Annotated in this window: 59 protein-coding genes, 1 tRNA gene and 1 pseudogene (2 of these 61 only partly in view); 27 read left to right on the plus strand and 34 right to left on the minus strand. The window is 32.7% G+C overall.

The genetic code is table 11. The annotated features are described in order from the left end of the window. On the minus strand, positions 1-282 hold the 5' end (the start) of the coding sequence (locus NLG42_RS02760) for a thioredoxin family protein (protein WP_089058418.1). It extends 336 nt beyond the left edge of the window; 282 of the gene's 618 nt are visible here — the first part of the coding sequence; it begins with the start codon at positions 280-282; its stop codon lies beyond the left edge, outside the window. A 186-nt stretch (positions 283-468) separates the two neighbouring features. Between NLG42_RS02760 and pyrH the strand changes: the two genes are divergently transcribed. The 3 genes from pyrH to NLG42_RS02775 all read left to right on the plus strand — a co-directional run bounded on the left by pyrH (position 469) and on the right by NLG42_RS02775 (position 4,488). Next, the gene (gene pyrH / locus NLG42_RS02765) at positions 469-1,176 is read left to right on the plus strand and encodes a UMP kinase (RefSeq protein WP_089054323.1); all 708 of its coding nucleotides are present in this window, start codon (positions 469-471) and stop codon (positions 1,174-1,176) included. Between the two features lie 134 nt (positions 1,177-1,310). Continuing rightward, on the plus strand, positions 1,311-1,874 hold the full coding sequence (gene frr, locus NLG42_RS02770) for a ribosome recycling factor (protein WP_089054324.1): 564 nt from the start codon (positions 1,311-1,313) through the stop codon (positions 1,872-1,874). A 118-nt stretch (positions 1,875-1,992) separates the two neighbouring features. Next, positions 1,993-4,488: a DUF5686 and carboxypeptidase regulatory-like domain-containing protein gene (locus NLG42_RS02775; protein WP_257682930.1), complete on the plus strand. Its 2,496-nt coding sequence runs from the start codon at positions 1,993-1,995 to the stop codon at positions 4,486-4,488. A gap of 198 nt (positions 4,489-4,686) precedes the next feature. Here NLG42_RS02775 and NLG42_RS02780 read toward each other — a convergent pair whose 3' ends face one another. The 4 genes from NLG42_RS02780 to NLG42_RS02795 form a co-directional block, all read right to left on the minus strand. Then, the gene (locus NLG42_RS02780; RefSeq protein WP_257682931.1) at positions 4,687-6,957 is read right to left on the minus strand and encodes a cation:proton antiporter; all 2,271 of its coding nucleotides are present in this window, start codon (positions 6,955-6,957) and stop codon (positions 4,687-4,689) included. Positions 6,958-7,171: 214 nt separating this feature from the next. Continuing rightward, a complete protein-coding gene (locus NLG42_RS02785; protein WP_089058415.1) occupies positions 7,172-7,891 on the minus strand; it encodes a LytR/AlgR family response regulator transcription factor in 720 nt (239 codons plus the stop codon). Then, positions 7,854-8,615 (minus strand): sensor histidine kinase, encoded by a 762-nt coding sequence (locus NLG42_RS02790; RefSeq protein WP_089058414.1) that lies wholly within the window; start codon positions 8,613-8,615, stop codon positions 7,854-7,856. Before NLG42_RS02790 ends, NLG42_RS02785 begins: the two co-directional genes overlap by 38 nt. A gap of 89 nt (positions 8,616-8,704) precedes the next feature. Next, complete coding sequence (locus NLG42_RS02795) at positions 8,705-9,034, minus strand: DMT family transporter (protein ID WP_257682932.1); 330 nt, start codon at positions 9,032-9,034, stop codon at positions 8,705-8,707. A 179-nt stretch (positions 9,035-9,213) separates the two neighbouring features. On the opposite strand from NLG42_RS02795, the gene NLG42_RS02800 reads away from it, so the two are divergent. The 3 genes from NLG42_RS02800 to rpoN all read left to right on the plus strand — a co-directional run bounded on the left by NLG42_RS02800 (position 9,214) and on the right by rpoN (position 15,043). Beyond that, on the plus strand, positions 9,214-11,580 hold the full coding sequence (locus NLG42_RS02800; protein WP_257682933.1) for an efflux RND transporter permease subunit: 2,367 nt from the start codon (positions 9,214-9,216) through the stop codon (positions 11,578-11,580). Between the two features lie 407 nt (positions 11,581-11,987). Next, entirely contained in the window at positions 11,988-13,433 is a 1,446-nt protein-coding gene (gene asnS, locus NLG42_RS02805) for an asparagine--tRNA ligase (RefSeq protein ID WP_089058411.1), read from the plus strand. A 149-nt stretch (positions 13,434-13,582) separates the two neighbouring features. After that, entirely contained in the window at positions 13,583-15,043 is a 1,461-nt protein-coding gene (gene rpoN / locus NLG42_RS02810) for an RNA polymerase factor sigma-54 (protein WP_089054333.1), read from the plus strand. Positions 15,044-15,420: 377 nt separating this feature from the next. Here the strand turns inward: rpoN and NLG42_RS02815 are convergent, their stop codons facing one another. Both NLG42_RS02815 and NLG42_RS02820 read right to left on the minus strand, forming a co-directional pair. Then, on the minus strand, positions 15,421-15,858 hold the full coding sequence (locus NLG42_RS02815) for a hypothetical protein (RefSeq protein ID WP_257682934.1): 438 nt from the start codon (positions 15,856-15,858) through the stop codon (positions 15,421-15,423). A 29-nt stretch (positions 15,859-15,887) separates the two neighbouring features. Next, complete coding sequence (locus NLG42_RS02820; RefSeq protein ID WP_089054374.1) at positions 15,888-16,478, minus strand: thymidine kinase; 591 nt, start codon at positions 16,476-16,478, stop codon at positions 15,888-15,890. Positions 16,479-16,714: 236 nt separating this feature from the next. Between NLG42_RS02820 and NLG42_RS02825 the strand changes: the two genes are divergently transcribed. From NLG42_RS02825 to NLG42_RS02855, 7 genes are all read left to right on the plus strand, one after another. Continuing rightward, the gene (locus tag NLG42_RS02825; RefSeq protein ID WP_257682935.1) at positions 16,715-17,749 is read left to right on the plus strand and encodes a hypothetical protein; all 1,035 of its coding nucleotides are present in this window, start codon (positions 16,715-16,717) and stop codon (positions 17,747-17,749) included. 37 nt (positions 17,750-17,786) lie between these two features. Next, a complete protein-coding gene (gene rsmI, locus NLG42_RS02830) occupies positions 17,787-18,506 on the plus strand; it encodes a 16S rRNA (cytidine(1402)-2'-O)-methyltransferase (RefSeq protein ID WP_257682936.1) in 720 nt (239 codons plus the stop codon). A 92-nt stretch (positions 18,507-18,598) separates the two neighbouring features. Next, positions 18,599-18,943, plus strand: coding sequence for a HopJ type III effector protein (locus NLG42_RS02835; protein ID WP_213259964.1), 345 nt, complete (start codon positions 18,599-18,601; stop codon positions 18,941-18,943). Between the two features lie 178 nt (positions 18,944-19,121). Beyond that, positions 19,122-20,822: a single-stranded-DNA-specific exonuclease RecJ gene (recJ, locus tag NLG42_RS02840; RefSeq protein ID WP_257682937.1), complete on the plus strand. Its 1,701-nt coding sequence runs from the start codon at positions 19,122-19,124 to the stop codon at positions 20,820-20,822. Continuing rightward, on the plus strand, positions 20,812-22,092 hold the full coding sequence (locus NLG42_RS02845) for an MFS transporter (RefSeq protein WP_099718045.1): 1,281 nt from the start codon (positions 20,812-20,814) through the stop codon (positions 22,090-22,092). The genes recJ and NLG42_RS02845 overlap by 11 nt, the downstream gene beginning before the upstream one ends. Positions 22,093-22,314: 222 nt before the next feature. Beyond that, entirely contained in the window at positions 22,315-22,671 is a 357-nt protein-coding gene (locus NLG42_RS02850) for a hypothetical protein (protein ID WP_089054340.1), read from the plus strand. A gap of 83 nt (positions 22,672-22,754) precedes the next feature. Beyond that, positions 22,755-23,966 carry a cytochrome c3 family protein gene (locus NLG42_RS02855; protein ID WP_257682938.1) on the plus strand — a complete coding sequence of 404 codons (1,212 nt, stop codon included), beginning with the start codon at positions 22,755-22,757 and terminating at the stop codon, positions 23,964-23,966. A gap of 73 nt (positions 23,967-24,039) precedes the next feature. On the opposite strand, the gene NLG42_RS02860 is transcribed toward NLG42_RS02855, so the two are convergent. The 4 genes from NLG42_RS02860 to NLG42_RS02875 all read right to left on the minus strand — a co-directional run bounded on the left by NLG42_RS02860 (position 24,040) and on the right by NLG42_RS02875 (position 26,368). Next, positions 24,040-24,783 (minus strand): UDP-2,3-diacylglucosamine diphosphatase, encoded by a 744-nt coding sequence (locus tag NLG42_RS02860; protein ID WP_089057029.1) that lies wholly within the window; start codon positions 24,781-24,783, stop codon positions 24,040-24,042. A gap of 68 nt (positions 24,784-24,851) precedes the next feature. After that, entirely contained in the window at positions 24,852-25,304 is a 453-nt protein-coding gene (locus NLG42_RS02865; RefSeq protein ID WP_089057030.1) for a 6-pyruvoyl trahydropterin synthase family protein, read from the minus strand. A 32-nt stretch (positions 25,305-25,336) separates the two neighbouring features. Continuing rightward, positions 25,337-25,513, minus strand: a complete 177-nt coding sequence (locus NLG42_RS02870) for a hypothetical protein (protein ID WP_257682939.1) — start codon at positions 25,511-25,513, stop codon at positions 25,337-25,339. Positions 25,514-25,603: 90 nt separating this feature from the next. Further along, positions 25,604-26,368: an enoyl-CoA hydratase/isomerase family protein gene (locus NLG42_RS02875; RefSeq protein ID WP_257682940.1), complete on the minus strand. Its 765-nt coding sequence runs from the start codon at positions 26,366-26,368 to the stop codon at positions 25,604-25,606. A gap of 106 nt (positions 26,369-26,474) precedes the next feature. Between NLG42_RS02875 and NLG42_RS02880 the strand changes: the two genes are divergently transcribed. Continuing rightward, positions 26,475-26,548: transfer RNA gene (locus tag NLG42_RS02880), tRNA-Ala, on the plus strand. Between the two features lie 84 nt (positions 26,549-26,632). Continuing rightward, on the plus strand, positions 26,633-27,427 hold the full coding sequence (locus NLG42_RS02885; RefSeq protein ID WP_089057032.1) for a hypothetical protein: 795 nt from the start codon (positions 26,633-26,635) through the stop codon (positions 27,425-27,427). Positions 27,428-27,498: 71 nt separating this feature from the next. Here the strand turns inward: NLG42_RS02885 and NLG42_RS02890 are convergent, their stop codons facing one another. Next, entirely contained in the window at positions 27,499-27,675 is a 177-nt protein-coding gene (locus tag NLG42_RS02890; RefSeq protein WP_165768038.1) for a hypothetical protein, read from the minus strand. Between the two features lie 274 nt (positions 27,676-27,949). Next, a complete protein-coding gene (locus tag NLG42_RS02895) occupies positions 27,950-28,225 on the minus strand; it encodes a type I toxin-antitoxin system SymE family toxin (protein WP_257682941.1) in 276 nt (91 codons plus the stop codon). A gap of 340 nt (positions 28,226-28,565) precedes the next feature. On the opposite strand from NLG42_RS02895, the gene NLG42_RS02900 reads away from it, so the two are divergent. Further along, the gene (locus NLG42_RS02900) at positions 28,566-29,594 is read left to right on the plus strand and encodes an oxidoreductase (protein WP_257682942.1); all 1,029 of its coding nucleotides are present in this window, start codon (positions 28,566-28,568) and stop codon (positions 29,592-29,594) included. A 24-nt stretch (positions 29,595-29,618) separates the two neighbouring features. Here NLG42_RS02900 and NLG42_RS02905 read toward each other — a convergent pair whose 3' ends face one another. The 3 genes from NLG42_RS02905 to NLG42_RS02915 are packed head-to-tail and all read right to left on the minus strand — an operon-like array spanning position 29,619 to position 32,444. Further along, the gene (locus NLG42_RS02905) at positions 29,619-30,575 is read right to left on the minus strand and encodes a lipid A deacylase LpxR family protein (RefSeq protein WP_089057217.1); all 957 of its coding nucleotides are present in this window, start codon (positions 30,573-30,575) and stop codon (positions 29,619-29,621) included. Next, on the minus strand, positions 30,565-31,332 hold the full coding sequence (mtgA, locus tag NLG42_RS02910; protein WP_165768039.1) for a monofunctional biosynthetic peptidoglycan transglycosylase: 768 nt from the start codon (positions 31,330-31,332) through the stop codon (positions 30,565-30,567). The genes NLG42_RS02905 and mtgA overlap by 11 nt, the downstream gene beginning before the upstream one ends. After that, positions 31,332-32,444, minus strand: coding sequence for an NAD(P)/FAD-dependent oxidoreductase (locus NLG42_RS02915; RefSeq protein ID WP_099718037.1), 1,113 nt, complete (start codon positions 32,442-32,444; stop codon positions 31,332-31,334). Before NLG42_RS02915 ends, mtgA begins: the two co-directional genes overlap by 1 nt. Before the next feature lie 295 nt (positions 32,445-32,739). Here NLG42_RS02915 and NLG42_RS02920 point away from each other — a divergent pair, with 295 nt between their 5' ends. Together NLG42_RS02920 and NLG42_RS02925 are read left to right on the plus strand one after the other, a co-directional pair. Then, entirely contained in the window at positions 32,740-34,641 is a 1,902-nt protein-coding gene (locus tag NLG42_RS02920; RefSeq protein ID WP_257682943.1) for a S9 family peptidase, read from the plus strand. 182 nt (positions 34,642-34,823) lie between these two features. After that, on the plus strand, positions 34,824-37,268 hold the full coding sequence (locus tag NLG42_RS02925) for an ATP-binding response regulator (protein ID WP_257682944.1): 2,445 nt from the start codon (positions 34,824-34,826) through the stop codon (positions 37,266-37,268). Here the strand turns inward: NLG42_RS02925 and NLG42_RS02930 are convergent. The 12 genes from NLG42_RS02930 to pdxA all read right to left on the minus strand — a co-directional run bounded on the left by NLG42_RS02930 (position 37,265) and on the right by pdxA (position 45,702). Continuing rightward, positions 37,265-38,617, minus strand: a complete 1,353-nt coding sequence (locus NLG42_RS02930) for a sigma-54-dependent transcriptional regulator (RefSeq protein ID WP_257682945.1) — start codon at positions 38,615-38,617, stop codon at positions 37,265-37,267. The two genes, NLG42_RS02925 and NLG42_RS02930, sit on opposite strands and share 4 nt — an antisense overlap. 127 nt (positions 38,618-38,744) lie before the next feature. Continuing rightward, complete coding sequence (locus tag NLG42_RS02935) at positions 38,745-39,041, minus strand: PepSY-like domain-containing protein (RefSeq protein WP_089057040.1); 297 nt, start codon at positions 39,039-39,041, stop codon at positions 38,745-38,747. A 16-nt stretch (positions 39,042-39,057) separates the two neighbouring features. Further along, complete coding sequence (locus NLG42_RS02940) at positions 39,058-39,354, minus strand: PepSY-like domain-containing protein (protein ID WP_089057041.1); 297 nt, start codon at positions 39,352-39,354, stop codon at positions 39,058-39,060. Between the two features lie 18 nt (positions 39,355-39,372). Beyond that, positions 39,373-39,663: a hypothetical protein gene (locus tag NLG42_RS02945; protein WP_257682946.1), complete on the minus strand. Its 291-nt coding sequence runs from the start codon at positions 39,661-39,663 to the stop codon at positions 39,373-39,375. Between the two features lie 29 nt (positions 39,664-39,692). Then, positions 39,693-39,989, minus strand: a complete 297-nt coding sequence (locus NLG42_RS02950) for a hypothetical protein (protein WP_089057042.1) — start codon at positions 39,987-39,989, stop codon at positions 39,693-39,695. Positions 39,990-40,065: 76 nt separating this feature from the next. Continuing rightward, a complete protein-coding gene (locus tag NLG42_RS02955) occupies positions 40,066-40,362 on the minus strand; it encodes a hypothetical protein (protein WP_089054360.1) in 297 nt (98 codons plus the stop codon). Positions 40,363-40,657: 295 nt separating this feature from the next. Beyond that, complete coding sequence (gene accC, locus NLG42_RS02960) at positions 40,658-42,007, minus strand: acetyl-CoA carboxylase biotin carboxylase subunit (protein ID WP_099718034.1); 1,350 nt, start codon at positions 42,005-42,007, stop codon at positions 40,658-40,660. Positions 42,008-42,117: 110 nt separating this feature from the next. Further along, positions 42,118-42,606 (minus strand): acetyl-CoA carboxylase biotin carboxyl carrier protein, encoded by a 489-nt coding sequence (gene accB / locus NLG42_RS02965; protein WP_089054362.1) that lies wholly within the window; start codon positions 42,604-42,606, stop codon positions 42,118-42,120. A 23-nt stretch (positions 42,607-42,629) separates the two neighbouring features. Continuing rightward, positions 42,630-43,628 (minus strand): beta-ketoacyl-ACP synthase III, encoded by a 999-nt coding sequence (locus tag NLG42_RS02970; RefSeq protein WP_089057045.1) that lies wholly within the window; start codon positions 43,626-43,628, stop codon positions 42,630-42,632. A 172-nt stretch (positions 43,629-43,800) separates the two neighbouring features. After that, complete coding sequence (rpmF, locus tag NLG42_RS02975) at positions 43,801-43,995, minus strand: 50S ribosomal protein L32 (RefSeq protein WP_008465217.1); 195 nt, start codon at positions 43,993-43,995, stop codon at positions 43,801-43,803. Between the two features lie 9 nt (positions 43,996-44,004). Continuing rightward, complete coding sequence (locus tag NLG42_RS02980) at positions 44,005-44,547, minus strand: YceD family protein (RefSeq protein ID WP_089057046.1); 543 nt, start codon at positions 44,545-44,547, stop codon at positions 44,005-44,007. Between the two features lie 105 nt (positions 44,548-44,652). Beyond that, positions 44,653-45,702 carry a 4-hydroxythreonine-4-phosphate dehydrogenase PdxA gene (pdxA, locus tag NLG42_RS02985; RefSeq protein ID WP_257682947.1) on the minus strand — a complete coding sequence of 350 codons (1,050 nt, stop codon included), beginning with the start codon at positions 45,700-45,702 and terminating at the stop codon, positions 44,653-44,655. A gap of 57 nt (positions 45,703-45,759) precedes the next feature. Here pdxA and NLG42_RS02990 point away from each other — a divergent pair, with 57 nt between their 5' ends. Beyond that, on the plus strand, positions 45,760-46,350 hold the full coding sequence (locus tag NLG42_RS02990) for a riboflavin synthase (protein WP_089057047.1): 591 nt from the start codon (positions 45,760-45,762) through the stop codon (positions 46,348-46,350). A gap of 36 nt (positions 46,351-46,386) precedes the next feature. Here the strand turns inward: NLG42_RS02990 and NLG42_RS02995 are convergent, their stop codons facing one another. Beyond that, complete coding sequence (locus NLG42_RS02995; RefSeq protein ID WP_099718033.1) at positions 46,387-46,623, minus strand: hypothetical protein; 237 nt, start codon at positions 46,621-46,623, stop codon at positions 46,387-46,389. A gap of 547 nt (positions 46,624-47,170) precedes the next feature. Between NLG42_RS02995 and dcm the strand changes: the two genes are divergently transcribed. Continuing rightward, positions 47,171-48,148, plus strand: a complete 978-nt coding sequence (gene dcm / locus NLG42_RS03000) for a DNA (cytosine-5-)-methyltransferase (protein ID WP_089057049.1) — start codon at positions 47,171-47,173, stop codon at positions 48,146-48,148. A 3-nt stretch (positions 48,149-48,151) separates the two neighbouring features. Here dcm and NLG42_RS03005 read toward each other — a convergent pair whose 3' ends face one another. Next, on the minus strand, positions 48,152-48,640 hold the full coding sequence (locus tag NLG42_RS03005; protein WP_257682948.1) for a very short patch repair endonuclease: 489 nt from the start codon (positions 48,638-48,640) through the stop codon (positions 48,152-48,154). A 288-nt stretch (positions 48,641-48,928) separates the two neighbouring features. Here NLG42_RS03005 and NLG42_RS03010 point away from each other — a divergent pair, with 288 nt between their 5' ends. The 5 genes from NLG42_RS03010 (at position 48,929) to NLG42_RS03030 (ending at position 52,136) form a co-directional block, all read left to right on the plus strand. Beyond that, entirely contained in the window at positions 48,929-50,161 is a 1,233-nt protein-coding gene (locus NLG42_RS03010; RefSeq protein ID WP_257682949.1) for a site-specific integrase, read from the plus strand. 204 nt (positions 50,162-50,365) lie between these two features. Further along, complete coding sequence (locus NLG42_RS03015; RefSeq protein WP_257682950.1) at positions 50,366-50,662, plus strand: helix-turn-helix domain-containing protein; 297 nt, start codon at positions 50,366-50,368, stop codon at positions 50,660-50,662. Then, positions 50,652-50,864, plus strand: a complete 213-nt coding sequence (locus tag NLG42_RS03020; protein WP_089054700.1) for a hypothetical protein — start codon at positions 50,652-50,654, stop codon at positions 50,862-50,864. Before NLG42_RS03015 ends, NLG42_RS03020 begins: the two co-directional genes overlap by 11 nt. 100 nt (positions 50,865-50,964) lie before the next feature. Beyond that, positions 50,965-51,819, plus strand: coding sequence for a rolling circle replication-associated protein (locus tag NLG42_RS03025; RefSeq protein WP_257682951.1), 855 nt, complete (start codon positions 50,965-50,967; stop codon positions 51,817-51,819). 8 nt (positions 51,820-51,827) lie between these two features. Continuing rightward, on the plus strand, positions 51,828-52,136 hold the full coding sequence (locus NLG42_RS03030; protein WP_257682952.1) for a hypothetical protein: 309 nt from the start codon (positions 51,828-51,830) through the stop codon (positions 52,134-52,136). Positions 52,137-52,156: 20 nt separating this feature from the next. Here NLG42_RS03030 and gapS4b read toward each other — a convergent pair whose 3' ends face one another. Together gapS4b and gapS4a are read right to left on the minus strand one after the other, a co-directional pair. Beyond that, positions 52,157-53,266: a GapS4b family protein gene (gene gapS4b / locus NLG42_RS03035; protein ID WP_257682953.1), complete on the minus strand. Its 1,110-nt coding sequence runs from the start codon at positions 53,264-53,266 to the stop codon at positions 52,157-52,159. Positions 53,267-53,268: 2 nt separating this feature from the next. Next, a complete protein-coding gene (gapS4a, locus tag NLG42_RS03040) occupies positions 53,269-54,207 on the minus strand; it encodes a GapS4a family protein (RefSeq protein WP_257682954.1) in 939 nt (312 codons plus the stop codon). A gap of 359 nt (positions 54,208-54,566) precedes the next feature. Between gapS4a and NLG42_RS03045 the strand changes: the two genes are divergently transcribed. After that, a complete protein-coding gene (locus NLG42_RS03045) occupies positions 54,567-55,778 on the plus strand; it encodes a tyrosine-type recombinase/integrase (RefSeq protein ID WP_257682955.1) in 1,212 nt (403 codons plus the stop codon). Between the two features lie 124 nt (positions 55,779-55,902). Further along, positions 55,903-56,094: pseudogene (locus NLG42_RS03050) on the plus strand (tyrosine-type recombinase/integrase); the annotation flags it as partial. A 109-nt stretch (positions 56,095-56,203) separates the two neighbouring features. On the opposite strand, the gene NLG42_RS03055 reads toward NLG42_RS03050, so the two are convergent. Next, the gene (locus NLG42_RS03055) at positions 56,204-57,487 is read right to left on the minus strand and encodes an HlyD family secretion protein (protein ID WP_257682956.1); all 1,284 of its coding nucleotides are present in this window, start codon (positions 57,485-57,487) and stop codon (positions 56,204-56,206) included. After that, on the minus strand, positions 57,480-57,671 hold the final stretch of the coding sequence (locus NLG42_RS03060) for a peptidase domain-containing ABC transporter (protein ID WP_257682957.1). It continues 1,980 nt past the right edge of the window; the window shows 192 of its 2,172 coding nt (coding positions 1,981-2,172); its start codon lies beyond the right edge, outside the window; its stop codon occupies positions 57,480-57,482. Before NLG42_RS03060 ends, NLG42_RS03055 begins: the two co-directional genes overlap by 8 nt.

A 57,671-nucleotide genomic window follows, 5' to 3' on the forward strand; every position in this document is an offset into this window, starting at 1 on the left:
AATTGGAAGAATTTGCGCAGCATCACCGCACCAGCCTTCAGAAATAACCAGCCAGAAATAATGATTATTTAAATTTTGAAGCTTCGAAATTATTTCTTCAGAAATCTTGATTGTTTTATCTAATCGATTCATTCTTGCTTCATTCAGCTTCGAATAATTGGTCAAACTTTCAGACTGTTCGTCTCCTGTCGATTTTCCTTCTATAAGCAGATCAGTGACTATTTTTCTATATTCTGCATAGGAATGACTGTTGAATAATGCCTTTGCTATAAATTTTTTCATAAATAATTATTTGATTACTATAAAAATACGGAATTTAAGAAGATGCAGAAATGACTTTTATCACATTCGTTAGAAAAAAAGCAAAAGTCGTGTAGTATTAAAAGAAAAGAGCAATTAATTTTTTGTAAACATTATTTTTAAAAATCAGAATATGTCTATATTTGCACAAATTAACGCAACACAAACATGAAATATAAAAGAATTCTTCTAAAACTTAGCGGCGAGGCCTTAATGGGTGATTTACAATACGGAATTGACCCTAAAAGATTAGGCGAATATGCAGACGAAATTAAGCAGATTCACGCAAAAGGAGTAGAAATTGCTATCGTTATTGGAGGAGGAAATATTTTTAGAGGCGTTGCTGGTGCAAGTGCAGGAATGGACAGAGTACAGGGCGATTATATGGGAATGCTTGCTACTGTAATTAACGGAATGGCTTTGCAAGGCGCACTTGAAGACAAAGGAATGAAGACGCGTTTACAAACGGCTTTGAAAATGGAATCTATTGCAGAACCTTATATTAAAAGAAGAGCTGACCGTCACCTTGAAAAAGGAAGAATTGTAATTTTTGGTGCCGGAACTGGAAATCCATACTTTACAACTGATACTGCAGCAGTTTTAAGAGGAATCGAAATTAATGCAGATGTTATCCTAAAAGGAACTCGTGTTGATGGTGTATACGATTCTGATCCTGAAAAAAATGCATCAGCTGTAAAATTTGATATGATTTCATTTGATGACGTTCTTAAAAAAGGACTAAACGTAATGGACACAACCGCTTTTACATTAAGCCAGGAAAATAAATTACCAATTGTTGTTTTTGACATGAATAAAATAGGAAATCTATTGAAAATCTGTGAAGGCGAAAACATTGGAACTGTAGTAAACGTTTAAGCCGCTTTAGATTGTTAGATTGAAATTCTAATAATCTTCAAAAACAAAAAAATAAAATTATATTAGTTAGTAAATTAAATGATCTGTTTTTAATCTCAAATCCAATCGTTTAAAAATCTAAAAAAATAAAAAAAATGACTGAAGAAATCGATTTTATATTAGAAAGTACTGAAGAATCAATGAACGGTTCTATTGCACACTTAGAAAAAGAATTTCTAAACATTCGTGCAGGAAAAGCTTCTCCAGCAATGTTGGGAAGTGTTTTTGTAGATTATTATGGTTCAGCAACTCCGCTTTCGCAAGTTTCAAAAATCAGCGTTCCTGATGCAAGAACAATTACTTTACAGCCGTTTGAAAAAAACATGCTGCAGGTTATAGAAAAAGCAATTATGGTTGCTAATATTGGTTTTAACCCAATGAATAACGGAGATGTTATTATCATAAGCGTACCGCCTTTGACTGAAGAGCGTCGTCGTGATTTAGCAAAACAAGCAAAATCTGAAGCTGAAGATGCTAAAATTGGTGTTCGTAACGTACGTAAAGACGCTAACAACGAAATTAAAAAATTAGAGAAAGACGGAACATCAGAAGACATTTGTAAATCTGCTGAAGAAGAAGTTCAAAATCTAACAAATACATACATTAAAAAAATTGATGAATTATTGGCTGAAAAAGAAGCTGAAATCATGAAAGTGTAATTGTATTTCATAACAAAATAAAATCCGTTTGGTTAAATTTTACCAAACGGATTTTTTTATTCTTATTTTTGCATACTTAAATGACATATTTTTCGTTTTTGAATCTATATAATTCTCTATGAGGCTATTTTGCTTATTGACTTTACTTTTTACGCTTAGCATACAGGCGCAAGTTCAAATAAGCGGTATTGTAACTGACTCAAACAACAAAGCACTTCCGTTTGCTACGATAACTACTTCAAACAGCACTAATACAATTACGGATGTAGATGGAAAATTTATTTTTAACATTGACTCAAAAACGGGAAGTTTTGCGGTTTCATACATTGGTTTTCAAACTAAAATCATAAGTATTACAGAAAATAAAAAATTCTATCCAATTTCGTTATCTCAAAAAACAGACGCTTTACAAGAAGTTATTGTTTCAAATGAAAATCCTGCTTTAACGATTATTAGAAAAGTAATCGCCAATAAAGACAAAAACGATCCACAAAAAAAACTCAGCAGCTTTGAATACAAAACCTATAACAAACTGCTCGTTACTGCAAATCCAGATTCTATTGACGGAAGAATAGATTCTTCTGCCGTTTATAAAGACTTTAATAAAAAGAAGATCAACATAGATTCATCTGATTATAAGTTTAAAGAAATTATAAGCAAACAGCATTTGTTTCAAACTGAAAAGGTATCACAATATCAATTTGGAGAAAATAAGCTGAAAGAAACTGTTTTGGCGACTAAAATTGCAGGTTTTAAAAACCCGATTTACGAAGTTCTTGCTTTCAACCTGCAGTCTATATCTATTTACGACAATAAATATGAGCTGTTTGAAACCAAATATGAAAATCCAATTTCGAGATCAGCACCTTCAAATTACAATTATAAACTGCTGGACACTGTGAACATAAAAGGTCGAGAAACTTTTATGATTTATTTTAAAAACAAGCAAAAACGAAGGGCTTCTGGATTAGAAGGCGTATTATATATTGACGCAGAAAACTTTGGTATTGCAAAAGCTGTTATGCGTATAAAAGGCGTTTTGGACATTAGCGGAATTCACGAATTTGAATATGTTCCAAAAGAAAAAATATGGTTCCAGAGTAACACCACTTTTAAAATTGTAAAAGGGAAAAATGATGATGACATCAAGATTCTGGGCGGAACGATTCAGTTTGACGGAGATGTTGCAGATAATTACGAACCGCGAAAAAAAACAGCTTCAGATTTTACGTATTTGCTTTCTGAGAGCAATAATTTTGATGTTCATTACAACACGAGTTCCTCTATAAAAAATCCTTCTCTTTATATCGAAATTAAAGACGATGCCAATAAAAAACCGGAAAGTTTCTGGAACGAATACCGAAAAGACAGCTTAGATTTAAAAGGTCAAAAAACGTATCAATTACTCGATAGTCTATCTGTCAGCAAGAGAATTGAAAAACGTTTAGGACTTGGACGAAAAATCATCAATGGCTATCTGCCAATTGGACCAATTGATCTTGATTTAAAAAAAATAATCAGTTACAATAACTACGAAGGTTTCCGATTGGGACTTGGCGGCATAACAAACGATCGTTTTTCTAAAAACTTCAGAATTGAAGGATATACGGCTTACGGCACGAAAGACGGCGCTCTTAAATACAATTTAGGAGTTGGCGTTTTGCTTGATAAAAGCACCAATACTTGGCTAAACGGATCTTATACTGATGATGTCAGGGAAATTGCGAGTACCTTTTTTGCTGTTGACAAACGGGTGTTTAAAATCTATGATCCAAGACCTATCAACATTAGTACATTCTATAAATACGACAGCTGGAAAGCAAACGTTCAAACTAAAATTATTCCTAAAACAGAAGCTGTATTTGAATTATCAAGAAGCTTTGTTGAACCTAAATTTGATTATCTCTTTAATTACAACGGTCAGCTGTACTCGAGCTATGTTATGACTACAGCAATGCTCTCGATTGTTTGGGCTCCATTCAGTAATTTTATGCAGACGCCGACAGGAAGAAATGAATCTGATAAAAAGTTCCCAAGGTTTACTTTTCAATTCACGCAATCCCTGCCAAATGTTTTAGATAATGATTTTACTTTTGGAAAAATAGATTTTAAAACGGAGTACGAAAAGCAATACTTAAACGGTCAAAAAACCAGCGTTTTACTTCAGGGAGGTTATGCAATTGGCGATGTTCCAATTACGCATTTATACAACACAATGCCGAATAACTTAACTAAAGAAACCGTAATTCAGCGTATTACTTTTGCAGGACGAAACAGTTTTGAAACCATGTTTTTTAATGAGTTTTTCTCTAGTCAATATGTATTCTTTCAAGTTAAACATGGTTTTGACCGAATCAAGATTATGAAAAAAGTACGTCCTACTTTGGTTTTAGTGACACGAATGGCTTGGGGAAACATGGAAAATCCTGAACAGCACGTAGGACCAACTTACAAAACATTAGACAAAGGCTTTTTTGAATCGGGAATTGAGTTAAATAAAATCTTCAAAGGTTTTGGTTTAGGCGGATTCTATCGTTACGGTCCAAATCAACTTATGAAGTTTGAGGATAATATAGCCGTTAAGATTTCTTATGTAATTGATTTAGGGTTATAAGATTTCATTTTTACCTATTATTTTTCATTTCGACCGAAGGGAGAAATCACACTAGAAATTGCGCAAAGAAAATCGCCAATCTTTGTCGAGTTACGAGTGTGATTTCTCCCTTCGGTCGAAATGACAAAACAAAAAAAATCCCAAACTCCAATTTTATGATTGGAGTTTGGGATTTTTAAATTGTAATTTCTAAAAAAATTATGGCTTCAAAATCAAAACTGAAGGTGTATTATTCAGCCAAGTACTTTGCGATTCTATTAGTTTTTTCCAGCTGTCTAAACTAATAATCATTAAATTCTGGCTTTCAATAAACTCTTTTTTAATTGTTCTGTCATGCATAATCATAATATGATTTGGGGCAATTTGTTCAATAGATCGAATCGTTTCTTGAATCTCGCGAGTATTTTTTACATCACCGCTGGCATCCAAAACTGTAATCTGTGAACCATTATTATTGATTAATTTCTTAGCATATTCAATTAAAAAAGCATCTTCTTTACTAAAAACGGGCATAAAAATCTGATTGACTTCTTCTAAATCTTTATCGATAAGTATACCAACCGGCATTTTAGTTTTTGCAATAATATGACGCGTTCTTTCATCAAAAGGAGAATTTTCAAACAATCCTTCTTTTCCTGTAAATTTATCGATTAATCGGTCGGGATTGACTATTCGGGTAGTAAAACCAAGTATTTTCCCCAGCAATGTACCTTCAAAAATAGATTGTCCTAAACCAACTAACAATAAATCATATTCACCTTGGTTTGCCGAATCAATAATCTCGGTATCAATATCGTTGGTAACTTTAAAAACACTTACCATGTTCTGATTCAAACGCTGAGATTCTTCAACAACCGGCACTAACATTTTACGTTCATGATCTTTTATATCAAACGAATGTATTTCTGTGCTCAATGATAAATGCATCGCTGTTACGATTGTATTGTCGCCTTGTTTTTTAACCAAACTATTTGCGATCTTCAACAGTTTCTTACCTCTTTCAGGAGTTGCAAACGACAATAAAATCTTGTATTTGCTTTTATTTCCAATTTCCTGCGGCACGACTGTTTCTTTATCTTTAAATATAAATCCGATAAAATCTAAAGCTGGACCAGTCATAAAAGTCGTCACTAGAGCCATAATTACCATCATAGTAAAAATCTCTGTCGATAAAACACCAAGATCGTAACCAATGTTTAAAACGACCAATTCCATTAAACCACGAGTATTCATTAAAGCACCAATAGCCAAACTATCTTTCCAGTTTTGTCCTACGAACTTTGCAGCCAATGCACTTCCAAAGAATTTTCCAACAACCGCAACTGCAATAATCAATCCTGTAATTTTCCATAAAGCAGGATCATTTAACAAGCCAATTTGAGTACGTAAACCTGTAAATACAAAAAATAACGGTAATAATACAATTATAGAAACGTCTTCGACTTTCTCAATAAATATATTTCTGAACTTATTATTTTCCGGCATAATAGCTCCTGCTAAAAAAGCACCAAACAAAGCATGAATACCAATTAACTCTGATGCATACGCAGAAATAAGAAGGGTAATAAAGAAAATAGCAACAACGGGTTTATTTAAACTTTCTCTTGTTGAATTTAAATCTCCAACACGTTTTAGGAACGGGCGAACAATTTTCAACATTATAATTACATACAAAATAGCGAGTCCAATAACATATAAAGCACTTGTAAAAGAACCTGCTTTTACAATCGCAATTACAACTGCCAAAATACACCAAGCTGTAATATCATCTGCTGCAGCGCAAGTTATGGCAATGGTTCCTAATTTTGTTTTCTGCATTCCGCGTTCCTGTACAATTCTAGCTAGAACTGGAAACGCAGTAATACTCATAGCAATTCCCATAAAAAGCCCAAAAGAAGCGAACTCAACGCCAACTGGCGCAAACGTATGGTAAATATAATAGGCTAAACTTAATCCTAAGGCAAATGGAATTACAATACTTGCGTGACTGATAACAACAGCGTCATGCGCTTTATTTTTTAGAACCTTTAAATCCAGCTCCATACCAATAACAAACATGAAAAGGATTAAACCAATCTGACTTAAAAATTGTAAATTACCTAAAGATTCTTTTGGAAATAAAGCTGCCGAAAACTCTGGAAAATACATTCCCACCAATGACGGCCCTAAAACAATACCTGCAATCATTTCACCAATTACAGATGGCTGTCCTATTTTTCTAAAAACCCATCCAAACAAACGTGCCACCAAAATAATAGTAACGATCTGTGCTAATAATATAGCTAACGGATGCTGCAGGTTTTCGACCATTGAATGCAAGAAATCATTCCAATGATTACTTTCGATCTTTTTCTTAACGATATTACGCCCCACTTCCAGCGCTGCGCCTTTTGAAATTACCCAATATATCAGCGCTGTAAAACCGCCGATAATTGTAACGTAAAATAAAGAGTTTTTAATGTTATTCATAACTCATTCTTTTGATTTATTGCAGCAAATATCAGAACTGAGGTTTAAGTGAAAAAGGAAAACTACACCTAATTTTCAATGTATGTAACAAGTGGGAAAAACTTTGTAATAAGTTATAAAAACGATTGTCATCCTTAGCGAAATCGAAGGCTTATCACCCATAATCGGGCATCGACTACGCTCAGCGTGACAGAAAATAATTTATCACAAGCGGCTATAGTTTTACTTTTTTCAAAAAATCAGAACGATAGGTTTCACTTAAAATTATAGTACCATTTTTGTTGTTTTCATCCGTATGATGCAATACAATTTCATTATGATTAAAGAATTTTATGGCTTTTACAGCTACAATTTCTTTTTTGTTAGCGCGACAAAAATCGGCATCAGGCAATTCCTCTAAAAGTGTGTCGAACTTAACATTTTTCAAATTCAAGAAACTTCCATCTGTAAGTAAAACCGTTTTATCACGACTATCGCTTGAAGCCGTTTTTATATATTGAATTTGATTAAAATACAGCAGTGTTTTGCCTTTATCAGTATTTAACTGAATAAACTTTTTAGCAGCATTAGGCTTTTCAAAACGTTCTACAGCTTTTGTAATTGCTTTTTGCAGACGTTCTAATTTTACAGGTTTTGTAATATAATCTATCGCATCAATATTAAAAGCATCGGCTGCATACTCTTTGTAAGCCGTGCAGAAAATAACCATTTTATCACTGAGCATTTCCGCTAGATGAAGTCCATCCATTCCAGGCATTTCGATATCTGATATTAATAAATCAAAATCGAGATTCGGAATATCTGATAAAAGTTTCTCTGGATTATTATACGTTTTTACAATTTCGACTTCATGAATTTGTTCACAAAGCATTTTTAAGTACATTAATCCGGGAAGCTCATCGTCCAGCAGCAAGCATTTCAGTTTTGTATTCAAGGAGATCAATTTTTAGATGAGCAATATAAATATCGTTTTCTACAAACCTGTCAAGTTTGAAATTATTTTTATAAATAATCCTTAAACGATGTTCCAAAGTAGCATGACCAAAACCGCTGCGTTCTTTTTTAAGTACTTTTTTATCTGAGATTTTATTCGAAACCGTCATAAAAAAAGCATTATCGCGAAACTCAAAAACAACTGATATAAAGGCATCAGCGCTTTGCAAATCAGCATGTTTAAAGGCATTTTCAATTAAGTCAATCGAAATTAAAGGCGCCAGCAAAGGCTGATCGTACAATTTATCTTCCTTATTAATGTTGGTTTTTATCTTTAATTCGAAAAGCGGACTAATCTTGATTTTATTGATTTCGATTAAATTCAATGCAAAATCAATTTCTTCTTTTGCGGTAACAAATTTCTTTTTGCTTTCGTATAAAATATAGTCCAAAACATTCGCCAGTTTATCTAAAGCAAAATAGGTTTGATAAGCATGCGACTGAATTGAATTTAGAATATTCTTAAACAAATGCGGATTCAGTTTTGATTCTAATGTTTCTAACTGTAAATCATTCACCTTAACTTCAAGCGCATAAAAACTCCTTTCGGCATCATCTTTTGCCTTCTTCGCCTGCATTAATTGGTAAATCATAAAACAAATTATGATGATGAGAAGTAAAAGAATCGCTAAAAAAATAAATGTTGTGGTATTGTTTTCCTGCATTTTTAGTTTGTTTTTATGCCACTGATTAAAATGATTTTTTCTAGACTTAAAAAATCTGTGAGAATCTATGTAATCTGCGGCTTATTTTTTTAATGACTAGAAACAAATTTCAATCCGATAATTGAGGCAATTAATGTTGAAAGGAAAAATATTCTCCAAAAAGTAGCTGGTTCCTTAAAAACTAAAATTCCAACTAGAACAGTTCCAACAGCTCCAATTCCTGTCCAAACCGCATAAGCCGTTCCAATTGGCAGTACCTGTGTTGCTTTATACAATAAAATCATACTGATCGAAAGGCACACAAAAAAACCAATCATCCAGTAAGTAGATATCATTCCTGCTGTTTCTTTTGCTTTTCCAAGGCATGATGCAAAGCCAACTTCAAAAAGTCCTGCAATAATTAATAAAATCCAACTCATTTTCTTTTCCTTTTAAATTAATTGCAAATATGAGAAAAGCTGATGATTAAACAGTGAAAAGAAAGAAATTTATCACAAAAAATAATATGAATATTTGTGTTAACATTAAGTAAAATACAATCTATTGTTTATGATTTTGAGCACTTTTCACTACATTTGCATCCATTTTTAAAGAATTTATGAAAAACAGTATCCAAGTTGGATTTTGGGAAAAATTGGCCCGAATTATACTTAAAAACAGAATAACAATTCTAATTGTACTTTCTGCTTTAACCATTTTCCTTGCTTTGCAATGGAAGAATCTTTCAATGACTTATACCGAAGCAAATCTGCTTCCGAAAGACCATATTGCAAATAAAGAGTATCAAAAATTTCTAGACAAGTTTGGCGAAGAGGGAAATCTTGTCGTAATTGGTTTTAAAGATCCTAAATTTTTTACTCCAAAAAATTATGCAGCTTGGAATGAGCTGATGACAGGTTTAAAAAAATCTAAAGAAGTTGATTTAGTGGTTTCATTAAATGATTTAAAGAAACTTGAAAAAGATACCGTTAACGAAAAATTTGTTTTATCACCGTTTATTGATCAAAGCAAAGTTTTAGATCCAGCTTATTTAAAAACTGTTCAATACGATTTATTTCATAATTTACCTTTTTACGAAGGTCTTTTATTCAATAAAGAAAGCGGCAGTGTTCGTTCTGCAATTTATATCAATAAAGCATTAGTCAACACAGCTGAAAGAAAGACTTTTATCTTAGAAAATTTAGTTCCGAAAATCGATAAATTCGAAAAAACTACTGGAATTGATCTTCGCGTTTCTGGAATGCCGTATATCAGAACGATCAATGCGGACAATATGAAAGGCGAAATTGGTCTTTTTATCGGCGCGGCTTTATTTACCGTTTCTTTGATATTCTTTTTCTTTTTCCGTTCGTTCAGAGCGACGTTCATTTCGATTTGTATTTTAATTGTTGGCGTAATCTGGTCTTTTGGAACGCTGGGATTATTTGGTTATAAAATCACGATTTTAACAGCAATTATTCCGCCGTTAATTATCGTAATTGGTATTACAAACTGTATTTTCCTGATCAACAAATACCAGCAGGAAATCAAATTGCATAACAATCAGGCAAAAGCGCTGCAGCGTGTTATTTCAAAAATTGGAGTTTCGACTTTAATGACGAATTTAACTACAGCAATTGGTTTCGCAACCTTTATGATTACAGGAAATGATTTGCTTTTTGAGTTTGGTTTAGTAACTTCAATCAACGTAATTTCTGTTTATTTATTGACACTTTTTATTGTGCCGATTATATACAGTTTTATGCCATTGCCAAAAGAGAAACACTTATATCATTTAACTAAAACATATATTTCGACACTTTTAAATGTTGTTGAAAATTTAGTTAAAACAAAACGTAAAATTGTATACATCGTTTACGGTTTGCTTTTAGTTTTCAGTGTAATTGGAGTTTCGCAAATGAAAGTTTCGGGAAGCTTAATTGGTGAAATGCCAAAAAGTGCTTCTTTCTTTAAAGACATTTTATTCTACGAAAAAGAATTTAACGGAGTAATGCCGCTTGAAATTATGATTGACACCAAAAAGAAAAAAGGTGTTATGAAAGCGTCAACCATTCGCAAAATGGATGAATTGCAAACTACAATTGCAGAAATTCCAGAATTGGCAAAACCAGTTTCGATCGTGAATTTAGTTAAATATTCAAAACAGGCTTTCTACAACGGAAATCCAGAATATTATCAATTACCGACTTCGCAAGAACAAGCTTTTATTTTAAGTTACGCTAAAAACGCAACTAAAAACAGCAAAGAAAATCTCATGAAAGCTTACGTCGATTCGACTGGGCAATATGCCCGAATCACGACTTTCATGAAAGATATTGGTACGGATGAAATGGCAAAAGTGGAGAAAAAACTTCACACTAAAATAGATGAAATTTTTCCAAAAGACCGTTATGAAGTGACTGTTACTGGAAAAGCATTGGTTTTCCAAAAAGGAACATCGTATTTAGTAGATAATTTAATTGAATCACTGATTTTTGCAATCGCGGTTATTGCGATTTTAATGTTGTATTTATTCAGATCTTTCAAAATGGTAATGGCGTCTGTAATTACCAATATTTTACCGCTTTGCATTACATCTGGATTAATGGGTTATTTCGGAATTCCGTTAAAACCGTCAACAATTTTAGTGTTTAGTATTGCGTTTGGAATTTCGGTTGATAATGCGATTCAGTTTATGGCAAAATACAAACATGACCTGCTTCAAAGCGGCGGAAAAGTAAAGAAATCGGTTTTCAGTGCTTTAAGAGAAACTGGAATCAGTACTTTTTACACCTCAGTAGTTTTGATTCTAGGTTTTGCAACATTTACGTTATCAAGCTTTAGCGGAACGATTGCTTTGGGAGGATTAATTTCTTGTACTTTGGCTTTTGCGATGTTTGCGAATTTAGTGGTTTTACCTTCGTTGGTTTTGACTTTTGAGAAGAAGAAAACTAAGAAAGAGGAATTGGAGAATTTGGAGAAGTAAGATTTTCTTTTGCCACTAATTACACGAATTGACACGGATTAAAATAAAAAACCTTCATCAAAGGTTGACACACAGTTTGTCATTTCGACGAAGGAGAAATCTTCGCAAGTAGCTCCGAACTGCAATTCCAATCTTTGTCGAGTTTCTTACGGAGATTTCTCCTTCGTCGAAATGACAAAACAAAAGAAATTACTTCTTATGAAAACGGGTGTCCTAGCCCTGATCGTCCCGAAGTTTCGGGAGGCATCCTTACTATTTTTTCTTTAAAAATAGAAAGATACAGCGAAAAGAGAGCGGGACACGAGCTAAAAGCGAATTGACGAAGTAAACAGCTTCAAAAATTAATTATTATCGTTTATATTTGCAGTTGTTGAAAAACAAATAATTTAATATCAATATTATATAAAATGAAACACACAAAGGTTAAAGACTTATTAAACAGTACGACGACGCTACAGGAAGTGAATGCAAAAGGATGGGTGAGAACTTTTAGAAATAATCAGTTCATCGCGCTTAATGACGGTTCTACAATTAATAATATACAATGTGTTGTTGATTTTGAAAATACACCGGAAGAAACTTTAAAAAGAATCACAACTGGAGCTGCGGTTTCTGTAATTGGAACTTTGGTTGAAAGTAAAGGTGCAGGTCAGAAATACGAAATTCAGGTTTCAAAAATTGAAATTCTTGGAGATTCTGATGCGGAGAAATTCCCAATGCAGCCTAAAAAACACTCTTTAGAATTTTTACGTGAAAATGCTCACTTGCGTGTACGTACGAATGCTTTTGGTGCGATTATGCGTGTGCGTTCAGTATTATCATTTGCAGTTCACAAATATTTTCAGGAAAAAGGTTTTGTGTATGTAAACACGCCAATTATCACTGGAGCTGACGCTGAAGGTGCGGGAGAAATGTTCCAAGTTACTTCATTGCCTTTGGATAATCTTCCAAAAAATGAAGAAGGAAACATTGATTTCAAAAAAGATTTCTTCGGAAAACATACGAACTTAACGGTTTCTGGACAATTAGAAGGGGAAACTTTCGCAATGGCTTTGGGTCAGATATATACTTTTGGACCAACATTTAGAGCTGAGAACTCAAACACTTCTCGTCACTTGGCAGAATTCTGGATGATCGAACCTGAAGTTGCTTTCAACAACCTTGATGACAACATGGATTTGGCTGAAGATTTTATTCAGTATGTAATTAAATATGCTTTAGACAATTGTGGAGATGATTTGAAATTCTTAGAAGGAAGACTTCTTGAAGAAGAAAAATCAAAACCACAAGCGGAAAGAAGCGAAATGGCTTTATTAGAGAAATTGAACTTCGTATTGGAAAACAACTTCAAACGTGTTTCTTACACGGAAGCAATTGACATTTTAAGAGATTCTACTCCAAATAAAAAGAAGAAATTTCAATATATCATTAACGAATGGGGAGCTGATTTACAGTCAGAACACGAGCGTTACTTAGTTGAAAAACACTTTAAATGTCCAGTAATTTTGTTTGATTATCCAGCAAACATCAAAGCGTTTTATATGCGTTTGAACGATAACACTGAGCCAGGAAAAGAAACAGTTCGCGCAATGGATATCCTTTTCCCTGGAATTGGAGAAATCGTTGGTGGTTCTGAAAGAGAAGAGCGTTACGACGTTTTAATCGAAAAAATGAAAGCTTTAGAAATCGATGAAGAAGAATTATACTGGTACTTAGACACCAGAAGATTTGGATCAGCTACTCACGCAGGTTTCGGTTTAGGATTTGAACGTTTAGTATTGTTTGTAACAGGTATGACAAACATTAGAGACGTAATTCCTTTCCCAAGAACTCCTGGAAGTGCAGAGTTTTAATCGATTTAGTTTAAAAAAGTTTCAGGTTTCAAGTTTCAAGTTATTGGAGCGCGAACTAAAATAATAATATTTGTTTCAGGTTTCAAGTTTCAAGTTGTGGTACGTTCTGCAACCTGAAACTTGAAACTTGAAACTTTTAACAAAATCAAATGCTAAAGCAATTTTTAAATTTAAAATTATCCCAAAAATTATCTCCACAGCAAATTCAGCTGATGAAGTTAATTCAATTGCCTACGCAAGCTTTTGAACAGCGTTTATTAGAAGAAATGAACGAAAATCCAGCTCTTGAAGCTGGTAAAGAAGATGAATATGAAGCTGATGAATTCGCTAATGAAGATTACGACGATTATGATGATGCAGAATCGGACAGAATCGAAGCTGATGACATTAACATTGACGAATATCTAAGCGACGACGATACACCTGATTACAAAACTCAAGTGAATAATTACAGTGATGATGAAGAACGCGAAACACCTTTTGCTTCGCCAATTAGCTTTCATCAGGATTTAATCAATCAGTTGAATACTTTTATTTTGAATGATGAAGAACGCGAAATCGCCGAATTCCTTGTTGGAAGTATTGATGACATGGGTTACATCCGCAGAAGCGTTCCAGACATCGTAGACGACATGGCTTTTACTCAGGGAATTTATACTGACGAAGCAATGGTCGAAAAAATGCTGACTGTAATTCACGAACTTGAACCTTCGGGAGTTGGAGCACGCGATTTGCAGGAATGCTTATTACTTCAATTAAAGCATAAAACCCCAACAGAATATGTTGATTTAGCGATCGATATTATCGAAAACCAGTTTGATGCTTTTACGAAGAAACATTACGATAAACTTTTACAGAAATACAGCGTTTCGAACGAACAGCTTAAAAAAGCGATTCACGAAATCGAAAGATTAAACCCGAAACCGGGAGGTTCTTTTACAGGAAATAATAAAGTCACTGAAAATGTAGTTCCGGATTTTGCCATCAGAATTGTTGACGGTGAATTAGAATTGACTTTAAACGGAAGAAATGCTCCTTCTCTGCACGTTTCTAAAGATTATCAAGAAATGATGCAGACGTATAAAGATTCTCGTGATAAATCATCTGCTCAGAAAGATGCAGTTCAGTTTATCAAACAAAAACTAGATTCGGCTAAATGGTTTATCGACGCAATCAGACAACGTCAGGAAACGCTTTTTGTAACGATGAATGCGATTATGCATTATCAGGAAGAATATTTCTTAGACGGTGACGAAACCAAACTTAAACCAATGATCTTAAAAGACATTGCCGATATGGTTGGTTTGGATATTTCGACGATTTCGCGTGTTGCCAACAGTAAATATGTCGAAACACCATATGGAACAAAACTGATTAAAGAATTCTTTTCTGAAGCCATGAAAAATGACCAAGGAGAAGATGTTTCTACTTTAGAAATCAAAAAGATTCTTAAGAATACAATTGAAGAAGAAGACAAAAAGAAACCACTTCCAGACGATCAATTGGCTGAAATTTTAAAAGAAAAAGGATATCCAATCGCAAGAAGAACAATTGCAAAATACCGTGAACAACTAGATATTCCAGTGGCAAGAATGAGAAAGAAAATTTAGTTTTTTTTTGTTAAACCATATAAGAAATATAAGTTCATTAAAAAAAACAAACCCGATAGTTTTTAAACTATCGGGTTTGTTTTTTCTTTCTTATCCATACTATTAAACTGGACTGAAGTCCGCTCTAAAATATGTATCAAACCCCTTACTCTTTTTTAGTTCCGAAGGAACAAATTATTCTGTAGAGCTGGACTTCAGTCCAGTTGAAATACAAAAGGTATTCAAAAAACAAACCCGACAGCTTGAAGACTTGTCGGGTTTTGTTTTATAAATATTTTTACAATCTTACAGATTAAGTTTTTCAAGCTGAGCAATCCAGAGGCTTCGGGATCGCTCAGCTTGAAAAATGTTTTAACAACGTCTTAGAGAACGTTAGTTTATTTATATTGATCCGGTAATATTTTTACATTAAATAAAAACGTCTTCTTTTTATCGCTATAGCTGTAAATCAAAGTATAATCATTATCTCTAAAAACCTGAAGTCCTGTGTTTGCTTTCGCAGTACTTAAAAGACTTTTTTCCATTTCTACTTGTATTACATCAACCTCAGCAGTGATTTTTTCTACATTTAGCAATGTCAAATTATATTGAACAACTCTTTCTTCGGGTAAACTTACACTGTCAAGACGAATTCCTTCTTGAATTTTCAGTGGGCAGCTTTTATTGTATTTCCCAACCAGTTCTGTTATTTCAGTATTTACTTCATCTGCCTTTTCAGAAAGAAAAAATTGAAAGAAAACAGCCAAAGCAACTGCAATTCCAATTACAACTAATAATAAAATATTCTGTTTTCTTTTACTTTGCTTTTCTTGCATGTTTTATTAGGCTTAAATGAATTTAAAATCTATTTTTCTTGACTCTTTTTCATCGCATTAAAATAAGCTGCACGACTTAATGGCTCATATTCTTCTGTTTCCCCAAGCATTACTAACTTATCATTATCTGTTTTACGAAAACTGTAATTAGCAAGATTTCCCGTTCTCGTACATACCGCATGAACTTTCGTAACATATTCTGCAGTTGCCATAAGTCCCGGCATTGGTCCGAAAGGATTTCCTTTAAAATCCATATCAAGCCCGGCAACGATTACACGAATTCCCTGATTGGCAAGATCATTACAAACTGTAATAATTTCATCATCAAAAAACTGAGCTTCATCAATACCAATAACATCGCAGCCTTGTGCTAAAATTAAGATATTGGCCGCGGCAGGAACTGGCGTAGAACGAATTTCGTTGGCATCGTGAGACACCACCATTTCGTCATGATATCGAGTATCAATTGCGGGTTTAAAAATTTCGACTCTTTGTTTGGCAAATTGGGCGCGTTTTAATCTGCGGATTAACTCCTCGGTCTTACCCGAAAACATTGATCCACAAATAACTTCAATCCAACCAAATTGTTCTTTGTGATTTACTGTATTTTCGAGAAACATTTTGTATTTTTCTACCTTTAAAAATGAATAGTTTTTATTACTTTGTACTGGTAATAAATTGACGCAAAAAACTGCTGTTTTTCGGTTTTTCAAAAGTAGAAAATTTTTATCAAAACGGAGATTCGCAATCGCTTATTAACAGAAATAAAAAATTATCTCGTTGATTTTCTCCCAGAATAAAGACATTCAGATACAAAACATAATAAATTACCCTATTCACTATAATTTCAACAGTTATGAAAAAAAAATTGGAAGCCGACTTAATCAGCATTGCACATCGAATTTTAAAACTTAAAAACAAATCCGATATCAATCAATTATATCTTGAAACTCAGAAATTATATGAGAAACTAGCGGTGTTAAAATTTGTTGATGAAAATTTCGACAGCCTAAAACCGACTATAAATCACAGTGAAATTACTTCTGAAATAGAAACTATTTTTGAAAAAGAAGATACTATTCCTGCAGAAGTTAAAATCGAAGAGCCAATTGCCGTTGAAGAAACTGTAGCTGAAACCATAATTGCGGAAGAAACAAAAACGGAAGAAGTTGTAGAAGAAACTGTGCCGGAAATTGTTGTAGAAATTTCTGAAGAAATCATTGTAGAAACTGAAATTGAGACTATTCCTGAAACTATTGCCGAAATTAATGAAGAACCTGCAGAAGATGAAATTGAAGAACCAATTTTTGAAGCTAAAAAAGATATCGAAGCCGCTGACGAACTTTCGTTTACTACGATCAGCGATTTAAAACCAATTCCTGATTTCATACCTGCTTTCGAATTAGAAACGGAAGAAATAGTTGCAGAAATCAAAGAAGAGCCAAAAATCGAAACAGAAACAAAATCTCAAGCAGTTCATATGACTTTAGAAGAACTTTTGGGAGTAAATTATGCTGATGCTCAATTTGTGAAAGTTGATAGTTTTGAAAATGTTTCAGCAAATACAGCAACTACCGAATCTAAAGAGAAAAAAACTACCGAAACAGCGATTTTAGAAACTCCAGCAGAATCTAAAACTGTTACACTAAACGAAAAACTTGCAAAAGGTTTCCACGTTGATTTGAATGACCGAATTGCATTCACAAAAAACCTTTTCGGAAACAGTTCTGAAGATTACAGTCGTGTTTTAAATCAGCTTTTAACGTTTGATTCTTATGCGGAAGCTAAAGAATTTATTGACGATATGGTAAAACCTGATTATAACAATTGGGACGGAAAAGATGATTACGCAGAACGTTTCCTTGGAATTATCGAGAAGAAATTCGCATAAAGCCATTTTCACATTTTACATTTTACGAATAAAAAATATGTCAAAATTATATATCGTTCCAACGCCAATTGGCAATCTTGAAGACATGACTTTCAGAGCTATTAGAGTTTTGAAAGAAGTCGATTTGATTTTGGCAGAAGACACTAGAACGAGCGGGAAATTGTTGAAGCATTTTGAAATTGGCACGCACATGCACAGCCATCATATGCACAACGAGCACAAAACAACCGAAAATTTAATTGCACGTTTGAAAGCCGGCGAAACTATCGCTTTAATTTCAGATGCAGGAACTCCGGCAATTTCAGATCCAGGATTCTTATTGACACGCGCTTGTGTTGAAAATAAAATTGAAGTAGAATGTCTTCCAGGCGCAACTGCATTTGTTCCAGCGCTTGTAAACAGCGGACTTCCAAATGACAAGTTTATTTTCGAAGGTTTTCTTCCTGATAAAAAAGGACGTCAGACTAGATTTTTGGCTTTAACCGAAGAAACTAGAACAATGATTTTATACGTTTCTCCACATAAACTCGTTAAAACATTAGCTGAATTTATTCAGTATTTTGGAGAAGATCGACAAGTTTGTGTTTCAAGAGAATTATCAAAACTACACGAAGAAAATGTTCGCGGAACCGCAAAAGAAGTTCTCGCACATTTTGAAAAAACAGCTCCACGCGGTGAAATAGTTGTTGTCGTTGCTGGAAAAACTATAACAAAAGAGCCTAAGAAAAGTAAGTTTTCTAAGGATGATGAAGAATAAAAAACATTAGCCACAGATTTCACAGATTAACACAGATTCAAGAATCCTTTGAAATCCTTTAATCTGTGGCAAAAAAAATTAAATCATAATTTATGAGCATTCAAGCCTTTTTAGAAAAAGTAAAACAAACTCCAACACAAATAACATTTCCTGAAACTATTGCTGTAATCGAAGAAAATTACAACTTTACTCCAACTGCTTTTCAAAACGGAACGCAGCATAATGCAGCCGGAGAAAATTCTGGTTCTTGTAAATTATTCTCTTTCGCAAAATTGCAAAACTTAAGCAAAGAAGAAACTTTGGCTTGTTTTGGTGCTTTTTATTTTGAAGAAGTTTTAGGAGATCCAAACGGAACGAATCACCAAAACATTAGAAATTTCATCAACTTAGGCTGGGACGGAATCCAGTTTGAAGGAAATGCATTGGAATTAAAATAACATTGTGAAAACTTTGTCAAAGTTTGAAACCGAATATTTTTGCCACAGATTAAAAGATTAACACAGATTAAAAAATCCTTTTAAATCATGTAATCTGTGGCAAAAAAAATCACAATCAGATTAAACGATTTCAGAAACCTACAGTCTAAAATCAAACTCTAAAATCAAAAATCAACTCATGCGTTGGACTTTAAAACCAAAACCTTCTCAAGATAAAATCAAACATTTGGCGCAAGCCTTAAATGTAGAAGATTTTGTTGCAACACTTTTGATTCAGCGCGGCATTGAAACTTTTGAAGATGCTAAAAATTTCTTTCGCCCATCTTTAGAACATCTTCACGATCCTTATTTGATGAAAGACATGGAGAAGGCGGTTGCAAGAATAGAATTGGCAATTGAAAATCAGGAAAATATTTTAGTTTTTGGTGATTATGATGTTGACGGAACAACGGCGGTTTCTTTGGTTTCATCGTATTTAAAATCACATTATCCAAATATTGCAACTTATATTCCGGATCGTTATGATGAAGGTTACGGAATCTCTTTTAAAGGAATTGACTTTGCTGACGATAACGGATTTTCATTGATTATTGCACTCGATTGCGGCATAAAATCCATAGACCATATCGCTTACGCGAAAGCAAAAAATATCGATTTTATTGTTTGTGATCACCACAGACCTGGTGAATTTCTTCCAGATGCGGTTGCAATTCTTGATCCAAAAAGAGAAGACTGCACTTATCCGTATGATGAGTTATGCGGCTGTGGAGTTGGTTTTAAATTGATTCAGGCTTTAGGCCAAAACCGAAATGAAACTATCGAGGATTTAGTTCCATATCTAGATTTGGTTGCAACTGCAATTGCTGCGGATATTGTTCCTATTACAGGAGAAAATCGTGTTTTAGCTTATTTCGGTTTGAAAGTAATTAACAGTAATCCAAGACCTGGTATTAAAGCTTTAGTTCATCAGGTTAAAAAGACAGTTTTAGATATTACCGATGTTGTTTTTATTATTTCTCCAAGAATAAACGCTGCGGGAAGAATCAAGCACGGAAATCATGCTGTTGAATTATTAACCGAATTTGATTTTGATCAAGCACAGCAGTTTGCATCTGAAATTGAACAATATAATGCTGATCGAAAAGATCTAGATAAAAAAATTACAAAAGAAGCTTTTCTTCAAATTACAGAAAACAATGAGGAAGAACGTTTTTCTACCGTTGTATTTCAAGAAGACTGGCACAAAGGTGTTATTGGAATTGTTGCTTCTCGATTGATTGAAACGTATTATCGACCAACTTTAGTTTTTACTAAAAGCGGAGATAAATATGCGGCTTCTGCCCGATCTGTAAAAGGTTTTGATGTTTACAATGCATTAGATGCCTGCGCAGAACATTTGGAACAATTTGGAGGTCATATGTACGCCGCGGGAATGACTTTAAAAGCTGAAAATTATCAGATTTTTAAAGACGCTTTTGAAAAACAGGTTTCATCAACTATTTCACCTGAAATGCGAACTCCTGAAATCGAAATTGATGCCGAAATTAATTTCTCTGATATCACTCCAAAACTCATCCGCATTCTAAAACAATTTGAACCTTTTGGTCCGCAGAACATGACGCCGGTTTTCATGACTAAAAACATAAAAGATACTGGTTATGCCAAAACTTTAGGTTCTGAGGAGGAACATTTAAGGCTTTTTGTAAAACAATCTAATTCAGATGGAATTGCAGCAATTGGCTTTGGACTAGGAAAAAAACTAAGTATAGCACAAAATCAGAATCTGTTTCAGCTGGCTTATTCTTTAGCTGAAAACGAATGGAACGGAACCATATCAACACAGCTTATGCTGAAAGACATTAGAACAAATGACAACTAAATCAACAAAACCAGATCCGTATCAAGCGCTTCGCTATAGAGAATTTAATATATTTTTACTATTACGCTTTGCGATGGTTTTTGCTTGGTCGATGCAGTTTATTGTGATTGAATGGGAAGTTTACAGTTTAACTAAAAACCCGCTTTCGTTAGGAATCATAGGTTTGATGGAAGTAATTCCAGCGGTTTCAATGGCATTGTTTGCTGGACATATTGTCGATCAAAGAGAAAAGAAAGGATTATTGGTAAAATGTATTCTAGGGTTTTCAGTAATTAGTTTTGGATTATTTTTACTCACTTGGCCAAAAATTGTCAGCGGTTGGTCGACTGAGTCTACCTTATATGCTATTTACTTTTTAGTATTTCTTGGCGGATTAGTTCGTGCTTTTCTTGGTCCTACTATTTTCTCTCTACTATCACTTATTATTCCTAAAAAAGCATATCCAAATGCCGCTACTTGGAGCAGTTCGGTTTGGCAGATTGGCGCGGTTATGGGACCTGCACTTGCAGGATTTTCAATTAACTGGATTGGTGTTCACTGGTCAATGTGTCTCGTTTTCGGATTCTCAATTCTTTCCTTAATTGCCTTATCACAAATCAGCAAAAAACCAATCATAAATCCGAAGATTGGAGAATCAATAAAAGACAGTCTTACAGAAGGTTTGACCTTTGTATTTAAAAACCAGATTGTTTTAGGCGCTTTGTCACTTGATATGATTGCAGTACTTTTTGGAGGTGCAGTAGCATTGTTACCCGTTTTTGCACAAGATATTTTAAAAGTGGGTTCTGAAGGTTTTGGTATATTAAGAGCTGCGCCTGCTGTAGGTGCTTTTATTACGATGATTGTTTCGGCGTATATCCCTTTATATAAAAATGCCGGAAAAAAACTTTTAGGAGCCATATTTGTTTTTGGATTGTCGATCATCTTATTTGGACTTTCTACGTCATTCTGGCTTTCTGTTTTTGCTTTATTCTTGAGCGGACTTGCTGACGGAATTTCGGTAGTAATTCGCCAGACCATTTTACAGCTTAAAACTCCTGATCATATGCGTGGACGCGTTGGTGCTGTAAATTCGATTTTTGTTGGCTCTTCTAATGAATTAGGTGCGTTTGAGAGTGGTGCAACTGCTAAATTAATGGGAGCTGTAACATCTGTTGTCTTTGGCGGAAGCATTACACTTTTGACCGTTTTAGGCTTTGGTTTTATATCTCCAACTTTTAGAGATTTAGATCTTCATAAAGATATGGAAGAACATCACAAATTGGAGTAATTAATTTTTAAACCATATAAGTTCATTTAAAGAACGAATCTTAAATTTAGAGACCTCCAATAAAATGGAGGTCTTTTAATTTTTACATCAAGCAAAAACAAAAAAGCCTTTACGATGAACTTATAGTACTTATATGGTAAAACCTTTTTCAAATTTTTATGATTTTTTTATTTAGAATTAATATAAATAATATTTATATTTGCTGGAATAAAAGGATTTACAATGAGAGAAATACAACAAATATATCACAACAGCTTCGGCATAGCCTTTTACTGGAAACAAAACAGCCAGACAATTCTTGACAAAGTACAGTTGGTTTTTAAAGAAACTGGCTTTTATTTTACGGTTTCGGAGTTGAATATGTTTTGCGATTTAATCGAAGACAGCATTATCGAAAATGCCTGCTGCGAAGCTTGTGAATTAAAATATTCTTGTCATAAATTTTTATTAAAAACTCCTTGTTCGTCAATAGATTTAGCTGTTTCAATGACAGAATTAAAATCTATTAAAGATTTAGTTGAAGGCTCTTTGTTTAAAATCGAATTAGACGAATATGTTTATGGTCCTGGATTAAACTAAGAAACATTCTAAATATTTTAACAACATTTTTTCATTATTGAAATATATTTTGATTTTATTCAAAAAAAAGTATATTTACGGCAATGAAAAAAATAAGCATTTTTATTGCCTTTACTATTTTAGCGCTCTTTTTTACAAATTGCAAAGACGCGTCCGAAGAGTATATTGATCCGCGAGGCACTGATTATGCAGGCTCAGAAAGCTGTATTCAGTGTCATCAGACTCAATATGATATGGCATCAAAAAGTGCTCATTTTAAAGCCACTGCTCCCGCAATTCCAGCAAATATTTTAGGTGATTTTGACAAAGGAAATCACACTTTTGTCTATGACAAAAACACCAAAATTGTTATGGAAAAACGCAACGACAGCCTGTATCAAGTTCTATATAAAAACGGAAAAGAGGTTGAAGCGCATCGTTTTGAGATTGTTTTTGGAATTAAACATGCACAAACTTCGGTATACTGGCGAGATCGCAATACGTATGAATTACCTGTTTCTTACTATAATTCTATAAACAATTGGGCTACAAGTCCAGGTTTTCCGGCAGACAAACCTTATTTTGACCGTATGGTTGTAAAAGACTGCTATTCTTGCCACAGCTCAAATATCAGCAGCAGAAATGTTAATCAGAATTCTACAGATAAGAACTTTTTATCGATGGAAGTCGAAGATGTTATTGATAAAAAAACAATTGTTTACGGAATTGATTGTGAACGCTGTCACGGACCTGCGAAAAAGCATGTTGATTTTCATCTAAAAAACCCAAATATCAAAGTTGCAAATAGTATTACCAGTTTTAAAATGCTTAACAGACAACAAAAGTTAGATGCCTGTGCACTTTGTCACGCTGGAAATGACGGCATGAAAATGAAATCGCGTTTTGATTTTAAACCAGGTGATAATCTATCTGATTTTTATAGAGAAACAAGAAGTGTAACTGATACAGCGAAATTTGACGTTCACGGAAACCAATTTCGTTTAATGGCGCAAAGCAAGTGTTTTATAAAAAGTGACAAAATGGATTGTATTACTTGTCATAATCCGCATGAAAATGCTTCTAAGAATATGGCGTCGTATTCTAAAATCTGTATGAGCTGTCATCAAGGTTTAAAACATAATGAAACGACTTTAAAAACGATGCCTGAAAAATTATTGGCTGATAATTGTGTAGAATGCCATATGCCGAAAAAATCATCGGGAGCAATTAAATTTCAACTTTCAAACAGTAAACAGTTATCAAATTACATTTTAAGAACACACAAAATTGGGATTTATCCAACAAGTACAAAATAAGACATTTTTTAGTTTTTGGTTTTAGCCATTAAGCCTCAACTTTGCGACCTGCGACTTTTGACTTTTGACTTACTTATTTTTCGAATTTCTTAAGTTCAAAAGTCTCACCATCAAAAACTCCGTAGGTAAAATAACCAATCCAATCGCCTAGATTTACATAATTTGAATCTTCACCAACAGGAATAATCATTGGTAAATGGCGATGTCCAAAAATAAAGTAATTGTAATGTTTGGTTTCGAGTTTACGTTTGGCGTACAAAACAAGCCATTCGTTTTCTTCACCAAGAAACTTCACATCTTCGTCACCAGAAATCAGTTTGTTTTTAACCGATAAATACTGCGCTAAACTCACGCCGACATCTGGATGAAGCCATCGAAAAAGCCATTTTGAAAACGGATTTGTAAACACCTTTTTCATTCTTTTATAGCCTTTATCTCCGGGACCTTTTCCGTCTCCATGACCAATTAAAAAGGTTTTTCCGTTAAAAGTAAATTCTTTATTATCATGATAAACCGGAATATTCAATTCGGTTTCAAAATAATCATTCATCCAAAGATCATGATTTCCAACAAAAAAATAAATTGGAATACCGCTGTCGCGAATTTCGGCTAGTTTACCTAAAATTCGAACAAAACCTTTTGGAACAACTGTTTTATATTCAAACCAGAAATCGAATAAATCACCAAGTAAAAAAATCGCCTCAGCATCATCTTTAACCTCATCTAACCAAGCCACAAATTTCTTTTCACGCGGAAGACTCAATTCAGGAGTCGGCGCACCAAAATGCTGATCTGAAGCAAAATATACTTTTTTCATTTATCTTTTGTGAAATGTGATTGGTGAGATGTGAAACGTTTTACTTTTCACAATTTACTTTTTATTAATTACAAATTATCAGAAGCGTACCATTCTGCAAACGACGATTCAGTTTCTTGAAGTTTAAGAGAGAACAGCGAAATTCCGCTTGGAAGTCTTGCGATAATTCTTTCAGCAAAATCAACTACCATATTTTCACTTGTTGGCTGATAATCAACCAATATAACGTGATGCCCGCGATTTTTCAATTCATTTGCCAACTCGATATGCGGCGTTGTTTGATTAAATACAGTCGCATGATCAAATTGATCGACGATTTCTTCTTTTACAATTTTCTTTAAATCAGAAAAGTCAATTACCATTCCGAATTTCACATTCGATCGATCTGTAATTGGCGAACCAATAACTGTTACCGACAATTTATAACTGTGTCCGTGAACGTTCTTGCATTTTCCGTCGTAACCGTACAATGCATGCCCGGTTTCGAAACTAAACTGTTTTGTAATTCTGATATTACTCATCGATTTTTAATTTAAGCTTGCAAATTTACAAATTAATAACCGTTTTCGTCTCTTTTTTTAGCACGGTTATACATCCAATAGGCAATTCCTATTAAAACGACAAACGGAATAAACGATCCTATAACAACACCTATTTGATATCCGCTGTCTGGAGCGTTCTTAATTTTCTCGGCAACATCTACGTTTTGGAATAACGAACTAATAGTCATATTCAATAATTTATATAATGAAAAACTGGTTTTAAACCATTTTTCAAAACTATGTTACTATTTGCATAAAATCAATGACTTATGTCATGCTTATTTTTTAAACTGCATCAAAGCATTTCTGCTAAAATCCGACAAAACCAATTTACCTGTAATAGCGGCACGTTCAAAAAGCAGAGATTCCCAATTTTCTGTGTTTTCCCAAATGATCTTTTTCATTTCGTGTAATGCTTCAGGATTATAAGAGCTTAATTTTTGAGCAAAATTTTCTACTTCTTTATCTAGATTTTCTGAGTCAATTAAAACTGAATAAAGTCCTTTTTGAAAAGCCCAATCTGCCGATTTCCATTCATGCGCTGCCAATGTCATTGCTGTCATTGCTGTTTTTCCGATTTTACGAGATACAGCGGGCTCAATTACAAACGGACCAATACCAATTGCAAGTTCAGATAATTTAATATCACTTTGAGGAGTCGCAAAAACGTAATCGCAAGCCGCAATTATTCCTACTCCGCCTCCAACTGCTTTTCCTTGAACTCGCCCAATTATAAGCTTACTGCAGCTGCGCATAGCATTTAGCAAATGTGCAAAACCAGAGAAAAACTCTGTTCCTTGTTCTTCATTTTCGACTTGCAGAAGTTCATCAAATGAAGCGCCGGAGCAAAAAGCTTTTTGACCTTCGCTTTTCAAAATAATAAGCGAAACGGAATCATTTCGACTCAATGAGTTAATTTCTAATGTAAGTTTATTTAATAATTCTCGTGGAAAAGAATTACTTGCAGGATGCCCAAACTGGACTGTTGCAATTGTATCTTGAAAAGAAGTCTCCAACGATCCTTTTGTAGTTTCTAAACTCATAAAAATAGTTTTAAGTGTAAAGTTACGGTTTTGACTACTATTTTTACTTAGATAGGTTTCTAAATTTGTTTATTGAAAATTAATTGACTTTATTTGCTGTCACTTTGGGGGATTAGCTCATTTGGCTAGAGCGCTACGCTGGCAGCGTAGAGGCGATCGGTTCGAATCCGATATTCTCCACAAAAACTGTATTGCTTAATTGAAATACAGTTTTTTTTATGATTTATTTTAAACACAATCAAATTTAAACCAACACAAAACCCCATGAAAAAAAGCATTCTAATTGCATTACTTACTCTAGTTGGCGCAAGCTCTTTTGCACAAGAGTTCAAAGTTAAAAAAGGCGAAGTTTTACTAGATGGTAAACCAATTGCTAAAATGTCGACAAAAGTACTTCGACAATATGAAATCACGAATCTCGACGGAACAAATGCAATTACAGCATACATGAGAATCTGTGAAAATCCAGCACCAGGAAAAGTTTATGTTGAAATCGCTAATGAAGAAAAGAAAGCAAACGATCTTGATTTTGTAAAATATTCGCCTTTCAATGTTGACCGAAGCATTATTCAAACCTTATTTGCAAAAGGTATGATTACAGAAAACGGAATTCAATTAGAACAAGTAAACACTTTTGTAAATGGCGAACCAACTGGTTTAGGCGAAAAATACGGATGTAAACAACAAAATGCAGAAAAAGCAGTAACAGATGCATTAGCCTTAACAATTGATGACAGCGGAAATGTTTTTAGCAAAAAAGAAAAAATCGGTTACATCAGAATGATTACAAACAATGGAACTACTAGTGGTTCTGTTGAAAAATACGAAGTAACAAATTTAGATTACAAAGTAATTGGAACTTGGTATGGTAAGTTTGGAATGGTTCAAGGTTATGGTAAAGCTTTAAACCAAGAAATTTATACTTACGATGGCAAAGTTTTTAAAGTAGAATTTAATAACGGAGGAAATTTTATTGGTTACAAAATGAGCCAAGACGTTACTGCAATGAACATTATAAAAAAATTAACTGGAAATGGATATTCTTTAGGCCACAATTAAAACCAGTAATACAAAACCTAAAAAGAGTTCTCGAATTAACATCGAGAACTCTTTTTATTTTTAGCTTATTCTTATTTCTCATTTGCCGAGTCATCGGCGTCTATTCTATCTTTTACAGCTTTTTTGAAATCATTGTTCAACAAATCTGTTAATTTTCTTTTCTCTTTTTGATTTTTTCTGATTGTAAGTACAACTAGAATAACTACCAGTACTGCAACAACCGCCATTACAACCCAATTAATTTCCATAGCTTTAATTTTTAATTAAAAGTAAGAAACTATAACTAAATACTATATTATCAAAAAGTTAAGTATTAGATCTTCAACAAAAACTTATTCTGATAGAATTATATATTTTGTAAGACATCTCACTAAATCATATGATTACTTTTGTATATCAAGAATCTAAAAAAAGTGAATGTTTGTAAAATTTCAAAAAACAAACAACTTATGGCATTTATATTTCGATCATTCGGGATAAAATAATAAAGACGCTCAATTGAGCGTCTTTATTATTTTTAAATCATTCTTTTTGAATGAGTTGTATGATTAGTTTTCCTTTTATTACTGTTACGGCAACAGGTTTATCAATTAAAAATCCAGCTTCTTTGAGCCAATTACCGCACAAACGTATCTGCGGTACAATTACTGGCTGTGTTTTATACATGCCTATAGAACGCGAAAACCTGTAAAATGCATAAGTTTTCATTCGCCTAATTGATAATACATTTGAAGTTTTTTCGATTTCAGAGGTTGTAGTTTCTACCTCTTTACTGCTTGTTTTTTCTTTGAAGTTCATTTGAAGAAAAATTAAGTTGACCAAAAAAATACGGTTTCAGCCTTTCCCGTTGAACTTCACCTTTGAGAGGCAGTGGGCGCATTAACGCTCCACACGGAGGTACCAAAACCGCGTATCTATACTTGCAGACATAAAAAATGCCCGCAACAAAATTGACGAGCAATACTCGCCTCTCAAAAATGAAGTTCACTGCAAATGTAGCGAAAAAGCTTTTCTGTTTTGTAAGAAAAAAGATGAAATTAACTTTTAAAACTTACGAAGGCTTTAAACTTTTGATTTTCAAATTAAAACAAATTAAAGTACTTTCGTACATAACAAAACTTAAAATTATATTTAAACAATGACAACAAGATTCTTCTTTTTATCAAGCGCTTTTTTAATTTTATTATCTGCCTGTAACAAAAAAGAAAACACCACAAATACACTTCCTAAGGTAACAGCACAAACGGCAACTGTAGCCGATACTCTTCAAGCTGAAGAAACTTCAAGAAAGGAAAGCATCTATTTATTTACTGTTATGCCAAAAGACAGCAGCGATGTTGCTTTTGTTTCTCTTTCGGATATTTATCCCATTGACGACGAAAAAGACACTCTGACTTTACCCAACCTTGAAAAAATGGCAGATGCCGATGCTCAATATTTCACCTTTGCCAAAAACTACAGAAAACGATTTTTATCTAAAACCAATATTTCTGAAACCGATTCTCTGTTTGTTTACGATTATGCCAAAAATAAACTTGCTTCTTTTTTAGTAAAAAATCTAAAAACTGCTGCGATGCTAAATGTATATTCTATTGGAGATGCCGGACCGTATCGTAATTATGATTATATGATTGGTTTCGAAATCAACAAAAAACTTTTAAACGGATTCAGCGATTATTACAGAGATGCTTTGGTATATGTAGGTAAGGAAAATCCGTTTTCGAAAGAACGCTTGAAGCCAATTTCGTGGAAAAAAATGGCAAAAAAAGACTACCCATCAAAAGCACTGAAAAATAACGATCGCGCTTTGCTAAAGAGTACAATAGCGGGCAATACATATTTTTACAAAACAGAAAGCTATCAGTATTTTTTACAAGACTATCTAGACAGCAATAAAACAATTTATGGCAGACGTCTATTAGTCGTTGATTCGAAAACAAAAGATGTTATAATCGAAAAACTTTTCAGCCAAAGTGAAGGCACATCACCTGCTCCGCTAAATTATGAAAACGGAGAAGATTCTATTGAGCAATGGACTGGAAAACTTTTTAAAAACAAACCTGAAGTTGTTTTTGGTTTCGAATATCTTTCCTTTAGCTGTCCAAGTATTTCTGTAATCGACAAATCAAATGAAGAGATTAATATTCAATGCGATAATCGTCATTAAATAGATACTATATATAAAAAGATACTACTTCAACAAAAACCCCATTCTTATCGAACCGTAAAAATATCCTCTATTGGTATCATTAACATCGCCTTCTAATTCACGTCCTCGATAAATAAATGAATACGACATATTGAAATTATTATGGCGGTATTTCAGTCCAAATTCGGCATTAAAACGAAGCGGCACCAAATCGAAAGTAATAGGACTTGTGTCATTAAACATACTTCCTTCGATTGTGGCATCATAAAACTGATAATTAACGCTTGGCATGGCGTAAAAATAAAACTCTCTAATATTGGGCTGTACATTTGCACTTACCGAAGCATCATGCATATTTGAATCGTAAATTGGAAGCAGTTTTTTAAAACCAATCCTAGTCATAAAACCAGTTGAAATGCCTGTAAAAATAGTTCCTAAATTGGCTTCTGACTGGAAATGAAGATCTACAAAGTCATTGTGTTTTGATGGAAATAGTTTCTTCGAATACATCACATGAGCCTGCACTCCAAAAGCATTATGAAGCTGATTTTCCCAGCCATATACTTTTTTATATCCAATGATTTTATGAAATCCTTCCTGAGTTTCTTGACCTAAAGCATTTGGTCCCATAAAACCCAGCTGAAAATCGGTTTTTAAAACGGATTCACTTTGGTAAAAAAAACTTCTTCCAGCTTCGGCAAAAAGATATGCCGTAAACGGACGGTCATTTACATAAACCGCTTCTTTGTTAATGAATCTTGGATTATAAATATATTGCCCGATTCTAAATTCAGTGATTTTTTTGTTGATTTTTTCATTGTCATTCTTAGACAGAAATCGATAAAAAAGCTCTAAACCATTGGTGTAATACATATCATTTTTTGATGATGTATATAAATCATTATCCGAGATAAAACCAATTTCTGTTCTTTTGCCTTGTCCAAAAGTCAAAGTTGCAGTTAAAATGAGGAATGCAAAAATTACCTTTTTACTTCCCATTATAATTAATTTTTCCAACAGCACGCATTTCGCGCACGATTCTTTCTTTTCTTCGGTTTATATAACTAGAAGAACCTGTAGCTTTAAATTTTCTTGGATTTGGCAAAATTGCAGCAATTCCTGCTGCCTGCATTGGCGTTAAACTTGAAGCGTCGCGGCGGTACCAATGTTCTGTTGCGGCATAAGCACCATAAACTCCATCTCCCATTTCGATACTATTTAAGTACACTTCCATGATACGTTCTTTACCCCAAATCAATTCGATTAAAACAGTAAAATAAGCTTCAAGTCCTTTACGGAAGTAGCTTTTTCCCTGCCATAAAAAAACGTTTTTAGCAGTTTGCTGCGAAATTGTACTTCCACCTCGAATTCGGCGTCCGCGTTCATTACTTTTATAAGCCTTTTGAAGCGCTTTAAAATCAAAACCATTATGACTTAAAAAAGTTCCGTCTTCACTGGCAATAACTGCTTTTTGCAAATTCATTGAAATTTTTTCAATAGGTTCCCAATCGTGATCAAAGTAAACTTCCTTTCCTGCCATTTTGTTTTCGATTGCTCGAATAACCATTAAAGGTGTAAAAGGTACCGGCACATATTTAAAAAACACAACCGAAGCGATCGAAACTCCAAAAAACCAAAGACATAGCTTAATAAAAAACCATTTTACTTTTTCTCCAAAAGAACGATTCGTCTTTTTTGGAGCTGCTTTAGGTTTACTTGCCGTTGTTTTTTTTGGTGCTATTTTTTTAACTGCCATTATATTAAGTCTGCTAATTCGGTTCCTATTAAACTGCCTATTGCTACTCCCATTCCGCCTAAACGCACTCCACAAAACACGTTTTCAGACAGTTGAGCAACAACAGAACTTTTACTATTTCCGACTCCCATAATCCCACTCCAACGATGTGCGATCTTGAAATCCTGATTCGGTAAAATTACATTTTTCAACAACTCCTCCAATTTATTTTGAATAATTTTCGTTTGCCCAAATTCCGTTGTCGTTTCCCCTTCAAAATCTAAATTTCGACCACCGCCCAATAAAATTCGGTCATCTATATTCCTGAAATAATAGTAACCGCGATCTAAATGAAACGTTCCTTTTATATCTAGATTTTTGATTGGCTCAGTAATTAAAACCTGTGCTCTCGCGGGTTTTACTTCTCCTTTCGTTAAAGAACCCGCAAAACCATTTGTAGCAAAAAGCACTTTACTCGATCTAAAACTAAAATCATTTAAAACCAACTCTACATAACTGCCTGCATCAAAATACGAGGTCACTGTTTGCTGATTTAAAATTAAAATATCGGCAGAAACAGCTTGTTTCAATAATTCCTGCATCATATTTCCAGTATCTATCTGCGCTTCAAATGGATTAAAGACTAAATAATCTTGAGTATTTTTAAATCCAAATCGATCTGTTTCTTTAGAAAAAACATCAGCTTTAAAAAGTGGTTTTAAAATTTCATTAATAAAAGGCATTTTCGAAATACATTCATTAAAACCTATTTCATCTTCTTTCAAAAACAATTCATATCCGCCGTGAGGTTTAAAATCAATTGTGGAATCTCCTAATCTTTTTCGAAGTAATTGCAATCCTTTCCAGCGTTTTTCGATTAAACGCACAACATCATCTTCTGCATTTGTTTTTAAGTCATCCATAATTTCCGAAAGACTTCCAAAACAAGCAAAACCAGCATTTTTTGTACTCGCACCTTGTGGCAGCATTCCTCTTTCTATAACTAGAATTTTTGAAGCAGGAAATCTTTCGCGTAAGCGCAAAGCCGCATGCAGACCAACGATTCCGCTGCCTACAATTGTGTAATCAATATTTGTAAACCAGTTCTTTAATTCCCAATAACTTAATTCCATCTTCCTCTTAAAATAAATTCCAATTTTTCAAATTCCAATTTAGGAAATAAATTTAAGACTTTGCTTTTGATTTTTAATCGCCGCAAATTCACGAATTATTATTCTCAAAGATTATCAAAAAAAAATAATTCGCAAATTCGTGGCGAACAAAATTTTAGAGATTCCGTTTTTGGATCTCTATCCAAATGTCAAGCTGAGCGTCCCGAGGCTTCGGGTGAGAATGGATGATAAACTTTAACAAATTTTGGAATTTTAAATTCGTATTTTTAGCTCCACAAAAAATAGAATTTTTATTATGAAAAAAGTATTATTTACAACCTTAATAATGATGAGTTTAAACGCTATCGGGCAAAATGTAATGTCGCCAGAATTGTTATGGAAATTAGGAAGAGTGAGTGCACTTGGACTTTCGAAAGACGAAAAAAATGTTGTTTTCAAGGTTTCTACTCCTTCTGTTGAAGAAAACAAATCACATTCAAAATTTTATACTATCCCTGTAGGCGGTGGTAATGCAACTGAAGTTACGGATACAAAAGCGATTTTGGCTGATAAAAACATTTCGCCTGACGGAAAATTTTTAGTGTACAATGAAGAAGTAAAAATTGACAAGGTTTTAGGTAAAGATTTTTATCCAAAACTTGATAAATCTGATGCACAAATTTATGATGGTTTAGATTATCGTCATTGGGATACTTGGAACGTAGGTAAATTTAACCACGTTTTTTATAAGGAAAACAAAGACGGCGCTAAAGGAATTGACATTTTGAAAGGAGAAACTTTTGACTCTCCGCAAAAACCTTTTGGCGGTGACGAAGATTACATCTGGTCTCCTGATGGAAAAAGTATTTTGTATGTGTGCAAGAAAAAAGCAGGAACTGATTATGCAGTTTCTACGAATACCGATATTTATGAGTACAATTTAGAGACTCAAAAAACAACTAACAGAACTGAAGGCAACTTAGGTTACGACACGGCTCCGCAATTTTCTCCAACAGGAAATTTAACTTGGCTGCAAATGAAACGTGATGGTTATGAGGCTGACAAAAACGATATTATTGTTGAATTTAAAGGAATCAAAACGAACTTAACGGCAAACTGGGATGGAACTGTAGATAATTTTATCTGGAGTAAAGACGGAAAAAATGTGTTTTTTGTTGCTCCAGTTGATGGTACAAAACAACTTTTTAGCGTTAATTTCCCTGGATTAACAAGAATTGCAATTACTGTTCGCCAAATAACAAAAGGTGATTTTGACGTAAATGATTTAGTAGGATTTGCAGGTGACGATATTATTGTAACTAGAAATGACATGAATCATGCACCAGAAATTTTTTCTTTTAACTTGAAGAAAAATACTTGGAAGCAACTTTCAAATGTAAATACTGATACTTACAAAACACTTACTTTAAGCAAAACTGAAAAACGTTATGTTACTACAACTGACGGTAAAAAAATGTTGGTTTGGGTAATTCTTCCTCCAAATTTTGATGCTTCAAAAAAATATCCAACTTTATTATTCTGTCAAGGCGGACCTCAAAGTGCATTGACACAATCGTATTCTTTCCGTTGGAATTTCTCATTAATGGCAGCGAAAGGTTATGTTGTTGTGGCGCCAAATCGTCGCGGAATGCCTGGTCATGGTGTTGAATGGAACGAGCAAATTAGTAAAGACTGGGGCGGACAGGTTATGGATGACTATCTTTCTGCAATTGATGATGTTGCCAAAGAAAGCTATGTTGACAAAAGCCGTTTAGGATGTGTTGGTGCGAGCTACGGAGGATACTCAGTATTTTATTTAGCAGGAATTCACAAAAACCGTTTTAAAACTTTCATCGCTCATGATGGTGTTTTCAATACGGTAAGTATGTTAGGAACTACTGAGGAAGTTTTCTTTAACAACTGGGATTTTGGCGGTGCTTATTGGGAAAAAGACAATGCTGTTGCACAAAAAGCATATACTACTTTTAACCCTGCAACTTTGGTTCAAAACTGGAATAAACCAATCTTGATTTTCCAAGGCGGGAAAGATTACCGTGTGCCAATCGGACAAGGACAAGAGGCTTTTCAAGCAGCACAATTGCGAGGAATTAAAAGCCGATTTGTTTATTTCCCTGAAGAAAATCACTGGGTTTTACAACCTCAAAACGCTCAAGTTTGGCAAGGTGAGTTCTTTAAATGGTTAAACGAAACTCTTTAATCTCAAAATAAAAACAAAAAATCAGCCTCAGATATTTATATAATCTGAGGCTGATTTCTTTTTAAGACTATTTAATTATATAAACATTTGAGTTGTTTTTGCTTTTTTGAGATCGAAATTTTAAATAAATTGCAGATAATTCCAATATCTCAAACACTTCCTCAATCTACACCTAAATATTTATGGAGAGTAAAAAAAGTTATACAGCACTCAAAGTCTTATTCAGTTATGTTGCATTACTGGCTTTGGTAGTTACTGTTGGATGGTTTTTATACTCTGAAAATGTAGTCTACAATAAACTTGAAGATAAAATTGCCTTTGAAAAAACCAAAATTTTAAGAGTCAGTAAACTATTTTCAAACGTTTATAAAACGGAGAGTTTAGCTAGAAAAACAATTCAAACAAATTCTGAAAGTGATTTTAAAAACTATCTTATCGAAACGGATTCTTTAAGAGCAAGAATTGATACTTTAAAACAAATTGTTACTACTGAATATCAAAAAGTTCTATTAGACAGCGTTACTTATTTATTATCTGAAAAAACAGAAAATATCCGCAAGCTAAAAACTATAAAAAACAAAGCTGATGATGAAGTTTCTGTAAATACTGCAATTGATGAAATCACTAAAATGGAGTTTAAGCTTAGAAAACTGGAACTTCAGGATTTTAGCAAGAATCCAAATCAATTAGGAAGTTATCAGCGAAATGTACTTCAAAAATATGTGGATTATCTGAACCAAAATATCCCAGATGACAGCACTAATACTTTAAGCAAACAAGCATCTGATTCTATCTTGGCCAATTCGAAAAAATTACTGAGTAATGTAAAATTGAAGGCCGAAAAGAAAAAAGAATCACTGAATTTTGAAGAAAACAAGTTACTAAAAAATGAAATTGCCATTTCTGAACAACTTAGAAAGGTTCTTCGAATTATCGAAAGAGAAATCATTATTAATTCGATAAAAAACAATTCGTTAAAAGAAAAATCATTACGCAAAGTCAATGAAATTGTAACTGCTTCGGCTATTATTGGATTAATATTGACTATTTTCTTTTCGATTTTAATTGTAAGCGATTACTCGAAATCGCAGTTGTATAAGAAACAGCTTGAAATTGCGAATTTTAAAACCAAAAATTTATTAAAAAGCCGAGAGCAGTTAATTTCGACTGTAAGCCATGATTTAAAAACTCCTTTGAGCACAATTGTAGGATATTCAGAACTTTTGAGTAATTCTGATGTCAACACAAAGCAATCATACTTTATTAGGAATATCAAAAATTCTTCGGAATATATCACACAGCTGGTTCAGGATTTATTGGATTTTTCTAAAATTGAAGCTGGAAAAATTACTATCGAAAAAGTTCCTTTTTCTTTAACAGAAATTATTGAAGATACCGCCAAAAGCATTCAATCTGTCTACGAACAAAAAAACATTGATTTAATTATAAATGTTGACGAAAAATTAAAAACAAGAATTGTTGGCGATCCGTTTCGACTAAAACAGATTTTAACTAATATTATTGGTAATGCCTTTAAATTTACTGAAGAAGGTTTTATTAAGATTAATGCATATTGTACTGATGATGAAAAATCTTTTGCAATTACAATTGAAGACACTGGTATTGGAATTGAAAAGGGGAATCAAAAATTAGTTTTTGAAGAGTTTGCTCAAGCCAATGAAAACATTGAAAAGAAATACGGCGGCACAGGATTAGGCTTATCAATCTGTCAAAAAATAATTGCAATTCTTGGAGGCAGTTTAAAACTGGAAAGTACTTTTGGAAAAGGAAGCACTTTTAAAATCAAACTTCCTCTGCAATTTGACAACAGCAATAATACTGTTGAACAAAACGAAAAACCAAAGCTTGGTTTTACTCAAAAACTGACTTTTATTGTAATAGATGATGACACTAATCTGTTGAATTTAACCAGCGGCGTGCTTCGACAAGAAAAGCATGAAGTTTTATCGTTTAACAGTGCAGCAAAAGCATTGGAGACTATTGAAAATACTCCTTTTGATTTTATTATTACCGACATTCAGATGCCGGAAATGGACGGTTTTATGTTTTTGAAAAAACTCCAGACTTCTGAAAAAGGAGTGTACAAAAACCAACCTGTTATCGCTTTGACCGGAAGAACAGATTTAGAAGCATCTGTTTACACTGAAGCTGGTTTTACAACGGTAATCAAGAAACCATATTCGCCAAAAGTATTAATAGAAACAATTCAGTCTATCTTGGCCGATGACAGACTTCCAAATACAGTAATAAATGAGCAAGAATCTGGAGAGACTTCTTCTCAATTGTATTCTTTAAAAACTTTAAAAGAATTTTTAGGTTATGATAATGATGCTTTAAAAGACATTCTAAAAGCTTTCATGGCAAGTAGTAACGAGAATTTTACGGCTCTTGAAAATGCTATTGCAGAAGAAAACATTGCAGACATTCGAGCAATCTCTCATCGAATTGCACCTATGTTTAAACAGATCGAAGCACGAGAAATTGGAGTTATTCTAAAAATACTGGAACAAAATGATCTTGAAATTCACCAATTAAAAGACATTTATCAAGATCTAAAGATCAAAAAAGATTTGCTGTTTAACGCTTTACAACAAGAAATAGTCTAATCTATATTGTATTGCTTTAATTTATTATAAAGTGTTTTTCTGGTAATTTTAAGCAGTTTTGCCGCTTCTGATTTATTGTTTTGAGTTCTATTTAGAGCCTGAATAATGGCTTCTTTTTCGTTATCAGATAATGAAAAAGAACCTCCAGTACTTTGCTGCTTTTGAGTCTGAAAGAATTCAGCCGGCAATACATCGCTTTTTATAAAATCTCCTTGAGATAAAAGTGTAGCACGTTTAACACAATTTTGCAATTCACGTAAATTACCCGGCCAATTGTAATTTTGAAATATGGCAACAACTTCTGGAGAAAAACCTATAATATCTTTGTTTAACTGCTGATTTGCTTTTTCAAGAAAATAGTCAGCAAAAACCATTAAATCTTCATCACGATCTTTTAAAGATGGAGACTGAATAGAGAATTCATTGATTCTATGGTATAAATCTTCTCTAAAATCGCCGTTTTTTACTGCCTCACGCAAATCTTCATTTGTGGCAGTAATAATTCGGATATCGACGTTTATTTCTTTATTGCTTCCAACGGGTTTTATTTTTCGCTCTTGAAGCGCACGTAATAATTGAATTTGATTTTCATAAGAGAGATTTCCTATTTCATCCAAGAAAAGTGTACCGCCGTTTGCCGCTTCAAAATACCCCATTTTATCACTAATCGCTCCCGTAAAAGATCCTTTTAGATGTCCAAAAAATTCACTCGCTGCTAACTCTTTGGGAATAGCTCCGCAATCTACTGCAATAAAATTATTATTCTTTCGATGACTTTGCTGATGAATACTTTTGGCAATAATCTCTTTTCCGGTACCGCTTTCGCCGATAATTAAAACGGACATATCCGTAGGACTTACTAAGTGAATGTGATCCAATAGTTTTTTTGAAGCAACTGAAATTCCTTTTACAAATTCGTTTTCAGTTGATACTGTCTTTTTTACTCGCTTTTTTTCTTTAACAGGAGCTTCATCTTCAAATTCAGATTCAGGAACCTGCAGCGCATTTGTAATTACTAGAAGAACCTCATCTGGATTAAATGGTTTTGAGATATAATCGGCAGCGCCATTCTTTATTGCTTTTACAGCTGTATTTACATCAGAATATCCAGTCATTAAGACAACTGGAATTTGAGGATGAGAATTTTTAAATTCAGACATAAGTCCTATGCCATCAGAATCAGGCAGGCGAAGATCTGTCAAAATTAAATCAAATGATTCACTTTTGATTGCTGATCTTGCTTCTGCAGCAGAGAATGCTATACTTACTTCGTATTGTTTTTTTACTAGAAATTTCTCCAGCAGCTTACAAAACGAAATATCATCTTCTATCAATAAAATCTTTGGCATTTGTTTTTAGGGACTTTTTTGCTAAAATAAGACTATTAAAATTGTATTTTCACAAAGTTATGCAAAAAAAAAGAGATTGCACGCTGCAATCTCTTTTCACCAAAAACATAAATCTAATTTCACCTAATTATATTTTCAACCAGTTGCCATTGACATCTGAAAAAACAGTAGCCTTCTGGTCACCAACCGATATTTCTAGTTTGTATTCTTTTTTATCATTAACAAAAGCTTTTACCAATTTTGCATTTGGATAAGCGGTTTGCAGAGCGGTTTTTACAGCTGCCGGAACAGCTTCTGAAGTAATCTCGGTATATTCTGTTTGTACCAAAATTGACATTTCTACTTTATTTGAAGTTGTCTCTGCTAAAGCAGGAAGTGACAAACTCGCTAAAATAATAGTTACTGCTAGGGCTGACTTTTTCATAGTGCTCTGTTTTTAATTATTTCTTAATGATATTCCCCGAAGCATCAGTGAAAAAAGTATATTTCTTACCTTCTTTTGAAATTTCAAGCTTGTACTCATTTTTATCGTTCTTGTATGCTTTTTCAAGTTTAGTACCTGGAAAAGATTTCTCGATTGTTGACTTCACTGCTGCCGGAACAGCATCTGCTGTAACTTCAGTGTATCCATCTTGAATGTTTACTGTTGCAATAACAGAAACTGACTGAGTCGAAATTGCCGCCTGAGATGACAAACCTCCTAAAATAAGTGCTGCAGATAAGATTAACTTTTTCATAATGCTTAGTTTTTATGGTTACTTTTTAATAATTTTTCCTGTCGCATCTGTGTACACAGTTGATTTTTCACCTCTAACAGTGATTTCAATTTTGTACTCTTTTTTGTCGTTTACAAATGCTTTCTCCAGTTTCACACCTGGATAAGCTTCGTCTAAAGATGTTTTGATTGCAGCCGGAACTGCATCAATTTCTTTATACTCGTCTTGATAATTTACTGATTCTACAGCTGATTTCGCTGTAACAGTATTTTCTGCCTGAATTGACAAACTTCCTAAAAGGATAGCTGCCGATAAGATTAACTTTTTCATAATTATATTTTTTTTAAAGTTAGCTTGACTTATTTTTTGATCCAAGATCCATCAGCGTTAGCATAAAGAGAACCAACTTTGTCTCCTACAGTAACATCTAATTTATACTCTGATTTTGTGTTTTTAAAAGCTTTAGAAAGTATTGCATCTGGATATGCTTTTTTAAGAGCGTCTGTTACTGCAGATGGAACTTCTTCAAGTTTTATTTCAGTGTAATCATCTTGAATTGAAATTGTTTTTACGATTGTATTTGAAATTGGCGAAGTTGAAGCAAATGATGTTAAACCTCCCAAAACGATTGCGGCTGATAAAAATAAATTTTTCATGGTAGTGATATTTTAATATTGTTAATTTAATCTTAGTATTACTAATTCGAATTTTCAAGAGAATACTCTTTAAGGATTATTTTTTAATCCAAGTTCCGTCAGCGTTAGCGAAAAGATTCCCTACTTTTTCTCCAACTGTAACGTCTAATTTGTATTCAGATTTTTCGTTTTTGTATGCTTTTGTAATTACTGCATCTGGATATGCTTTTTTCAAAGCTTCGGTAATTGGAGCTGGAAGCTCTTCTAGTTTAATCTCTGTGTATTCGTCTTCAATCGAGATAACTTTTACAATAGTGTTTGTCACTGGACTAGTTGAAGCAAATGAAGTTAAACTTCCTAAAACAATTGCGGCTGATAAAAATAAATTTTTCATAATGTGTATATTTAGTAATTAATAGTTGTTTTACGCTTTAGATAAAGAAACTATCGTGCCGTAAACCAAATACCAAACCCCAAAGCAGCAAAACCACTTATTATCAACAGGTTAACACTGTATACACAAAAATACAAAAAATACGAATAGTGTGTAAATCAATTATATAGTGTGTAAAAAGTAAACACTTTTTGTGTTTACTTAACCCTATAACACAACAAAACCCGACAAGTAAACTTGTCGGGTTTATAATATAGATTAAAAAAAAGCTGTCGAAATCGACAGCTTTACTTATTTATTCTTGAATTGGATTCATTTTGAAAGTATCCATAAAAGCAGTTGTGTAATCTCCTGCAATATATCTAGGATCATCCATCAATTGTCTATGGAAAGGTATTGTAGTTTTTACACCTTCAATAACAAATTCATCCAAAGCTCTTCTCATTTTACTGATCGCTTCTTCACGAGATTGTGCAGTTGTAATTAACTTAGCAATCATTGAATCGTAATTTGGCGGAATGCTGTAACCTGAATAAACGTGAGTATCTAAACGAACTCCGTGTCCTCCTGGCATATGAAGCGTAGTAATTTTTCCTGGTGAAGGACGAAAATCATTATAAGGATCTTCAGCATTAATACGACATTCTATAGCATGTAATTGTGGCAAATAGTTTTTTCCAGAAATTGGAATTCCGGCTGCAACCATAATTTGCTCACGAATCAAATCGTAATCAATTACTTGTTCCGTAATTGGATGCTCTACCTGAATACGTGTATTCATTTCCATGAAATAGAAATTTCTGTGTTTGTCAACCAAAAATTCTACAGTTCCAGCTCCTTCGTATTTAATGAATTCCGCAGCTTTTACAGCAGCTTCTCCCATTGCAGCACGTAGTTCATCTGTCATGAAAGGTGAAGGTGTTTCTTCAGTAAGTTTTTGGTGACGACGTTGTACAGAACAATCTCTTTCAGAAAGGTGACATGCTTTTCCGTAAGAATCTCCAACAACTTGAATTTCGATATGACGTGGTTCTTCAATAAGTTTTTCCATGTACATTCCGTCATTTCCAAAAGCTGCCGCAGCTTCTTGACGTGCACTTTCCCAAGCTTTTAAAAGCTCTTCTTCTTTCCAGATAGCACGCATTCCTTTTCCACCACCACCAGCAGTAGCTTTCATCATAACTGGATAACCAATTTCTTTAGCTATTTTTAGTGCATGTTCGTAAGATTCTAACAATCCATCTGAACCTGGCACACATGGTACTCCTGCCGCTTTCATTGTAGCTTTTGCAGAAGCTTTATCTCCCATTCTGTCGATCATTTCAGGAGCCGCACCAATAAATTTGATTCCGTGCTCTTGACAAATTTTTGAGAATTTAGCATTCTCAGAAAGAAAACCGTATCCTGGGTGTATTGCATCTGCATTTGTAATTTCTGCAGCGGCAATAATATTTGACATTTTTAAATACGATAAGTTACTTGGAGGAGGTCCAATACAAACCGCTTCGTCAGCAAATTTAACGTGCAAGCTTTCTGCATCTGCTGTAGAGTAAACTGCAACAGTTTTGATTCCCATTTCCTTGCAAGTACGAATTACACGAAGTGCAATTTCTCCTCTATTCGCAATTAATATTTTTTTAAACATCTTATTTTAATTAGATAATTAGACAATTTGATAATTAGATAATTTTAGATGATTAACAAAACTTTTATTGTGAATCCTTCTAAAATCTAAAATCTAAAATCTAAATTTATTTATGATGGATCTACTAAGAATAAAGGTTGATCAAATTCAACTGGAGACATATCGTCAACAAGAATCTTAACAATTTTTCCTGAAACTTCTGATTCGATTTCGTTGAATAATTTCATTGCTTCAATTACACAAAGAACATCTCCTTTTGCGATTGTGCTTCCTACTTCAGTAAAAACTGGTTTGTCTGGAGATGGTTTTCTATAAAATGTTCCAATAATTGGAGATTTTATCGTTATGAATTTAGAATTTTCAGCTGGAGCTTGAGGCTCAGCTGCTACATTTACAACTACTGGCGCCGTTACTTGCGGTGCAGCTGCTTGTGGTAATGCTGCCTGAGCTGGCAATTGCTGTACATAAGTAGTTTCTGTTACATTTCCTTCTAAAGTTGTTCTGATTGTGATTTTTACATCATCCATTTCTAACTTCACTTCTGCAACTCCTGAATTTGCTACAAATTTAATTAGGTTTTGAATTTCTTTTAAATCCATAATGACTCGTTTTTAGTTTTGATTTATTTTTTATCGTAAGCCCATTTTAGGTAAATAGATCCCCAAGTGAATCCACCGCCAAATGCAGCTAAAATAATATTGTCTCCTTTTTTGAGTTGTTTCTCAAAATCGTAAAGTACCAAAGGTAATGTTCCTGAAGTTGTATTACCATATTTTTCAATATTTACTAATACTTTAGACTCTTCTAGTTCAAGTCTTCCTGCAGTTGCATCAATGATGCGTTTGTTTGCCTGATGCGGCACTAACCAATCAACATCTTGATTTGTTAGATTGTTTCTTTTCAAGATTAGCTCGCTTGCGTCTGCCATATTGGTTACAGCATATTTAAATACTGTTTTACCATCTTGCATAATATTGTGTTGTCTGTTTTTTACAGTTTCTTCTGAAGCTGGAATTAAAGATCCTCCAGCAGGTATTTTAAGAAAGTCACGACCTACTCCATCGCTTCTTAAATACTCATCTTGTAAACCTAAACCTTCATAGTTTGGTTCAAACAAAACAGCACCACCGCCATCACCAAAAATAATGCAAGTTGCTCTGTCTGTATAATCTACAATTGATGACATTTTATCTGCACCAATTAATAGTACTTTTTTATATCTTCCAGATTGTACATAAGCCGCAGCAGTTGACATTCCGTATAAGAAACTTGAACAAGCTGCCTGTAAGTCATATGCAAATGCATTAGTTGCTCCAATTTCTGTTGCAACATAAACTCCTGTAGAAGCCACCATCATATCAGGTGTTGCTGTTGCCATAATAACCATATCAATTTCTAAAGGATCGATATTTGCTTTTGCTATTAAATCCTTTGCTGCTTGTATAGCAAGATAAGATGTCCCTTTATCAGCATCTTTAAGAATTCTTCTTTCTTTAATTCCGGTACGAGTGGTAATCCATTCGTCATTGGTTTCTACCATTGTTTCCAACACTTTGTTAGAAAGTACAAAGTCTGGAACGTATCCTCCAACAGCGGTAATTGCGGCTGTGATTGTATTCATTATATTCTATTATTTCCTTTCAAATATTGTTATTTGAAAAATTTTTAAAAGACTTGAAAATTACAAAAAAAATCAAAACGAATTTGCCTGTATTTTCTTAAAAAACGAAAATTATAACCAACAAAAAAAACTCTCACTATGTGAGAGTTCTAGTATAATTTACAAAAACGTATTAAGCAACCGCTTCAGATTTATCGATAACAACTTGCCCTCTGTAGTACATTTTACCTTCATGCCAGTAAGCTCTGTGGTATAAATGCGCTTCTCCAGTAATAGGACATGTAGCGATTTGAGCTACAGTAGCTTTATAATGTGTTCTTCTCTTATCTCTTCTTGTTTTCGAGGTCTTTCTCTTAGGATGTGCCATTTTACTATATTATTTATCCGTTAATAGTTTCTTTAATTTTTCCCAACGCGGGTCAATATCTTCTTCTTGTTTACTCTCTTCCTTTTGTTCTTTTACACTTAATTCATTCAACTTTGTTAAAGCTTCGGTCTGTAAAGTCCCATCTTTAACGCCTGGATGAATTCGTTTTTGAGGCACTGAAAGCGCTATCATTTCATAAATGTATTGTCCTACATTCAATTCATGCTCTCCATGCGGTAAAATCAACAACTCTTCATTATCATCATTGAATTCATCTCCAAAGCGAACAATCAATTTCATTTTCCCTTTTAAAGGAAGATCAAAATCTTCACTTGTTAGATCACAAGGCACATTTACAGTTCCTTTATGTTTGAATTCTAACTCTAACATGTTGCTTTTCTTTTCGAAAACCAAACTCACTTTAATCTCAGAACTTTGAAACTCTTCATAGTCAAAGTCTTTAAAGAACGTGTTATTTATTTGATACTCAAAATGGTGTTTTCCCAGCTTTAACCCTATAAAAGGAATTAAAAATTCTTTTGTTTTGCTCATTTCAACATCAATTTGTACAATTCGAATACAAAACTACATATCCGAATTGGGGTGCAAAGATATAAAATTATTATAAATCTAATAATCTTATTCACCTTTTTTTGTTTATAACTGTTTTTCTTTTATTTTAAGAGGTTTTTGGCTAATCTCCTCATACTGATTACGCGAGCGAAAAATATCAAGTGCAAGATAAACTGCCTCTTTAAACGAGTTGAAATCTGCCATGTCTTTTCCTGCAATATCATAACCAGTTCCGTGATCTGGTGATGTTCTAATTTTATTTAAACCTGCTGTATAATTAACTCCTTTGCCAAAAGATAATGTCTTGAACGGAATCAATCCTTGATCGTGATAAGTTGCTACAACAGCGTCATATTTTTCATATTGACCACTTCCAAAAAAACCATCGGCAGAAAATGGTCCGAAAACCATAGTTCCTGAATCGAATATTTTTTTCAAAACCGGCTTTAAAACTAAATCATCTTCTTTTCCAATTACGCCGCCGTCGCCGCAATGTGGATTTAATCCTAAAACTGCAATTTTTGGTTTTACAATACTAAAGTCTTGAATTAAAGATTTTCGGATTGTTTCAATCTTTCTTGTAATTAATTCTTCGGTTAAATGAGAAGAAACTTCACTTATAGGCACATGATCTGTTAACAAACCTACTCTTAAGTTATCCTGAACCATCATCATTAAAGCATTACCTTCCAACTCTTGATCTAGATAATCTGTGTGACCTGGGAATTTAAATTCTTCAGATTGGATATTATATTTATTTATAGGAGCCGTAACCAACACATCAACTAAACCTTCTTTTAAAGCTTTTGTCGCTGCTACAAATGATTTTATGGCATACTCTCCTATTTTTTCATCATTAGTTCCTAAGTTAATATCAACTCCTTCTCTCCAAAGATTAAACACGTTCACTTTTCCTGGAACAATCTGATCTAATTTATCTATTCCATGAAACTGAACGGTCGAAGTGAAACTTTTTTTAACAAAGGATAGAATTTTAGCATTTGCAAAAATAACCGGTGTACACAATTCAAGCATTCGAGAATCCTCAAATGTTTTTAGCATAACTTCGCTTCCAATACCGTTTAAATCTCCAACTGAAATTCCAACAATTATATTTTCTGCTTTTTTATTCATGAGCTCAGCTTATTTATTACTAATTTTGATGTGCAAATTTAGTAAAATAAAACTACAATGTTCACAGGAATTATAGAAACCCTAGGAAGGATTCACGAAATACAAAAAGACAAAAACAACTTACATGTAACTGTCGACTCCTCTATTACAAACGAATTAAAGATTGATCAAAGTGTTTCGCACAATGGAATCTGCCTTACGGTAGTTGCTATAAAAGATTCATTTTATACGGTTACTGCAATTGAGGAAACTATTTTAAAGACCAATATTGGCGATTGGAAAGTTAATGACATTGTAAATCTAGAAAGAGGAATGAAACTTGGCGACCGCCTTGACGGACATATTGTACAAGGTCACGTTGACCAAACTGGTACATGTACAAAAATTGAAGAGGCTAACGGAAGTTGGAATTACACTTTCGATTACGATGCAAATCTTAGCAATATTACGATCGAAAAAGGCTCTATAACTGTAAACGGAGTTAGTCTGACAGTTGTAAATTCTAAAACCAACGAATTCAGCGTTTCTATTATACCTTATACTTTTGAAAACACTAATTTCAAAAACTTCAAGGTTGGCTCAAAAATAAACTTAGAGTTTGATGTTGTTGGAAAGTACATTTCAAGACTTTATTCAATAAACAAATAGTTCTAGAAAAATTCAAAACACAAAAAAAGCTTCAATTTAAACTGAAGCTTTTTTTATTTTATTTCGATATATAATTGTTATTCCTAAAATTAATGCGCTTGCAATTAAAAAAGCAATATCTTCATTAATTGGCACTTTTGTCGGCGGCGGCGGCTTTACGATTCCAGCACGCGACATTCGCGGCGGCTGCGGCGGCATCTCTTCAGCAAAAACATATGATGAATTAGATACAACTAAAAAAAATACCAATAAAGCAATTCTTGTAATTCTCATAAATTTAAAACACTGGAAACAAACATTAGATATTTGGGCAAATATTTTAATATAATATCCTCATGAAAAAGAGTCTTTCAAGGAAATTCATTGACAAAAGTATTTTTTTTTTGCAAAAAAACAACTTTATAAACAAAACAGCTCTTTCAATTTAAGAAATAAAATTATAATATAATTCCTACAACAAATGTCAATGTATTTTAAAGAAAAACCAAAATATTTCAAAACTTTCCTTCCAAAATTCTTTAAAACACTTTAATACGCAAGCACTTTCAATTATTCATCGCCTAAACAAAAAACAAATCGATCAAGAAAATCCTTTTTTCGGTACTCTGAAATTTGAAAAAAACTTCTCACAGAATAAAATTTAAAAAAAATGCAACAATTTTAAATAAGTCAGAAAGAACTGTAAAGTATGACATTGAAAAATAAAATACTTTTCTTTTTAAGAACCGATCGCAGTCTACTATACTCTAATTAATATATTTGCAGGAAATAATATGGAACTAAAAAAGTTCAAGACATCATTTCTTTAGCCGAACGAATAATGGAGAATAAATTTACAGTTGGAAGTTTGTATGCGGGTGTGGGCGGAATATGTCTAGGTTTTAAAAAAGCAGGCTTTGATCTAAAATGGGCCAATGAATTTGACAAACATGCCTGCAAGACTTACAGGACAAACTTCGAACACAATTTAATTGAAGGCGATGTAATGAACTTAAACTTAAGTTCTCTTGAAAAAATAGACATTTTAACGGCCGGATTTCCCTGCCAGCCTTTCTCGCTTGCAGGACACCGAAAAGGTTTCGAGGACAGAAGAGGAAATCATTTTTTTAAAATCCTTGATTTCATTGACGAAATGAGACCTAAAGTCGTTTTTCTTGAAAACGTTAAAAACTTAAGAGGACACGACAAAGGCAATACTCTTAAGGTTATTGAAAGTGAAATAAAAAAACGAAACTACACTTTTGACAGCGCTATTTTAAATACTAAAGATTTTGGCAACACACCGCACAACAGAGAAAGACTTTTTATGGTTGCTTTTGACAAAAACTTCGTTAATAACAAAAAGTTTAAGTTTGCCTTTCCCAAAAAAGAAAACCTGACTACATCTGTAAAAGATTTAATCATTACCGAAAAAGTACCAGATAAATTTTACTATGGTGAGGATAAATACATGTACAATACTTTGAAAGAATCTATTGTCGATAAAGATAGAATTTATCAATTCAGGAGACACTATGTTAGAGAAAACAAGGCTGGTTTATGCCCTACTTTAACAGCAAACATGGGAACTGGCGGACATAATGTTCCAATTATTATAACAGATCATGGATTTCGAAAACTGACACCTCGAGAATGCTTCAGATTTCAAGGTTTTCCAGATAGTTTTAATCTCCCTTCTATTTCAAATTCTAACTTATACAAACAAGCTGGAAATTCAGTAAGTATGCCCGTTATTGAAAGATTGGCCAATGAGATTTCTAAAGTCATCGAAAAAGTCGAAAAGAAGAAAAACATTTAAACTCTATTTCTCTTCGATTTTGGTCTTTGAAAATTCTATTTCTCTTTGAATTTTTATTAAACAAGTATCAAGTTCTTTCTGAATTTCTTTGCTCCAAAAACGTATTACTTTCCATTCTTCTGAAATTAAATAAGCATTAACCTCAGCATCGCGTTTCCTATTTCGTTCTATTTTTGGAATCCAATACTCCCGATTCGACTTAATACGCTCTTGATTTAAGTCCCAATCTTTACCGTGAAAAAATTCGCTGTCTATAAAAATGGCAATTTTATACTTTGCAAAAGTCAAATCAGGCTTACCAAACACCTTTTTATTATTCTTTCGATATCTATAACCAAGCTGCCACAAAGCCTTTGCAATCCTAACTTCATCTTTGGTTGCTGTACTTTTTATAGCCTGCATATTTTTCCTCCGTTGTTCAGGCGTTAAATTATCCATTGTCTTGTCCTGATTAAATTTGTCTTTGCAATATAAATTTACTTCATTTTTCAATAGACAATGAAATTTCAAAGACTTCTCTAAAAGCCTAAAAACAAAAAAGCCTTTACATTTCTGTAAAGGCTTTTTATTTCTAAATAAGTGGTCCCACCTGTACCACTTGTAATTTAATCTATTTTTACTAAATTTTACCGTATTTACTAGCCTTAAAGCCAATAAAAGCTCGTTTTTAGGTAAGATAAAATTAAGATAAAAAAGACAAAAATAAAAAAATTCGTCCCCTCATTCGTCCCCTATCAAAAATATATCTATATTTACTGATGTATAAACGTACAATTCTATATGTCAAAAGCCAAATTTATTTTAAAAGAACCCACTTCTAAAGAAGATTCTTTAATCTATCTGATCTACAATTATCAATATAGTAGATTTAAATATTCAACAGGAGAACATATAAACCCAAAATTTTGGAATCCAAAAAACCAAAGGGCAAAAGAAACAAAACAATTCCCCGAATACCCCGAATTCAACACTCGTTTAGATAAAATTCAAAACGGAATTAATAATGTCTTTCGAAAATTATTGAATGATGGCATTCAACCCAACAATACAATCTTAAAAGAAGAACTTAAAAACCAACTAAGCGACCATATACTAAAACCTAAAAAACAAACTTTCATTGAGTTTATTGACAAATACATCAATGAAAGCAAGTCAAACAAAAGAGAGGGAACTATAAAAGTTTACAACACCACATTTAAGTACCTCAAAGAATACGCTTCAAAACAAAAAACAATAGACTTTGAAAATATCACTTTAGAGTTTTACAACAATTACACTGCTTTTCTCTATCAAGAACACTCATTATCCGCCAATACTGTTGGTAAACACATTAAAACTATTAAATCTTTCATGAATGAAGCTACCGAAAGAGGCATAAATGAAAATTTAGAGTTTAGAAAAAAGAAGTTTAAAACAATTCGGGAAGAAGCAGACACCGTTTACCTAAGCATCAAAGAACTAAAAGATTTTGAAAAGCTAAAGCTCTCAGCTTCTCCAAGTCTAGAAAAAGCTAGAGATTTGTTTTTAATTGGATGCTATACAGGCTTACGTTTTTCAGATTTCACACAAATAAAACCCGAAAACATAAATTTAGAAAAATCTATGCTTTTAATCAGGACACAAAAAACAAGCGAAAGAGTTGCTATTCCACTACACAAAACAGTAAAAGCAATAATGAAAAAATACAATTACAATCTTCCTGCTGCATTTACAAATCAAGTGATGAATACACATATTAAAACTATTGCGAGTTTAGCAGGCTTAAAAGGAGAAACTGAAACAACAATAACACGAGGCGGAAATATTGAAAAATCAGCTTCTCCAAAATTTAAACTAATATCAACTCATACCGCAAGAAGAAGTTTTGCAACAAATATATATTTAGCAGGAGTTCCTACAATTTCAATCATGAAAATAACAGGACATAAAACAGAACGCTCTTTTATGGCTTATATTAGAATTAGTCAAGAAGAAAACGCAGATAAATTACTAACTCATCCATTCTTTAACTAACAACAATATATCAAATAAAAAACGAGTAAAACCCAGCAAAACCTAGCAAAAACGAGTAAAACCTACTAAAAACGAGTAAAACCTACTAAAAACACACAAAAAGGTACAAAAAGGTACAAAAAAGTACAAAATCAGAAAACTGCATTTTTTTAAAATATTTCTTTGCGTCATTATAAACTTAAATACAGTAAAATAATGACAAAAATGATGTTTACCACAATCGAGCTTCCTGAACTTAAAAAAATTGTAGAAGAAGCAATTTTAAATCAGTTAAAACATTTTGTTCCTGTTGTTGAACAAAAGAACCCGCAACTACTTACAAGAAAACAAACTGCTGATTTTCTTTGTATCTCATTACCCACACTTCACGACTGGACTAAAACAGGAATTATTCAAGCGCATCGAATAGGAAATCGTGTGCTCTATAAATTTGAAGAAATCAATAATTCCTTAAGTCAAATCAACACTTCAACTTTGAAAGGAGGTCGTTATGGAAACTAAGAAAAATGACTACTCTGTTATTGTCTTTTTTGAAAACGAACCAAAACCTAAAAAATGGAATTACGTTCATAAACTAAATGGCTTTTCTATGTTTTTAAATAAAGAACATTCAAACTGGGCGTATATGAATATTTACGAACGTAGAACAGGCAAATATTTGAAGCGTTTTCACAAAGGCAATTTTATACCTCCGTTTATCTAACCTCATTTTTTTTTAACCTTTAAAAAGTAAGAACCTTTAATAAACAACTTTTAATAAATAACCTTTTAATGGTTTTAATTAATGTACAACGATTCAGATTATGATAGTCAAAAATACATACGGAACAAGTGTTGCTTTTTCACTTAGAGAATTTGGTGTAATTCCAAAAGACGAATTTACTGGCTCAGCATTACAACGCAAAAAGCAACCGCCAAAAGAAAAAACTGAAAAAGAAGCAATAGCAAATAAACTAAAAGCAGAAAAGAAAAAAGAAATCAAACTTCGTTTTTTATCAAAACGCTCAAAGCAAAAAATTAGAAAGAAGCTCATTTGCTTTGCAAGATGTCATAAAAAACTAAGTTTCGTAACGCTAACATTTTTAAACAAAGTTACAGACGAACAGGCAGTAAACATTTTACGCAAGTTTATAGACAACGTAAAAAAGCGAAGCGTAAATTTTCAATATCTATGGGTAGCGGAGCGACAAACAAAAAACGACATGTTCAAAGGGAATATTCATTTTCACATGATTACTAACAAATATTGGAAAATTGAAAATTGGTGGAATTACTGGCTTGACTTGCAAAAGAAAAATGGAGTAATTCCGAGAGATGAGAATTACAAACCGTCTTCCGCTTTTGATGTTCGGGAATTAAATTCAAACAACATCAGGTCAATCGCTTCTTATGTGACAAAATACGTTACAAAGAACAACGATAAATTCAAATGCCAAGTTTGGAATTGTTCAAGACAAGTTTCAGAACTCTATACCGATTTTTATACGGATTCGAGCTATGTAGATGAATTTAAAAAACTAGATGCTGTATTAAAAGAATTTGAAGTAAAAGACCATAGCAACAGGTTAATCATAAACGTAAAAATGATAAACCTAAACAGACAAACATTACCACTCTACAAAAGATTAGACGATAAGAACAAAGCAATAACTAACTAAAATAAAACATGAAACTAATCAATATAAAACTAAAAGAACTACCAAAAGACACAAAGTTCGCAACATTTGACTCAAACAACGAAGATATTATTCTTGGCGAATATTTAATCGCAAAATTACTCTATAATGGATTTACACTCAATCAAATTTTAGAACAAGCAAACGAAATTGAGGACATGAGAGAAAGAGAAGATGTAAAAAGCATAATAACTCATATATCATTAAATTTTATATCCCTTAATCCTGAATACAGTTATTTAATAAATGAGAATTATGGAAAACGTGAGTTTTGGAATTCGCTAGGAATAAACGTCTAAATTTAAAAAAGCTAACCCAACTAAGGATTAGCTTTTTTATGTTTTTCATAACTACTTGTCTTTACTTTTTCGACAAATTTGTAAACCTTTTTTCTAAGCTGTAATTCCGTTGCTTTTCTCTTATCCTCTCTATTTATTTTAAAATTGTATGAAATCTGTAATTCTGCATTCACATCCTTCTTTGTTATATAGTCAGGAAAAGAAATATCAATTATACATGTTCCCTTAACTCCATCAATATCAAAATTATATTTTAAGGAAACAGAAGCAAAAATTAGCTTTGAATGATATAAATTGTTTTTAAGCAAAATATGATTTTGCAATTCCTTTCCATTTAGCTTTAAAGAATCTATTTCATCCAAAAAATCCTTAACATCAGCATGAGCTTTTTCATTTTCATCTAAGTAAAGATCAATATCAGTAATGGAAACATAATCCAAATAAATAGAGAATTTTGCCGTAAATGCATACAAAAACTGTATTCTATTTTCATTTGTGAAGCCATTAAATTTTATTCTAATAAAATCATCATCAGGCTTTATAATCTTTTTTTCTTTTAAAATTTTTTTAACCTCTCCCCCTAAAATATTATTTATAAAAATAGTTTCTTTAGATGTAGAATCTTGCTTTACTGAAAGCTCAATATCGCCCTCTTTAGACTTACTAATATAAATTGCCCCATTATGCAAGCTTTCACTTTCATTCCAGTTCTCAAGTAAATTTTGTTTCTTAATCTGATAACTAAAAACAGCCTCATCATCCTCAAAATAAAAATGAGGTGTTCCAACTAAACTAAAACCTGGGTCATAATTATGAGCATCGTTTATCAATTTACTTAAATTAATATTTTCCGAAAAAACATCCATTAAATCTAAATCTGTAGTACATTTTATTGTAGCTGTCCTATACTTTACAGTTTCGTCTTTAACTTTTTGCACTTCCCACAAATCATCAAATTCGCTGGGACTTATTAATGTTTTCATCAACAATGGTACAGAGGAATTTTTTTCTGAATGCCCCAAGAAAACACCTTTTTCTCTAAGTATTGTATTAAGATTAGAAGAAGTAATACTTCCATTTGTTAAAAATTGTCTAATCCTATCACCTTGTGGTAAAATATCTTTCTTCATAATTAATAATTTCTAAAATCCTCTGTATGCTTTTTCAAAAACAAATTTTTCTCATGAATGTAATTTCCAAATCTTGCTAATTCCTTTTTCACAATAGGCGAATGTTCTAAATCATTAAAATCAGGAAACGACAATACTGTAGCCGATGTAGATCCTAAATGATCAAACCCTTTTGCAAAATCTAATAGTTTAGTAAAATTGCTACTTGAAAACTCATCTTTTGAAAAAATCAAAAGCTCAACTTTTCCATCTTTCTCAATACGAACAGGTATTATATCTGAAAAAAGATATTGTAGCGGTAAAAAGTCGCCAAAGCTTTGTGATTGTAGATTAATATTATTTAATCCGGTATTGTGATAAACAAACTTCAAATTTTCTTTTCCAAATTCTTTTTTAGCATTTTGAATTGTGTCAACAAAAAAGCTTAATCTATTGTTATCTAAAACAACTATTTTATCAAATAATAGATCATTATCAATCTGAATATTTGAAATCTCAGATATTATATTTTTGCTTTCATCGCTTTTGTTAGATGCCCAAACTAATATACCTACGACCTCTGTTTTATTTACATTCGAAAAACCAAAATTTGTATCTGCAGATAATTTTGAGTTTTTAAAACATTCAAGTGTATGAGCTAAATCAATAAAATGTTCTTTAAAAGTTGCTTTAGGGGAGTTAGGATAAGGTTTTGAAGTAAACTTAGATGAAATAACACCTACATCAAGGGTTTGATCTTCCATAGGACTGACCATACTAACAAATGCATCTATTCCGTGTGTTGTTCTATTTCCTTGAGCTTTTTTATCTTTGTGCTTAACGGGCTTGTTGCAAGTAATAGATTCCCCATGCAATACATTGCCATACCCTAAAATATCCCTGAAAAAATAATCAACTATCTTTTCCCCTTTTTCCCCTACGGACTTAGACCATTCTCCCATGTTAACAAGCAGTTTTTAAAATGAATGCTAATATTAAGAATAAAATCCGTACAAAAAAAACAAATCTGTAATTATTAAATTTTTCGTCCCCTCATTCGTCCCCTAGAAATAAAAAAGCCTTACAAACGCAATGTTCATAAGGCTTTTTAAGTGTTAACTGTGGTCCCACCTGGGCTCGAACCAGGGACCACCTGATTATGAGTCAGGTATAGTATATTTTTATTATTACTTATAATAAATTATTATATCTGATAATCAGGTGTTTATATTTTTAAAAATAAAAAATAAATCATTATTTCTTATTTTAATTGTACATTTGCTCGTCAAATGTTCGTCAGTTTAAGTTATATTTTTCAATAATGGTATCATATAAATTCACATTAAAGGCAACAGGAAATGCACAAGGAGAGTATTTCATTAATCTTGTCTTAATAAAAGACAGGATTAATACTAGTTTATCAATCAAAAAAAAATGTAAATATGAAGATTGGTCGTTCGAAACAGAGCGTCTTAAAAAAACACACAATGAATACAAACAAATTAACAATCTGATTGAAAAATATTCAAGTCGGGTTAGCACTATTATTCATGAACTTGAGCTAGATGAAACTCCATTTACTTTACAGGATGTTGTAAACAAATTCAAAAAAAAATCAGGAAAACAGCAAGTCATTAGCTACACCGCTTTTCACGCAAGTTTAATAGATGAAATTAAAAATGCAGGAAAATTGTCAACTTATAACATTGAGAAAGACACCTTAAAATCCATCCAACGTTTTTTTAAAAGAAACGAAATTACATTTAAGGATTTATCTGTAGATGCAATTTATAAATATCAATCTTTCTTAAATGGGAACAATAACAGCCAAAGTACTATTGGAATAAGGATTCGTACTTTAAGAGCAGTTTTCAATAAAGCTATCAATCGTGAAATAGTTCCAGCCACCATATATCCCTTTACCAAATTCAAGGTATCAAAAATTAAAGAAAGCGGTAAAAAAGAATATCTATCAGAAGAAGAAATTGCATTATTGAAAAATACTGTTCTACTTAAAAAAAATGACATTTTTGCAAGAGATATGTTTTTGTTAAGCTTCTATGGAAGAGGAATTAATTTCATAGACCTAATACAACTAAAGAAAACTGATTTATATAAAGAAACAATTACATATAAAAGAAGCAAAACCGAAGTAATCGTAAATTTTAAAATAAACGATTTCTGGAAAGATAAAATTATAAATTACGCTTCATCGCCCGAGTCGTTTTATCTATTTAACATTATTCATAATAATCAGAACTCTGAAATCTATATAAAAAACAAAAAAGATAAATATCTCAAGATTTTTATAAACAAACCGCTTAAAAAAATTATTACGGATCTAGGCATTAAAAAGAAAATAACCTACTACTGTGCAAGGCATTCATTTGCAACCATTTTGAAATTTAATAACATTTCAGTAGATATTATCAAAGAAGCCTTAGGTCATAAAGACATTAAATCTACAATGTCTTATTTAAACACACTACCAAGCGACACTTTAGACAAAATGATTGAAGATATTATTATTTGATAGTAAATCCCACCTTAATCTAATCAATTAAAAAATTAAGACAATTATCCCTCGAAACGTAAAAAATACAAATATCCTTCACTCTGCTCTACAACATTTTTTTCCTTTTTAATGGCTTACTTAAACCTTTCATATCGCTCGCCATACTTTTGCGACAACCGTTACTCTGAGTAACGGCGTACCAATTGAGAGTTTATCCAAAATGCTCGGACATACAAGCATTAGGACTACTCAGATCTATGCTAAGGTGGTTGAAGAAAAACTCAGCGAGGATATGCGTAAACTGGAACAGCGAATGTCCACAATCGTGTCCTAATATCCATAAAACAATAAATTTCTTTTTTGAATTAGACCCCGTCACTGGGCAGAGATAGACAAATAATGCCACTCAAAAACAGTGGCATTAACATATGTTTGTTGGATATTTACTTTTTTTCAATGGAATTTTGAATATTACTAAAAATCCTTTGAAGTAAACTTCTCTTATTTCCATAATACTCTACACTTCCGGGCATATTATATGAAAAATCGATTTTTTTATTATGTGTTGTTTTTAAATTGGGGTCTATTTTAATGTCTATATAATAAATAGTATCATGATAAACTTTTGATTTATTGTAAATAATTCCTTTTAAGTCACCATACTCTTTAAAGGGAAAATCTCGGAGTTTGATATATACGGTATCATTTTTTCGCATTTTACCGTAACCATTTGCAGACATTACACCTCTGGCATATACATCTTCAACCTTAGGTAAAATTATAAACAAAGGCGCTTCCTTTTTAACGTATTGCGTTGAATTAAGAAAAGGCTGGTAATACTCAACCTTACCAGAAATTGGGGCTTTAACGGCGAAATTATATTCCCAATAATCTATAGCCGTTTTTAATTCAAAAAAGGTTTTTTTAACATTAAATAGTGCTGAAGCCAATAGCTTCTCTCGATCCTTTTTTAAAAATGAAATTTCATCACTTAGTTCTCCTGAGTTATGAGCTAATTCCTGATCATTTTTGGCAATGAGTATTTCTTTTTCTTTCAAATCAAGAATTGTTAATTTTGAATTATCCATTTTGTCTCTTACAATTGCTTCAGCATCAAACAATGAAAGATCCAGCTCATAAGATTTATTAACTATCTCAGATTTATCGGCAAATATTTTTTTAGCTTTTTGTAAAATTTTTTCCCGCTCTGCATTTCTATATATTTTCTTTTCAATATTAGTAATTTTTTGTTTTGCCAGATCAATTTTCAAAGTGTTATCACACTCTATTATTGCCAGTAAAAAATTATAGTAGAATTTTTCTATTTCTCCAAGTTTGAGTGTCTTATCAAATTTTATATTAAGCGAACTTTCAATTTCATTAATATCGATTCTTTTTAACTGCTTTTTTAACTTCATCAAATCATTATAATTTGTTGTACTATTTATTAACGCTAAAAGACTTCCTTTTTTTACAAAAGTATTGTCTTTGATTAATAGTACTATTTCTCCGCTGTTGGGAGAATAAATATTATTTGTTTGATTTTTTGAAACAATAAAAACTCGGCCAATAATTTTTTCAGGATACGTTATAACTGCACTAATAATTACACTTATTAAAATGAAAGAAATTATAAAATATATGACTTTTCTATAATCACTTACATTTGAAGGTAGTGCTATTTCTTTTAGTTCCTCAGATTGATATTTCTCTATATTATTATTCATGTATTTGAGATTTAAAAAGATTATAGAAAAAAGCTTTTTTTTCAAGTAGCTCAGTATAAGATCCGGCCTCTAACACTATTCCTCTGTCAATCATAACTATAAAGTCAGCACATTTGACTGTAGATAATTTATGCGAAACCAAAACAATTGTCTGATTTTTTAATCCATTGGTAAAAACATCTAA

The organism is Flavobacterium plurextorum (assembly GCF_024638035.1).
GTDB classification, from domain to species: domain Bacteria; phylum Bacteroidota; class Bacteroidia; order Flavobacteriales; family Flavobacteriaceae; genus Flavobacterium; species Flavobacterium plurextorum.

Coding starts and splice junctions, on each gene's coding strand:
- pyrH (WP_089054323.1), top strand. CDS start 469: ATGAAATATAAAAGAATTCTTCTAAAACTTAGCGGCGAGGCCTTAATG.
- frr (WP_089054324.1), top strand. CDS start 1,311: ATGACTGAAGAAATCGATTTTATATTAGAAAGTACTGAAGAATCAATG.
- NLG42_RS02775 (WP_257682930.1), top strand. CDS start 1,993: ATGAGGCTATTTTGCTTATTGACTTTACTTTTTACGCTTAGCATACAG.
- NLG42_RS02780 (WP_257682931.1), bottom strand. CDS start 6,957: ATGAATAACATTAAAAACTCTTTATTTTACGTTACAATTATCGGCGGT.
- NLG42_RS02790 (WP_089058414.1), bottom strand. CDS start 8,615: ATGCAGGAAAACAATACCACAACATTTATTTTTTTAGCGATTCTTTTA.
- NLG42_RS02795 (WP_257682932.1), bottom strand. CDS start 9,034: ATGAGTTGGATTTTATTAATTATTGCAGGACTTTTTGAAGTTGGCTTT.
- NLG42_RS02800 (WP_257682933.1), top strand. CDS start 9,214: ATGAAAAACAGTATCCAAGTTGGATTTTGGGAAAAATTGGCCCGAATT.
- asnS (WP_089058411.1), top strand. CDS start 11,988: ATGAAACACACAAAGGTTAAAGACTTATTAAACAGTACGACGACGCTA.
- rpoN (WP_089054333.1), top strand. CDS start 13,583: ATGCTAAAGCAATTTTTAAATTTAAAATTATCCCAAAAATTATCTCCA.
- NLG42_RS02815 (WP_257682934.1), bottom strand. CDS start 15,858: ATGCAAGAAAAGCAAAGTAAAAGAAAACAGAATATTTTATTATTAGTT.
- NLG42_RS02820 (WP_089054374.1), bottom strand. CDS start 16,478: ATGTTTCTCGAAAATACAGTAAATCACAAAGAACAATTTGGTTGGATT.
- NLG42_RS02825 (WP_257682935.1), top strand. CDS start 16,715: ATGAAAAAAAAATTGGAAGCCGACTTAATCAGCATTGCACATCGAATT.
- rsmI (WP_257682936.1), top strand. CDS start 17,787: ATGTCAAAATTATATATCGTTCCAACGCCAATTGGCAATCTTGAAGAC.
- NLG42_RS02835 (WP_213259964.1), top strand. CDS start 18,599: ATGAGCATTCAAGCCTTTTTAGAAAAAGTAAAACAAACTCCAACACAA.
- recJ (WP_257682937.1), top strand. CDS start 19,122: ATGCGTTGGACTTTAAAACCAAAACCTTCTCAAGATAAAATCAAACAT.
- NLG42_RS02845 (WP_099718045.1), top strand. CDS start 20,812: ATGACAACTAAATCAACAAAACCAGATCCGTATCAAGCGCTTCGCTAT.
- NLG42_RS02850 (WP_089054340.1), top strand. CDS start 22,315: ATGAGAGAAATACAACAAATATATCACAACAGCTTCGGCATAGCCTTT.
- NLG42_RS02855 (WP_257682938.1), top strand. CDS start 22,755: ATGAAAAAAATAAGCATTTTTATTGCCTTTACTATTTTAGCGCTCTTT.
- NLG42_RS02860 (WP_089057029.1), bottom strand. CDS start 24,783: ATGAAAAAAGTATATTTTGCTTCAGATCAGCATTTTGGTGCGCCGACT.
- NLG42_RS02865 (WP_089057030.1), bottom strand. CDS start 25,304: ATGAGTAATATCAGAATTACAAAACAGTTTAGTTTCGAAACCGGGCAT.
- NLG42_RS02870 (WP_257682939.1), bottom strand. CDS start 25,513: ATGACTATTAGTTCGTTATTCCAAAACGTAGATGTTGCCGAGAAAATT.
- NLG42_RS02875 (WP_257682940.1), bottom strand. CDS start 26,368: ATGAGTTTAGAAACTACAAAAGGATCGTTGGAGACTTCTTTTCAAGAT.
- NLG42_RS02885 (WP_089057032.1), top strand. CDS start 26,633: ATGAAAAAAAGCATTCTAATTGCATTACTTACTCTAGTTGGCGCAAGC.
- NLG42_RS02890 (WP_165768038.1), bottom strand. CDS start 27,675: ATGGAAATTAATTGGGTTGTAATGGCGGTTGTTGCAGTACTGGTAGTT.
- NLG42_RS02895 (WP_257682941.1), bottom strand. CDS start 28,225: ATGAACTTCAAAGAAAAAACAAGCAGTAAAGAGGTAGAAACTACAACC.
- NLG42_RS02900 (WP_257682942.1), top strand. CDS start 28,566: ATGACAACAAGATTCTTCTTTTTATCAAGCGCTTTTTTAATTTTATTA.
- NLG42_RS02905 (WP_089057217.1), bottom strand. CDS start 30,575: ATGGGAAGTAAAAAGGTAATTTTTGCATTCCTCATTTTAACTGCAACT.
- mtgA (WP_165768039.1), bottom strand. CDS start 31,332: ATGGCAGTTAAAAAAATAGCACCAAAAAAAACAACGGCAAGTAAACCT.
- NLG42_RS02915 (WP_099718037.1), bottom strand. CDS start 32,444: ATGGAATTAAGTTATTGGGAATTAAAGAACTGGTTTACAAATATTGAT.
- NLG42_RS02920 (WP_257682943.1), top strand. CDS start 32,740: ATGAAAAAAGTATTATTTACAACCTTAATAATGATGAGTTTAAACGCT.
- NLG42_RS02925 (WP_257682944.1), top strand. CDS start 34,824: ATGGAGAGTAAAAAAAGTTATACAGCACTCAAAGTCTTATTCAGTTAT.
- NLG42_RS02930 (WP_257682945.1), bottom strand. CDS start 38,617: ATGCCAAAGATTTTATTGATAGAAGATGATATTTCGTTTTGTAAGCTG.
- NLG42_RS02935 (WP_089057040.1), bottom strand. CDS start 39,041: ATGAAAAAGTCAGCCCTAGCAGTAACTATTATTTTAGCGAGTTTGTCA.
- NLG42_RS02940 (WP_089057041.1), bottom strand. CDS start 39,354: ATGAAAAAGTTAATCTTATCTGCAGCACTTATTTTAGGAGGTTTGTCA.
- NLG42_RS02945 (WP_257682946.1), bottom strand. CDS start 39,663: ATGAAAAAGTTAATCTTATCGGCAGCTATCCTTTTAGGAAGTTTGTCA.
- NLG42_RS02950 (WP_089057042.1), bottom strand. CDS start 39,989: ATGAAAAATTTATTTTTATCAGCCGCAATCGTTTTGGGAGGTTTAACA.
- NLG42_RS02955 (WP_089054360.1), bottom strand. CDS start 40,362: ATGAAAAATTTATTTTTATCAGCCGCAATTGTTTTAGGAAGTTTAACT.
- accC (WP_099718034.1), bottom strand. CDS start 42,007: ATGTTTAAAAAAATATTAATTGCGAATAGAGGAGAAATTGCACTTCGT.
- accB (WP_089054362.1), bottom strand. CDS start 42,606: ATGGATTTAAAAGAAATTCAAAACCTAATTAAATTTGTAGCAAATTCA.
- NLG42_RS02970 (WP_089057045.1), bottom strand. CDS start 43,628: ATGAATACAATCACAGCCGCAATTACCGCTGTTGGAGGATACGTTCCA.
- rpmF (WP_008465217.1), bottom strand. CDS start 43,995: ATGGCACATCCTAAGAGAAAGACCTCGAAAACAAGAAGAGATAAGAGA.
- NLG42_RS02980 (WP_089057046.1), bottom strand. CDS start 44,547: ATGAGCAAAACAAAAGAATTTTTAATTCCTTTTATAGGGTTAAAGCTG.
- pdxA (WP_257682947.1), bottom strand. CDS start 45,702: ATGAATAAAAAAGCAGAAAATATAATTGTTGGAATTTCAGTTGGAGAT.
- NLG42_RS02990 (WP_089057047.1), top strand. CDS start 45,760: ATGTTCACAGGAATTATAGAAACCCTAGGAAGGATTCACGAAATACAA.
- NLG42_RS02995 (WP_099718033.1), bottom strand. CDS start 46,623: ATGAGAATTACAAGAATTGCTTTATTGGTATTTTTTTTAGTTGTATCT.
- dcm (WP_089057049.1), top strand. CDS start 47,171: ATGGAGAATAAATTTACAGTTGGAAGTTTGTATGCGGGTGTGGGCGGA.
- NLG42_RS03010 (WP_257682949.1), top strand. CDS start 48,929: ATGTCAAAAGCCAAATTTATTTTAAAAGAACCCACTTCTAAAGAAGAT.
- NLG42_RS03015 (WP_257682950.1), top strand. CDS start 50,366: ATGATGTTTACCACAATCGAGCTTCCTGAACTTAAAAAAATTGTAGAA.
- NLG42_RS03020 (WP_089054700.1), top strand. CDS start 50,652: ATGGAAACTAAGAAAAATGACTACTCTGTTATTGTCTTTTTTGAAAAC.
- NLG42_RS03025 (WP_257682951.1), top strand. CDS start 50,965: ATGATAGTCAAAAATACATACGGAACAAGTGTTGCTTTTTCACTTAGA.
- NLG42_RS03030 (WP_257682952.1), top strand. CDS start 51,828: ATGAAACTAATCAATATAAAACTAAAAGAACTACCAAAAGACACAAAG.
- gapS4b (WP_257682953.1), bottom strand. CDS start 53,266: ATGAAGAAAGATATTTTACCACAAGGTGATAGGATTAGACAATTTTTA.
- gapS4a (WP_257682954.1), bottom strand. CDS start 54,207: ATGGGAGAATGGTCTAAGTCCGTAGGGGAAAAAGGGGAAAAGATAGTT.
- NLG42_RS03045 (WP_257682955.1), top strand. CDS start 54,567: ATGGTATCATATAAATTCACATTAAAGGCAACAGGAAATGCACAAGGA.
- NLG42_RS03055 (WP_257682956.1), bottom strand. CDS start 57,487: ATGAATAATAATATAGAGAAATATCAATCTGAGGAACTAAAAGAAATA.